54 protein-coding genes (2 of these 54 running past the window's edge) are annotated in these 56,316 nt (G+C 63.0%); 22 read left to right on the top strand and 32 right to left on the bottom strand.

The genetic code is table 11. The features are described 5' to 3' along the window. A protein-coding gene (locus tag SB756_RS26450; RefSeq protein ID WP_410912524.1) for a M91 family zinc metallopeptidase crosses the window boundary here: on the top strand, window positions 1–86 show its 3' end. The gene continues 1,105 nt to the left of window position 1, outside the view; only the last 86 of its 1,191 coding nucleotides appear in the window; the start codon falls outside the window, past its left edge; the stop codon is at window positions 84–86. Between the two features lie 42 nt (window positions 87–128). Here SB756_RS26450 and astE read toward each other — a convergent pair whose 3' ends face one another. From astE to acs, 13 genes are all read right to left on the bottom strand, one after another. Beyond that, window positions 129–1,136: a succinylglutamate desuccinylase gene (gene astE, locus SB756_RS26445; protein WP_063423047.1), complete on the bottom strand. Its 1,008-nt coding sequence runs from the start codon at window positions 1,134–1,136 to the stop codon at window positions 129–131. 10 nt (window positions 1,137–1,146) lie between these two features. After that, window positions 1,147–1,437 carry a hypothetical protein gene (locus SB756_RS26440; RefSeq protein ID WP_016488488.1) on the bottom strand — a complete coding sequence of 97 codons (291 nt, stop codon included), beginning with the start codon at window positions 1,435–1,437 and terminating at the stop codon, window positions 1,147–1,149. 14 nt (window positions 1,438–1,451) lie between these two features. Then, complete coding sequence (gene astB / locus SB756_RS26435; protein WP_410912522.1) at window positions 1,452–2,801, bottom strand: N-succinylarginine dihydrolase; 1,350 nt, start codon at window positions 2,799–2,801, stop codon at window positions 1,452–1,454. Between the two features lie 23 nt (window positions 2,802–2,824). Then, window positions 2,825–4,288: a succinylglutamate-semialdehyde dehydrogenase gene (gene astD, locus SB756_RS26430; protein WP_410912520.1), complete on the bottom strand. Its 1,464-nt coding sequence runs from the start codon at window positions 4,286–4,288 to the stop codon at window positions 2,825–2,827. Next, entirely contained in the window at window positions 4,289–5,317 is a 1,029-nt protein-coding gene (astA, locus tag SB756_RS26425) for an arginine N-succinyltransferase (RefSeq protein WP_016498492.1), read from the bottom strand. A gap of 78 nt (window positions 5,318–5,395) precedes the next feature. Beyond that, window positions 5,396–6,415, bottom strand: coding sequence for an arginine/ornithine succinyltransferase subunit alpha (gene aruF, locus SB756_RS26420; protein ID WP_016488492.1), 1,020 nt, complete (start codon window positions 6,413–6,415; stop codon window positions 5,396–5,398). 135 nt (window positions 6,416–6,550) lie between these two features. After that, window positions 6,551–7,771, bottom strand: coding sequence for an aspartate aminotransferase family protein (locus tag SB756_RS26415; RefSeq protein ID WP_019473143.1), 1,221 nt, complete (start codon window positions 7,769–7,771; stop codon window positions 6,551–6,553). A gap of 530 nt (window positions 7,772–8,301) precedes the next feature. Next, a complete protein-coding gene (argR, locus tag SB756_RS26410) occupies window positions 8,302–9,282 on the bottom strand; it encodes a transcriptional regulator ArgR (protein ID WP_016498490.1) in 981 nt (326 codons plus the stop codon). A gap of 98 nt (window positions 9,283–9,380) precedes the next feature. Next, window positions 9,381–10,145 carry an ABC transporter ATP-binding protein gene (locus SB756_RS26405; protein ID WP_410912518.1) on the bottom strand — a complete coding sequence of 255 codons (765 nt, stop codon included), beginning with the start codon at window positions 10,143–10,145 and terminating at the stop codon, window positions 9,381–9,383. 22 nt (window positions 10,146–10,167) lie between these two features. Then, window positions 10,168–10,866: an ABC transporter permease gene (locus SB756_RS26400; RefSeq protein ID WP_016498488.1), complete on the bottom strand. Its 699-nt coding sequence runs from the start codon at window positions 10,864–10,866 to the stop codon at window positions 10,168–10,170. Beyond that, complete coding sequence (locus tag SB756_RS26395) at window positions 10,863–11,552, bottom strand: ABC transporter permease (RefSeq protein ID WP_016498487.1); 690 nt, start codon at window positions 11,550–11,552, stop codon at window positions 10,863–10,865. Before SB756_RS26395 ends, SB756_RS26400 begins: the two co-directional genes overlap by 4 nt. Before the next feature lie 88 nt (window positions 11,553–11,640). Next, window positions 11,641–12,426, bottom strand: coding sequence for an ABC transporter substrate-binding protein (locus SB756_RS26390; RefSeq protein ID WP_341796462.1), 786 nt, complete (start codon window positions 12,424–12,426; stop codon window positions 11,641–11,643). Window positions 12,427–13,040: 614 nt separating this feature from the next. Next, window positions 13,041–15,002 (bottom strand): acetate--CoA ligase, encoded by a 1,962-nt coding sequence (acs, locus tag SB756_RS26385; RefSeq protein WP_410912515.1) that lies wholly within the window; start codon window positions 15,000–15,002, stop codon window positions 13,041–13,043. 397 nt (window positions 15,003–15,399) lie between these two features. On the opposite strand from acs, the gene SB756_RS26380 reads away from it, so the two are divergent. Next, the gene (locus tag SB756_RS26380; RefSeq protein WP_341796464.1) at window positions 15,400–15,654 is read left to right on the top strand and encodes a DUF2790 domain-containing protein; all 255 of its coding nucleotides are present in this window, start codon (window positions 15,400–15,402) and stop codon (window positions 15,652–15,654) included. Window positions 15,655–15,805: 151 nt separating this feature from the next. Here the strand turns inward: SB756_RS26380 and SB756_RS26375 are convergent, their stop codons facing one another. Next, window positions 15,806–17,365, bottom strand: a complete 1,560-nt coding sequence (locus SB756_RS26375) for a sigma-54-dependent transcriptional regulator (protein WP_410912514.1) — start codon at window positions 17,363–17,365, stop codon at window positions 15,806–15,808. Window positions 17,366–17,620: 255 nt separating this feature from the next. Here SB756_RS26375 and phhA point away from each other — a divergent pair, with 255 nt between their 5' ends. The 4 genes from phhA to SB756_RS26355 all read left to right on the top strand — a co-directional run bounded on the left by phhA (window position 17,621) and on the right by SB756_RS26355 (window position 20,403). After that, window positions 17,621–18,409 (top strand): phenylalanine 4-monooxygenase, encoded by a 789-nt coding sequence (gene phhA / locus SB756_RS26370; RefSeq protein ID WP_410912513.1) that lies wholly within the window; start codon window positions 17,621–17,623, stop codon window positions 18,407–18,409. Between the two features lie 40 nt (window positions 18,410–18,449). Further along, window positions 18,450–18,806, top strand: a complete 357-nt coding sequence (locus SB756_RS26365) for a 4a-hydroxytetrahydrobiopterin dehydratase (protein WP_410912511.1) — start codon at window positions 18,450–18,452, stop codon at window positions 18,804–18,806. Between the two features lie 190 nt (window positions 18,807–18,996). Then, on the top strand, window positions 18,997–19,125 hold the full coding sequence (locus SB756_RS26360) for a hypothetical protein (protein ID WP_016488505.1): 129 nt from the start codon (window positions 18,997–18,999) through the stop codon (window positions 19,123–19,125). A gap of 90 nt (window positions 19,126–19,215) precedes the next feature. Further along, window positions 19,216–20,403, top strand: coding sequence for an MFS transporter (locus SB756_RS26355; RefSeq protein WP_410912510.1), 1,188 nt, complete (start codon window positions 19,216–19,218; stop codon window positions 20,401–20,403). A gap of 124 nt (window positions 20,404–20,527) precedes the next feature. Here the strand turns inward: SB756_RS26355 and SB756_RS26350 are convergent, their stop codons facing one another. Next, entirely contained in the window at window positions 20,528–23,548 is a 3,021-nt protein-coding gene (locus tag SB756_RS26350; RefSeq protein WP_410912508.1) for an FAD-binding and (Fe-S)-binding domain-containing protein, read from the bottom strand. Between the two features lie 152 nt (window positions 23,549–23,700). Here SB756_RS26350 and SB756_RS26345 point away from each other — a divergent pair, with 152 nt between their 5' ends. Then, window positions 23,701–24,585, top strand: a complete 885-nt coding sequence (locus SB756_RS26345; RefSeq protein ID WP_061203405.1) for a LysR substrate-binding domain-containing protein — start codon at window positions 23,701–23,703, stop codon at window positions 24,583–24,585. Window positions 24,586–24,751: 166 nt separating this feature from the next. On the opposite strand, the gene SB756_RS26340 is transcribed toward SB756_RS26345, so the two are convergent. The 6 genes from SB756_RS26340 to SB756_RS26315 form a co-directional block, all read right to left on the bottom strand. After that, on the bottom strand, window positions 24,752–26,170 hold the full coding sequence (locus SB756_RS26340) for an amino acid permease (RefSeq protein ID WP_341796468.1): 1,419 nt from the start codon (window positions 26,168–26,170) through the stop codon (window positions 24,752–24,754). Between the two features lie 722 nt (window positions 26,171–26,892). Continuing rightward, window positions 26,893–27,960, bottom strand: a complete 1,068-nt coding sequence (gene rluB, locus SB756_RS26335) for a 23S rRNA pseudouridine(2605) synthase RluB (protein ID WP_132846931.1) — start codon at window positions 27,958–27,960, stop codon at window positions 26,893–26,895. A gap of 192 nt (window positions 27,961–28,152) precedes the next feature. Further along, window positions 28,153–28,920 carry an SMC-Scp complex subunit ScpB gene (gene scpB, locus SB756_RS26330; RefSeq protein ID WP_341796469.1) on the bottom strand — a complete coding sequence of 256 codons (768 nt, stop codon included), beginning with the start codon at window positions 28,918–28,920 and terminating at the stop codon, window positions 28,153–28,155. Then, entirely contained in the window at window positions 28,907–29,632 is a 726-nt protein-coding gene (locus SB756_RS26325) for a segregation and condensation protein A (protein ID WP_162801848.1), read from the bottom strand. The genes scpB and SB756_RS26325 overlap by 14 nt, the downstream gene beginning before the upstream one ends. A gap of 125 nt (window positions 29,633–29,757) precedes the next feature. After that, complete coding sequence (locus tag SB756_RS26320) at window positions 29,758–30,387, bottom strand: L-threonylcarbamoyladenylate synthase (RefSeq protein ID WP_041167971.1); 630 nt, start codon at window positions 30,385–30,387, stop codon at window positions 29,758–29,760. A gap of 13 nt (window positions 30,388–30,400) precedes the next feature. Then, window positions 30,401–31,261, bottom strand: coding sequence for a PHP domain-containing protein (locus SB756_RS26315; RefSeq protein WP_016498473.1), 861 nt, complete (start codon window positions 31,259–31,261; stop codon window positions 30,401–30,403). Between the two features lie 67 nt (window positions 31,262–31,328). On the opposite strand from SB756_RS26315, the gene SB756_RS26310 reads away from it, so the two are divergent. From SB756_RS26310 to SB756_RS26290, 5 genes are all read left to right on the top strand, one after another. Further along, window positions 31,329–31,922: a septation protein A gene (locus tag SB756_RS26310; RefSeq protein WP_341796470.1), complete on the top strand. Its 594-nt coding sequence runs from the start codon at window positions 31,329–31,331 to the stop codon at window positions 31,920–31,922. 1 nt (window position 31,923) lies between these two features. Beyond that, on the top strand, window positions 31,924–32,223 hold the full coding sequence (locus tag SB756_RS26305) for a YciI family protein (protein WP_012273585.1): 300 nt from the start codon (window positions 31,924–31,926) through the stop codon (window positions 32,221–32,223). A gap of 140 nt (window positions 32,224–32,363) precedes the next feature. Further along, complete coding sequence (locus SB756_RS26300; protein WP_016498471.1) at window positions 32,364–33,041, top strand: response regulator transcription factor; 678 nt, start codon at window positions 32,364–32,366, stop codon at window positions 33,039–33,041. Between the two features lie 101 nt (window positions 33,042–33,142). Then, window positions 33,143–33,559, top strand: coding sequence for a Spy/CpxP family protein refolding chaperone (locus tag SB756_RS26295; RefSeq protein WP_016498470.1), 417 nt, complete (start codon window positions 33,143–33,145; stop codon window positions 33,557–33,559). A gap of 60 nt (window positions 33,560–33,619) precedes the next feature. Then, window positions 33,620–34,960, top strand: a complete 1,341-nt coding sequence (locus tag SB756_RS26290) for a sensor histidine kinase (protein ID WP_341796471.1) — start codon at window positions 33,620–33,622, stop codon at window positions 34,958–34,960. Window positions 34,961–35,093: 133 nt separating this feature from the next. On the opposite strand, the gene SB756_RS26285 is transcribed toward SB756_RS26290, so the two are convergent. Then, window positions 35,094–35,648, bottom strand: coding sequence for an NAD(P)H nitroreductase (locus SB756_RS26285; protein ID WP_341796472.1), 555 nt, complete (start codon window positions 35,646–35,648; stop codon window positions 35,094–35,096). 102 nt (window positions 35,649–35,750) lie between these two features. Between SB756_RS26285 and SB756_RS26280 the strand changes: the two genes are divergently transcribed. Further along, entirely contained in the window at window positions 35,751–37,205 is a 1,455-nt protein-coding gene (locus tag SB756_RS26280) for a TrkH family potassium uptake protein (RefSeq protein ID WP_016498467.1), read from the top strand. Here SB756_RS26280 and SB756_RS26275 read toward each other — a convergent pair. Beyond that, a complete protein-coding gene (locus SB756_RS26275; protein WP_049275127.1) occupies window positions 37,162–38,223 on the bottom strand; it encodes an AraC family transcriptional regulator in 1,062 nt (353 codons plus the stop codon). The two genes, SB756_RS26280 and SB756_RS26275, sit on opposite strands and share 44 nt — an antisense overlap. Window positions 38,224–38,377: 154 nt before the next feature. On the opposite strand from SB756_RS26275, the gene SB756_RS26270 reads away from it, so the two are divergent. Next, on the top strand, window positions 38,378–38,689 hold the full coding sequence (locus tag SB756_RS26270; RefSeq protein ID WP_016498465.1) for a DUF962 domain-containing protein: 312 nt from the start codon (window positions 38,378–38,380) through the stop codon (window positions 38,687–38,689). 49 nt (window positions 38,690–38,738) lie between these two features. Here SB756_RS26270 and SB756_RS26265 read toward each other — a convergent pair whose 3' ends face one another. Continuing rightward, window positions 38,739–39,551 (bottom strand): UDP-2,3-diacylglucosamine diphosphatase, encoded by an 813-nt coding sequence (locus tag SB756_RS26265; protein WP_341796473.1) that lies wholly within the window; start codon window positions 39,549–39,551, stop codon window positions 38,739–38,741. Between the two features lie 128 nt (window positions 39,552–39,679). Between SB756_RS26265 and SB756_RS26260 the strand changes: the two genes are divergently transcribed. After that, window positions 39,680–40,447, top strand: coding sequence for a helix-turn-helix transcriptional regulator (locus tag SB756_RS26260; protein WP_341796474.1), 768 nt, complete (start codon window positions 39,680–39,682; stop codon window positions 40,445–40,447). A gap of 167 nt (window positions 40,448–40,614) precedes the next feature. Further along, a complete protein-coding gene (locus SB756_RS26255) occupies window positions 40,615–41,505 on the top strand; it encodes a DMT family transporter (protein WP_341796475.1) in 891 nt (296 codons plus the stop codon). Here SB756_RS26255 and SB756_RS26250 read toward each other — a convergent pair whose 3' ends face one another. Continuing rightward, on the bottom strand, window positions 41,506–41,787 hold the full coding sequence (locus SB756_RS26250; RefSeq protein WP_016498461.1) for a SelT/SelW/SelH family protein: 282 nt from the start codon (window positions 41,785–41,787) through the stop codon (window positions 41,506–41,508). A gap of 67 nt (window positions 41,788–41,854) precedes the next feature. On the opposite strand from SB756_RS26250, the gene SB756_RS26245 reads away from it, so the two are divergent. Further along, the gene (locus SB756_RS26245) at window positions 41,855–44,041 is read left to right on the top strand and encodes a patatin-like phospholipase family protein (protein ID WP_410912500.1); all 2,187 of its coding nucleotides are present in this window, start codon (window positions 41,855–41,857) and stop codon (window positions 44,039–44,041) included. A 33-nt stretch (window positions 44,042–44,074) separates the two neighbouring features. On the opposite strand, the gene SB756_RS26240 is transcribed toward SB756_RS26245, so the two are convergent. Next, the gene (locus SB756_RS26240; RefSeq protein WP_016498459.1) at window positions 44,075–44,512 is read right to left on the bottom strand and encodes a MarR family transcriptional regulator; all 438 of its coding nucleotides are present in this window, start codon (window positions 44,510–44,512) and stop codon (window positions 44,075–44,077) included. A gap of 150 nt (window positions 44,513–44,662) precedes the next feature. Next, window positions 44,663–46,810, bottom strand: coding sequence for a DNA helicase RecQ (gene recQ / locus SB756_RS26235; protein WP_016498458.1), 2,148 nt, complete (start codon window positions 46,808–46,810; stop codon window positions 44,663–44,665). Between the two features lie 245 nt (window positions 46,811–47,055). Here recQ and SB756_RS26230 point away from each other — a divergent pair, with 245 nt between their 5' ends. The 3 genes from SB756_RS26230 (at window position 47,056) to SB756_RS26220 (ending at window position 49,687) form a co-directional block, all read left to right on the top strand. Beyond that, window positions 47,056–47,643, top strand: coding sequence for a YecA family protein (locus SB756_RS26230; protein WP_010955200.1), 588 nt, complete (start codon window positions 47,056–47,058; stop codon window positions 47,641–47,643). A 7-nt stretch (window positions 47,644–47,650) separates the two neighbouring features. Next, window positions 47,651–48,016, top strand: a complete 366-nt coding sequence (locus tag SB756_RS26225) for a YbaN family protein (protein WP_341796477.1) — start codon at window positions 47,651–47,653, stop codon at window positions 48,014–48,016. A gap of 312 nt (window positions 48,017–48,328) precedes the next feature. Continuing rightward, window positions 48,329–49,687 (top strand): TolC family outer membrane protein, encoded by a 1,359-nt coding sequence (locus SB756_RS26220; RefSeq protein WP_341796478.1) that lies wholly within the window; start codon window positions 48,329–48,331, stop codon window positions 49,685–49,687. Window positions 49,688–49,830: 143 nt separating this feature from the next. Here the strand turns inward: SB756_RS26220 and SB756_RS26215 are convergent, their stop codons facing one another. The 3 genes from SB756_RS26215 to SB756_RS26205 form a co-directional block, all read right to left on the bottom strand. Continuing rightward, the gene (locus SB756_RS26215) at window positions 49,831–50,430 is read right to left on the bottom strand and encodes a tRNA-uridine aminocarboxypropyltransferase (RefSeq protein ID WP_410912496.1); all 600 of its coding nucleotides are present in this window, start codon (window positions 50,428–50,430) and stop codon (window positions 49,831–49,833) included. Between the two features lie 131 nt (window positions 50,431–50,561). Further along, on the bottom strand, window positions 50,562–52,127 hold the full coding sequence (locus tag SB756_RS26210) for a methyl-accepting chemotaxis protein (protein WP_410912494.1): 1,566 nt from the start codon (window positions 52,125–52,127) through the stop codon (window positions 50,562–50,564). 136 nt (window positions 52,128–52,263) lie between these two features. Continuing rightward, entirely contained in the window at window positions 52,264–53,157 is an 894-nt protein-coding gene (locus tag SB756_RS26205) for a LysR family transcriptional regulator (protein WP_016498453.1), read from the bottom strand. 225 nt (window positions 53,158–53,382) lie between these two features. Between SB756_RS26205 and speB the strand changes: the two genes are divergently transcribed. Together speB and SB756_RS26195 are read left to right on the top strand one after the other, a co-directional pair. Beyond that, a complete protein-coding gene (gene speB, locus SB756_RS26200) occupies window positions 53,383–54,333 on the top strand; it encodes an agmatinase (protein WP_016498452.1) in 951 nt (316 codons plus the stop codon). Window positions 54,334–54,465: 132 nt separating this feature from the next. Next, window positions 54,466–55,845 (top strand): sodium:solute symporter, encoded by a 1,380-nt coding sequence (locus SB756_RS26195; protein WP_016498451.1) that lies wholly within the window; start codon window positions 54,466–54,468, stop codon window positions 55,843–55,845. A 185-nt stretch (window positions 55,846–56,030) separates the two neighbouring features. Here the strand turns inward: SB756_RS26195 and SB756_RS26190 are convergent, their stop codons facing one another. Continuing rightward, entirely contained in the window at window positions 56,031–56,159 is a 129-nt protein-coding gene (locus SB756_RS26190) for a PA1414 family protein (RefSeq protein WP_009683677.1), read from the bottom strand. Between the two features lie 124 nt (window positions 56,160–56,283). Continuing rightward, window positions 56,284–56,316, bottom strand: the 3' portion of a protein-coding gene (gene ptrR, locus SB756_RS26185) for a putrescine utilization regulator PtrR (RefSeq protein ID WP_063427284.1). 861 nt of this gene lie beyond the right edge of the window; only the last 33 of its 894 coding nucleotides appear in the window; the start codon falls outside the window, past its right edge — the gene reads right to left on this strand; it ends in the stop codon at window positions 56,284–56,286.

Genomic DNA, 56,316 nt, shown 5'->3' with positions numbered 1-56,316 from the left:
CGGCGCCAACCGACACCAACCCATCACCCTTCAACGAAAACGCGCTGCGAATGGAACTGGGCCTGCCAGTACGCACCTACTACTGAGCGAGCCCATGTGGTGCGCCGGGACGCGCGCCACCTCCGCCATCAGCCCAGCCGCTGCCCCGAATCCGGCACAATGAGAATCCCCGCGCGCAAGCCGTTCTTCACCCTGGGGTTGGGGAAGATGATGCGCGCGCCCTCCTCCTCGACCACCCAGCGCGTCTCGGCCAGGTCTTCGGCCAGCAGGTAACCCTTGCTCAACTCGGAAAAGTTCTCGATGTCCGCCGGCAAATGCAGGTGGAAACTGTCGCTGTGCTTGATGATTTCGCGGGCGACGCTGAACAGCTGCAGGCCATCCAGCGAGCCTTCACCCTCTGGCTCGGTGCCTTCGATGATCTGGATCAGGCGCTGCTCCAGCCGGTCGAGGTTGACCTGCTCGTTCTGGCCAAACGGGCGGGCCTTGCCCAGCTCCAGGGTGAAGGCTTCGGCCTCCAGCTGTTCGTAGGTAAAGGCACTGAAAGTGATGGAGGATTTGCTTTGCAGCAGCACCGCCTCCATGCCGGCTGCCGCCAGGCGCGCCAGTTCGCGACGGGAGTGCTTGCGCCCCTCTTTATAGGGGTACAAGGCAAATTGCTCGATCTTCGAACCACGGATGGCGGTATGCAGGTCGTAATGCAGGCGGCTGCGCCCCGGCTTGCTGAAGAACACCCGGGCGAACTGTTCCAGCTCGGCGGCACGCAATGCCTCGAAACCACTGGAAAGCTCATGGCGGCCATTGAACAGCCGGTTGATGTCCTGCTCGATGAAGCGCTCGCCCTTGCGGATAGCCGCCGGGTTGCCGAACAGGAACAGCAGCCGTGCCTTGGGTTTGATCTTGCCGTTGGCCACGCCGTGCAGCAGCCGTTCGAGCAATTCGATCGGCGCCGTTTCGTTGCCATGGATGCCAGCAGACAACAGCAAGTCCAGCCCGCAATCATCGCTTTCGGCGGGGCGCACTTCGAGCGCGCCCTCCCCCAGCCAACGCAAACGCGCGCCCTTGGGTGTCACTTGGGTCTTCTCGGCCGGTTCGTGATCGGTGAGGGTCAGCTCAAGCAATTTGCCAAGGGCGAGCATAGGGGCTTCCTTAGTGGTGGTGGCCGCAGTCAGGGCCATGGACGTGATCGTCGTCTTCGCCAACCTCAGCCGGCTCCATTTCCAGCTGCAGGCTGACCAGGTTGGTGGCCATCGGGCGCAGCAGCAGGTTGGCGTATTCGGTGTCGTCTTCGTCGACGTCCACACCGATCAGCAGCTGGCCACGGCCGTCCTGCTGAATCCACACTTCCTTGCCTTGCCAAACCACGGCAAAGCGGGTGCAGGAGGTTTCCAGCTGGGTGCCGTCTTCATCTTCGAGGATCAGGCGCAGGGCGTCGGTCATTGCAAAGTCTCTCTTCAAGGTTGGCGTTGGAACGGGTATACCGAGCCCAACTTCAGGATCTGGGTCAATTCGTCCAGTGCCGTACGGCATTCCACCAGCAGTTGCGGGTCGGCCAGGTCCGCTTCGCCCAGGCGATCGCGGTAATGCTTGTCGACCCACTGCACCAGGGTGTCGTACAGCGGGGCGGTCATGATAACGCCTTGGTTGACCGCCGCCAGTTCCGATTCCTTCAACGCTACACGCAAACGCAGGCAAGCCGGGCCGCCGCCGTTCTGCATGCTTTGCTTGAGGTCGAATACCTTGACCTCCTTCACCGGGCCACCCTGGCTGGTCAGCTGGCCCAGGTAGGCCCAGACCCGCTCATTGTTGCGGCACTCTTCCGGCACCACCAGCAGCATGGAACCGTCATCGCGGCTGAGCAGCTGGCTGTTGAACAGGTATGAGCGCACGGCATCCTCTACCGCCACCTCTGCCCGCGGTACACAGATGGCCTGGAAGGTGCCACCCTTGCTGGCCAGTTTAGCTCGCAGCTGGCCAAGCACCGCGTCGGTCTCGAGGAAAGCGTCCTCGTGGTAGAACAGCACCTCGCCGTTGCCCACCGAAATCACATCGTTATGGAACACGCCCTGGTCGATCACTGCAGGGTTCTGTTGAGCGTAGACCACCCCGCCATCGCTCAGCCCATGCAGCCGGGCCACGGCCTGCGAGGCTTCCAGGGTTTGCCGGGCCGGGTACTTCTGCGGCGCCGGGTAACGGCTGTCGAAGGCACTGCGGCCATAGACGAAGAACTCCACACCCGCGTCGCCGTAGGCACGGCAGAAACGCGTGTGGTTGGCCGCGCCCTCGTCACCGAACTGTGCCACGGCAGGCAATGCTTCGTGGTGGGCAAAGTGTTTCTCGTTGTTGAACATGGCGCCCAGCACACGGCTGGTGGTCGGGTGCTCAATGCTGCGGTGATACTTGCAGTTCAGGTTGGCGGCGGTGAAATGCACGCGGCCATCTGCAGTGTCGGCACTGGGGCTGACCGTGGCGGCGTTGGCCACCCACATGCTCGACGCCGAGCAGCTGGCCACCAGCAGAGGCATGGCCTCTTTGGCAGCACGCTGGATCACCTCGGCATCGCTGCCGCTAAAGCCCAGGCGGCGCAGCGCGGCCACATCCGGGCGCTCCTGGGGCGCCAACACGCCCTGCTTGAAGCCCATGTCGGCCAGCGCTTTCATTTTCGCCAGGCCCTGGCGCGCGGCTTCGCGCGGGTTGGAACCCTGCTGGCTGTTGCTCTGCGAAGCCACGTTGCCGTAAGACAGGCCGCCATAGTTGTGGGTAGGCCCCACCAGGCCATCAAAATTCACTTCATAGGATTTCATCGGCTAGGCTCCGTGACCTGTTGTTATAGGGTGACGCCCGGCGTCAGGGTCGCCGGCAAGGCAAGGCTGGCGGTCTCCAGCGAAGCCACGGGGTAAGCGCAGTAGTCTGCCGCGTAATAGGCACTGGCCCGATGGTTGCCACTGGCACCCACGCCACCGAACGGCGCACTGCTGGCGGCGCCGGTCAGTTGCTTGTTCCAGTTGACGATACCGGCGCGGCTGCGCAGCCAGAAGTACTGGTAGCGGGCACGCGAGTCGGAGAGCAACCCGGCGGCGAGACCGTACTGGGTGTTGTTGGCTTCATCGATGGCAGCATCGAAATCGGCATAACGGATCACCTGCAGCAGCGGGCCAAAGAACTCTTCGTCCGGGCGCTCGGCCACGGCCGTGACATCGACAATGCCCGGGGTCAGCAACGCGGCACCGGCCTGCGGCTGGGTCATTTCCAGCAGCTTCACGCCACCTTTGGCGGCCAGTTCGGCCTGGGCCGTAATCAGCGCCTGCGCCGCCTGCAGCGAAATGACCGAGCCCATGAACGGCGCCGGCTGCTCATCGAACGCACCCACCGTGATGGTTTTGCACACCTCGACCAGGCGCACGATCAGCGCATCACCCCAGGCGCCTTGGGGCACCAGCAGGCGCCGCGCGCAGGTGCAACGCTGGCCGGCGGAGATGAACGCCGACTGGATGATGGTGTACACCGCAGCGTCCAGGTCCCTCACCTCGTCTACCACGAGCGGGTTGTTGCCGCCCATTTCCAGGGCCAGGATCTTGTCCGGGCGACCGGCGAACTGCTGGTGCAGCAGGTTGCCGGTGCGGCTGGAACCAGTGAAGAACAGGCCATCGATCCCCGGGTTGGCGGCCAGCGCCACACCGGTTTCACGCGCCCCCTGCACCAGATTCAGCACGCCCGCAGGCAGGCCGGCGGCGATCCAGCAGTTGACGGTCAGCTCGGCAACCTTGGGCGTCAGCTCGCTGGGCTTGAACACCACGCAGTTACCCGCCAACAGCGCCGGCACGATATGGCCATTGGGCAGATGACCAGGGAAGTTGTAGGGGCCGAACACCGCCACCACGCCATGGGGCTTGTGCCGCAGCACGGCCGTGGCATCAGCCAGCGGGCCGCTCTTTTCCCCGGTGCGCTCGCGGTAGCTTTGTACCGAGATCGCCACCTTGTTGATCATGCTGGTGACTTCGGTCGCCGATTCCCACAGGGGCTTGCCGGTTTCCTCACCGATGCACTGGGCCAAGGCTTCGGCATGCTTTTTCAGCTGCTCGGCGAACTTCTCCAGCACGTCGATACGCGCTTCGAGGCTCAGTTGCGCCCACGCCGGAAAGGTCTGACGGGCTGCCTGGACGGCGGCGTCCACCTGGCTGGCGTCAGCGCCCTGCCCTTGCCAGATCACAGCCTGGGTCACCGGGTTCAGCGACTGCAGGGCTTCGCCCTGCCCCGCCAGCCAATTGCCTGCGATGTAATGCGTGGTCATTTACTGGGCCTCCCGGCTGGCCGATAGCGGCACGGCACGCACGTTGTCGCCGGCACCCATGCGCAGACGCTTGGCGGTCAACGGGTCGACCACCAAGGTACCGGCGGCCAGCCGCGCAGGCGCGGCAGTGATGCGGCAATCGTCGCGTTTGCGGTTGTGGATGATGTAAGGGGTGGCGTCGTCGCCCGGCGTGCCCACCGCCAGCACCAGCGTCTGGCTCTCGCGCACCGCGCGGATCTTGGCGGTATCACACTCGATGGCCGGGCCTGCGTCGAAGATGTCGACATAGCCCTGGTAGTTGAAGCCTTCCTGCTTGAGCATGGCCAGCGCCGGCTCGGTGTCGACGTGCACGCGGCCGATCACGTCGCGCGCCGCCTCGGACAGGAAGCAGGTGTACAGGGGGAACTTGGGCATCAGCTCGGCGATGAACGACTTGTTGCCAACACCGGTCAGGTAGTCCGCCTGGCTGAACTCCATCTTGAAGAAATGCCGGCCAAGGCTTTCCCAGAAAGGCGAACGCCCCTGCTCGTCGGACATGCCGCGCATTTCGGCAATGATCTTCTTGCCAAACAGCTCCGGGAACTCGGCAATGAACAGCATCCGCGCACGCGACAGCAGGCGGCCATTGAGCCCGGAGCGGTGATCGCTGCGCAGGAACAGCGAGCACAGCTCGGAATTGCCGGTCAGGTCGTTGGCAAGGAACAGGGTGGGGATTTCGCGATAGATCTTAAGCTCCTGCGAAGCACTGACGGTAAGGCCGACCCGATAGTTGTACCAAGGCTCGCGCAGGCCGACGGCACCGGCGATGGCACTGATGCCGACCACCAGTCCTTCGTCGTTTTCCAGCACGAACAGGTAATCGGTGTCGCCACGCTCGGCTTCGCCACGGAAGCTCTTTTCCGCCCAGCCAACGCGATGCCCCAGGCGTTCTTCGTTGGCCGGCAGCGTGGTCAGCCCGGTGGTGCCGGTGCTGCGTGCCAATTCGATCAACGCAGGCAAATCGCTGCTGCGTACAGGACGAACGATCATGCTATCTCCTTGTGCGGCGGCGTCGGCCGGCGCAAAACTCTTCTAACGCATCAATCCCGAAACGTCTGTTACCAGACCTCAGACCGCGACCAGGCGCACGCTGCCACCCTCGCCCACACCCAGCGCATCAGCCGCAGCCAGGCTCAGGCACACCGGTTTGCCGGGCACCCAATCCAGGTCCAGCAGCACCGCGCGGTAGTCCTGCAACTGGCCATTGCACACCAGGTACGGGCGCCCGCCCTTGCCTGGGGCGTCCTCGATTTTCACCGGCGCCGAGCGGCTCTGGGCAATCGAGCGAATGCCTGAGGTGCGCGCATGCAGGGTCGGGCCGCCGTCGAAGATGTCGATGTAGTGCTCGGTTTCGAAGCCTTCGCGCATGAGGATGTCGAAGGTGATCTGCGCGCGGGGGTGCACCTGGCCCATGGCTTCCTGCGCCTCATCGGGCAGCAGCGGCACGTAGATCGGGTAGTGCGGCATCAGTTCGGCGAGGAAGGTTCGGCTCTTCAGGCCACACAGGCGCTCGGCGTCGGAGTAGTTGAGGTCGAAGAAATTGCGGCCGATGGCATCCCAGAACGGCGATTCGCCGTTCTCGTCGCTGTAGCCGACGATTTCGGTCACTACCGAGTCGGCGAAACGCTCCGGGTGCGCGGCCATGAACAGCAGGCGACCGCGCGAATTGAGCTCGGCCCAGCCGCTGTTCACCAGCTCCGGCAATACATAGAAGCTGGTCAGCAGGCTGTTGCCGGTCAGGTCATGACACAACGACAGCACGTGGATCTTGTTGTGGATCTTCAGCTCGCGCGAGGCGTGCACGAAGGTCTCGTTACGAAAACTATAGAAAGGCTCGGAATACCCAGCCGAAGCGACAATGGCCGAGCAGCCTGCCAGCTTGCCAGTCTCGCTGTCTTCGAGCACAAAGAAATAGCTTTCCTCGCCGTTGAAGCTGACCTCGGCGGCGAAGGAAGTCTCGGAAGCGGCGATCTTGTCGCCCAGGCGAGCAGCGTCGTCCGGCAGCGAGGTGACACCAATGGGGCTGTCTGCAGCCATGCGCTGCACTTCGTTCAGATCAGCCATTTGCGCGGGGCGCATCACCAGCATGGTGTCACTCCTTTGGAATACGGGCCGCTCACGGCGGCACGGAAAAACGGCAGGTACACGGGCACCTGCAGTGGAATCGGGTATCGCCGGCCAGGCCCGGGAATGGCCTTTGCCGGCGAAGGTGGCGCAGGCGGGTCAGCCCTTGGTCAGGGTGGCCACGGCGCGCTCGAAGCGGTCCAGGCCTTCGTCGATGTCGGCGTCTTCAACCACCAGGCTTGGCGCAAAACGCACCACGTCCGGGCCGGCCTGCAGCACCATCACGCCTTCTTTCTCGGCGGCGTTGAGCACGTCCTTGGCCTTGCCTTGCCAGGCCTCGGTCAGCACGCAGCCGAGCAGCAGGCCGACACCACGCACCTGGGAGAACAGGCTGTACTTCTGGCCAATCTGTTCCAGGCGGGTCTTGAAACGTGCGTGCTTGGCCTTGATGCCGGCCAGGGTTTCAGGGGTATTGACCACATCCAGCACCGCGCAGGCGACGGCGCAGCCCAGCGGGTTGCCGCCGTAAGTGGTGCCGTGGGTGCCGACGGCCAGGTGCTTGGCCAGTTCGGTGGTGGTCAGCATGGCGCCGATAGGGAAGCCACCGCCCAGGCTCTTGGCACTGGTCAGGATGTCGGGCGTCACGCCGTAGTGCTGGTAGGCATACAGCGAACCGGTACGGCCCACGCCGGTCTGCACTTCGTCGAAGATCAGCAGGGCGTTGTGCGCGTCACACAGCTTGCGAGCGCCTTCCAGGTAAGCCAGGTCGGCCGGTACCACGCCGCTTTCGCCCTGGATCGGTTCAATCACCACGGCGCAGGTCTTGTCGGAAATCTGGGCTTTCAGTGCTTCCAGGTCGTTGTACGGCACGTGGCTGATGCCGGTGATCTTCGGGCCAAAACCGTCGGAGTACTTAGGCTGGCCACCGACGCTGACGGTGAACAGGGTACGGCCGTGGAAGCTGTTCACGGTGGCGATGATTTCGTGCTTTTCCGGGCCAAAGCGGTCATGGGCGACGCGACGGGCCAGCTTGAACGCGGCCTCGTTGGCCTCAGCGCCTGAGTTGCAGAAGAACGCCCGGTCGGCAAAGGTGGCGTCCACCAGCTTGTGGGCCAGGCGCAGGGCCGGCTCGTTGGTGAACACGTTGGATACGTGCCAGAGGGTGTTGGCCTGGTCGGTCAGGGCCTTGACCAGAGCCGGATGGCAGTGGCCCAGGGCATTTACCGCGATGCCACCGGCAAAGTCGATCAACTCGCGACCCGACTGGTCCCACACACGGGAACCCTCGCCTCGCACAGGAATGAAGGCCGCCGGAGAATAGTTGGGGACCATGACCTGGTCGAAATCGGCACGTTGCACCGGGGCTTGCTCAACGGACATCTGAGTCTCCTGAAGAGGAACGCTGGCCTGGAAGTGGGCGAGCGATGGGGGGATTGTAAGGACTGATCCGCGCCTGTCCTTGCGGCCAAGCGACAACTTGTTACAGCGCAAAACCCAGTTTTGACAAGGCTTTCGGCAATGCGACAAACACTGTCGCAATCGCGCAGTGTACGGGAGAGAGGATGCTGGGTGAACGGGTGTTCACATAGGTTTGTGGGAGACGGGGATGTTCGGCGATGTTGATGTGTTGCCTGTGAGATCGAGCGCCGCCCGCGCGGCGCTTCGCAGCACAAGGCTGCTCCTACATCTGTTTCGGGCCAATTATTCCTGTGGGTATTGCGCGCGAACGCCTTGGTGCATGGCTCGATATCGCGTCAGGCAAACAAGGCGGTCGCGTGCGTTGGTGCAGGCGTGACTGGCCGGAAACAGATGTAGGAGCAGCCTTGTGCTGCGAAGCGCCGCGCGGGCGGCGCTCGATTTCCGCCCCACCATCACCCCCAAGGCATACACCCCGGGCCCCACGCATCATGTCAGCCCTTTTCGGCAGGCGCCGAGCTCAGTTCGAATGGGCTGCTGCTACGCCGCTGATTCCGGTCTTCCCGCGGCGTGGCGCCAAAGAAGTTGCGATAGGCACTGGAAAAATGCGGCCCCGAGGAGAAGCCACAGGACAAGCCGATCTGGATGATCGACTTACTGGTCTGCATCAGCATCTGCCGCGCCTTGTTCAGCCGTAGCTCCAGGTAGTACTGGCTCGGCACGCGGTTCAGGTACTGCTTGAAGATGCGCTCCAGCTGCCGACGCGACACGCACACATGCTGGGCAATCTCGTCAGTGGTCAGCGGCTCTTCGATGTTGGCTTCCATCAACAGCACCGCCTGGGTCAGCTTGGGATGGCTAGAGCCCAGGCGGTTCTGCAGCGGAATGCGCTGACGCTCGCCCCCCTCGCGGATGCGCTCCACCACCAGCTCTTCCGACACTGCCCCCGCCAGTTCCGCCCCGTGATCACGGGCCAGCACTGCCAGCAACAGGTCGGCCACGGCGATGCCGCCACAGGCAGTCATGCGATCACGATCCCAGTCGAACAAGTGACTGGTGGCAATGACCTTGGGGAAGCGTTCGGCAAAATCGTCCTGCCAGCGCCAGTGCACCGCAGCCCGGTAACCGTCGAGCAGGCCCAGCATCGCCAGCGGATACACCCCGGCAGCCAGGCCACCGACCGTGCAGCCACTGCGCGCCAGCTGCTTGAGCGCAGTCGACAAGGCAGCCCCTACCGCCGCAGGCGGCTCGTCAGCGAGCAGGAACAGTTTGTGGCAACCCTCCAGGCGGCCGGTCCACGGCTCGCCCGGCAGGCGCCACTCCCCCTCTGGCGCGGGCTCCGCCTGCAGGAAGGCCAGTTCGTAGACCACATCCGGATGCACCCGCTGCGCCACCTGCAACACTTCCTCGGCCAGCGCCAGGGTCAAGGGCCTGGTGCTGGGCCAGATGAGAAAACCGATTCGCTGGGTGGTCATAGGGTGCGGTCCGAAACCTGAGGTCGTTCGAGTCTGTGCGCCGGGTCAGGCTGCGCTCGCAGCGCAGCATGCCCTATTCTGGTGCAAAAATGCAGCTTTTACTTCAGGCTGCCGGAGAGGAACTGCTTCAGGCGCTCCGACTGCGGGTTGGCCAATACTTCGCGTGGGCAGCCCGCCTCTTCCACCAAACCTTTGTGCAGGAACACCAGCTGATTGGAGACCTCGCGAGCAAAGCCCATTTCGTGGGTCACCACCACCATGGTCCGGCCTTCCTGAGCCAGCGCCTGCATGACCTTGAGCACATCACCCACCAACTCCGGGTCGAGCGCCGAAGTCGGCTCGTCGAACAGCATAACCTCTGGCTCCACGGCCAGGGCCCGGGCAATTGCCACACGCTGTTGCTCGCCACCCGACATATGCCCGGGGAAGGCGTCCTTGCGGTGGGAGACACCCACCTTGGCCAGGTAGTGCTCGGCCTTTTCAAGGGCTTCTTTCTTGTTCATGCCCAGCACGTGTACCGGCGCCTCGATCACATTCTCCAGCGCCGTCATGTGCGACCACAGGTTGAAGTGCTGGAACACCATCGACAGGCGCGAGCGCATGCGCTGCAGCTGGCGCGGGTCGGAGGCCTTCAGCGCGCCGTCCTTGCCGGCCACCAGCTTGAGCTCTTCGCTGTTGAGCAGGATCTTGCCGGCGTGCGGCTGCTCCAGCAGGTTGATGCAGCGCAGGAAGGTCGACTTGCCCGAACCACTGGAGCCGATGATGCTGATGACGTCGCCAGCCTTGGCCGCCAGGGAAACACCCTTGAGCACTTCATGGCTGCCGTAGCGCTTGTGCAGGTCTTGGACTTCGAGTTTGTACATGCTGTCGATTCTCACAAAGCGGTCAGTGCTTGCGCGGCGCCAGGTAGCCGAGCCAGCGGCGTTCGGCCATCTTGAACAGGCGCACCAGGATGAAGGTCAGGCACAGGTAGAACACGCCCGCCGTGATGTAGGCCTCGAAAGGCAGGTAGTACTGGGCATTGACCGTGCGTGCGGCACCGGTGATGTCGATCAGGGTGACGATCGACGCCAGGCTGGTGGTCTGCAGCATCATGATCACTTCGTTGCTGTACTGCGGCAGCGCCCGGCGCAGGGCCGACGGCAGCAGGATGCGCCGGTACATCTTCATGCGCGACATGCCCATGGCCTTGGCCGCCTCGATCTCGCCGTGGGGCGTGGCCTTGAGGCTGCCGGCGATGATTTCTGCGGTGTAGGCACTGGTGTTGACACCGAACGCCAGGCAGGCGCAGAACGTGGCGCTGGACAGCAGCGGCCAGGCGAAGCTTTCACGTACCGCCTCGAACTGCGCCAGGCCGTAGTAGATCAGGAACAGCTGCACCAGCATCGGCGTGCCGCGAATCACGTAGGTGTAGAGCCACGCCACGAGATTGACCACAGGCTGCTTCGACACGCGCATCAGGCCCAGCGGAATGGCCGCCAGCAGGCCGAAGAACAGCGAAATCGCCAGCAGCTTGAGGGTGGTCAGCAGGCCGCCGAAGTACAACGGCAATGCCTCCCAGACGACGTTGTAGTCGAAGATCATAGTTCAGCCACCTTGACGCCCACCGAGTAGCGGCGCTCGAGATACTTCAGGGCCAGCAGCGAGACACTGGTCAGCACCAGGTACAGGGCCGCCACCGCCAGGAAGAAGGTGAAAGGCTCGCGGGTGGCATCGGCCGCCTGCTTGGCCTTGAACATCATGTCCTGCAGGCCGACGACTGAAATCAGCGCGGTGGCCTTGGTCAGCACCAGCCAGTTGTTGGTGAAACCCGGGATCGCCAGGCGAATCATTTGCGGCACCTGGATGCGGAAGAACACTTGGCGGTTGCTCATGCCATACGCCACGCCCGCTTCGGCCTGGCCCTTGGGAATACCGAGGAAGGCACCGCGGAAGGTTTCTGACAGGTACGCGCCAAAGATGAAGCCCAGCGTGCCGATACCCGCAGCCAGCGGGTTCAGGTCGATGTAGTCTTCGTAGCCGAGCAGCGGTGCCACCCGGTTGATGATGTCTTGCCCGCCGTAGAAAATCAGCAGGATCAGGACCAGGTCCGGAATACCACGGATAACGGTGGAATACAGATCGCCCAGCCAGGCCAGCCAGCGCACCGGCGACAAACGCAGCGCCACACCGATCAGGCCGAGCACGATGGCCAGGGCCATCGACGACAAGGCGAGCTGCAGCGTCAGCCACGCCCCGTCGAGGATGACTGCCCCGTAGCCTTTCAACATGATGAGGTCCTCGACCTAGAGAATGAAAAATGGTGCAAACCTCAGAGCCTCTGCTGTTTGCACCATTGCACAGGTGAAACCCGACGTCTTAGTTCGAGTCTGGACCGTAGATGTCGAAGTTGAAGTACTTCTTCTCGATTTCTTTGTACTTGCCGTTGGCACGGATGGCGTCGATGGCCGCGTTGATGCGCTCGACGTTCGCTTTGTCACCCTTGCGCACGGCAATGCCGATACCGTCACCGAAGTACTTGGCGTCGGTGAAGGCCGGGCCTACGAAGGCAAAGCCCTTGCCGGCGTCGGTCTTGAGGAAGCCGTCTTCCAGCAGGGTGGCGTCAGCCACGGTGCCGTCGAGGCGGCCGGCTGCCACGTCCAGGTAGATTTCGTTCTGGGTGCCGTAAGGCACCACGGTGGCACCTTTGGCGCCTAGCACTTCCTTGGCGAAGCGGTCATGGATCGAGCCGCGCTGCACGCCGATCTTCTTGCCTTTGAGCTCATCCAGGCTTTCGCTGACAGCGGTGCCGTCCTTCATCACCAGGCGCGCCGGGGTCAGGTAGTAGCGCTTGGTGAAGTCGACCGACTTCTTGCGGTCGTCGGTGATCGACATGGACGACAGAATGGCGTCGATCTTGCGCACTTTCAGCGCCGGGATCAGGCCGTCGAACTCCTGCTCGACCCAGGTGCACTTTGCTTTCATCTCTTCACACAGGGCATTGCCGATGTCGTAGTCGAAACCGGCGATGCTGCCATCGGGCTGCTTGAAGGCGAAGGGTGGATAGGCAGCTTCAATGCCGATTTTCAGGGGTTTTTCATCGGCCTGCGACACCAGGGAAAACACAGACAGCGCCAGGGCGCCAAGCAGTGCGAGCTTCTTCATCAGGTAACTCCATCGGTACGGGGCAATACAAGGCAGGTAACAACTGCCCGATATGCGAATGGGTACAACGCGAGCCGCGCAGGGTTCGACCAAGGTCGCAGACCACGAGCGAGTGAGTGGCATTTTAGCGACAGCCCGGTAGTCGATATTTCTTCAAAGCGACAACTACTTACAGAAGCGCTTGAAACCGCTGCGGGCGATGTTGACAGCCAGTGCAAAATATGCAAAAGCGCAAGAAATAGAACCTATAGACCTAGCAATTCCTGGGCCTATTATTGGCAAAGCCTTGTACTACGGCAAGTGTAGCGTGCCGTGTTGCACAAAATGGCTAAGGAAACGCACCGAAACGGGCCTGATTTGTTTCTTCGCGCCCCGAACTTGTGCAGGACCGGTGACAGAACAGTTACCGATGAATGTCGGGTAACAGTAAAGCAAAAACCCCGCCGGTTGCCCGGGCGGGGTTTTGTCTGGTCGTGGTGTGTGTAAGCAGCCCTGTGGGAGCGGGCATGCCCGCGAAGCAGAGGCGCGGAGGATGGCACCGGCTGCGCCGGTGTTCGCGGGCAAGCCCGCTCCCACACAGGGCGCGCGCCCCCACAGCGCAAGCGACGAGACTATCAGGCCGAAGCCAGGTTCATGGCCTTGTGGGTATCGATCAGGTGCTGCACCACACCCGGGTCAGCCAGTGTCGAGATATCGCCCAGCGCATCGTACTCACCGGTGGCAATCTTGCGCAGGATGCGGCGCATGATCTTGCCCGAACGGGTCTTCGGCAGGCCCGGCGCCCACTGGATCACGTCCGGCGAGGCAATCGGGCCGATTTCCTTGCGCACCCAGTTTTTCAGTTCCAGGCGCAACTGCTCACTGGCCTCGACACCGGAATTGAGGGTGACATACACATAGATGCCCTGGCCCTTGATGTCGTGCGGCACACCAACCACTGCAGCCTCGGCAACTTTCGAATGCGCGACCATGGCACTTTCGATTTCGGCAGTACCCATGCGGTGACCGGAGACATTGAGCACGTCATCCACGCGACCGGTGATCCAGTAGTAGCCATCTTCGTCGCGGCGCGCACCGTCGCCGGTGAAGTACATGCCACGGAAGGTCTTGAAGTAGGTGTCGACAAAGCGGTCGTGGTCGCCGTACAGCGAACGCGACTGGCCTGGCCAGGAGTCGAGGATCACCAGGTTGCCTTCGGCCGCACCCTCGATCAGGTTACCCAGGTTGTCCACCAGGGCGGGCACCACACCAAAGAACGGGCGGGTTGCCGAGCCCGGCTTGAGGCCGGTAGCGCCCGGCAGCGGGCTGATCAGGATGCCGCCGGTCTCGGTCTGCCACCAGGTGTCGACGATCGGGCAACGCTCCTTGCCTACAGTCTTGTAGTACCAGTTCCACGCTTCAGGGTTGATCGGCTCGCCCACCGAGCCAAGCAGACGCAGGCTGGAACCATCGGCCCCTTCAACAGCGGCCTGCCCTTCGGCCATCATCGCGCGGATGGCGGTTGGCGCGGTGTAGAGGATGTTGACCTTGTGCTTGTCGACGATCTTCGAGACGCGGGTAATGTCCGGGTAGTTCGGCACGCCCTCGAACAGCAAGGTGGTGGCGCCGTTGGCCAGCGGGCCGTAGACGATGTAGCTGTGGCCAGTGACCCAACCGACGTCGGCGGTGCACCAGTAGACCTCGCCCGGGCGATAGTCGAACACGCGCTCATGGGTCAGCGCGGCATACACCAGGTAACCGCCGGTGGTGTGCAGCACACCCTTCGGCTTGCCCGTGGAGCCAGAGGTATAAAGGATGAACAGCGCTTCTTCAGCACCCATTTCCTTTGGCGCGCAGTGGCTGGAGGCCACTTTCATCAGGTCTTCGTACCAGATGTCGCGATGCTGGTGCCAGGCGATATCACCACCGGTGCGCTTGCACACGATGATCTTCTGCACGCTTTTGGTTTCAGGGTTGGTCAGCGCCAGGTCGACGTTGGCCTTGAGCGGGGTACGACGGCCGCCACGCACGCCTTCGTCGGCGGTGATCACCACCTTGGACTCGCAATCGATGATGCGGCCGGCCAGCGCTTCAGGGGAGAAGCCACCGAACACCACCGAGTGGATCGCACCAATACGGGCACAGGCCAGCATGGCCACCACGGCCTCGGGGATCATCGACATGTAGATGGTGACCACGTCACCACGGTGCACGTCCTGGCCACGCAAGGCGTTGGCGAACTTGCAGACCTGCTCGTGCAGTTCACGGTAAGTGATGTTGCGGTGCTCGGAAGGGTCGTCGCCTTCCCAGATGATGGCCAGCTGATCACCGCGCTCTTCGAGGTGGCGGTCCAGGCAGTTGGAGGAAACGTTCAGAGTGCCGTCGGCGAACCATTTGATATCGACGTGGTGGTCGTCAAAGGAGGTTTGCTTGACCTTGGTGAACGGTTTGATCCAGTCGATACGCTGGGCCTGCTCGCGCCAGAAGCCGTCCGGGTTGATCACCGATTTCTGGTACATGGCCTTGTAGGTGGCCTCGTCGGTCAGGGTAGTGGCCGCAACCTCGGGACGAACGGGATACAGTGGAGCCGCACTCATCTGTGTTACCTCGGTGTAATAGTTGTTTTTGTATGGAACCGTTTGTAACTGTACCAGAGCGACAAAAGCCATTCGACGTTGGTAGTAATTTGGTACGCCCGTTCCGGCAAAGCCCTCTAGCTCGGGCATTACAGCCCATGGGGGCAAAAAAATAAGGGGTTAACACGGGATTGTTACAGATTCTGTCAAAACACTTTATCAAAAGACCCACTGTTTCGGCCTTGGCCAGCGACATAAAATTCACCTCGCCAGCAACGGCAAGGCGATTAACAACTGGTAACAGCCCCCACGAAGGCAAGCGTTAATCTCCATCTAATCCCGATAGTTAAAACTAGCAATACTCGCGGCGCCATAAGCGCCGCGTGCCCCCTCACGACCTTAGACAGGTAAATAGAAAATGAAAGCTTTACTGGTATTGGTACTTGGCAGTCTTTGCGGCGCGGCGATCGCCGGCGAAGCCAAAGATGCCGAGCAGATTCCGGTTGAACAGTACAGTTACTCGCAGCACCTGGACATTGCCCGCGTCATTTCCATGAGCGAAGTGCCCAATGTGTGCGAAGTCGTGCCAGCCCGCATGACCTACGAGGACTCCCAGGGCCAGAAGCACATTCTCGAATACCGCGTGATGGGGAACGGCTGCTCTAACGGCTGATACCTTATGAATTGGGGGCCCTGCGGGCCCCTTCGCGGCACAAGGCCGCTCCTACAGGTATTGCGCAATCCTCAAACCCGCGCCGTACCTGTAGGAGCGGCCTTGCGCCGCGAAAGGACTGCGAAGCAGTCCTAAGTTCTTTGCCTGACAACTAATCCGCAGACTTGTTAAGCGAGTAATCCCTCAACTTGTTGGCAATTGTCGTGTGCGAAACACCCAATCTTCTCCCCAAAGCCCGACTACTCGAAAACTCCCCCATCAAACTTTCCAGTACCGCCTTTTCAAAGCGCCCGACAATCTGCGAAAGATCCCCTTCCAGCGAAAACTCACCCAACGGTTGCCGCGCGCCATAATCCGGCAAGCGAATATGCTCGCTTTTAACCACGCCGCCTTCACATAAAGAAACCGCCTGGAACAATACGTTTTCCAACTGCCTTACATTACCTGGCCAATGGTATTGCCCAAGTTTTTCCATTGCGGCCGGCACCAGCCGGGGCATGGCGCAGCCAATCTGCCGGCTGGCCTGATCGAGAAAGTGCTGTACCAGCCCTTCCAGCCCATCCATGCACTCACGCAAAGGCGGAATGTGCAGCGACAATACGTTGAGGCGGTGATACAGGTCCTGACGAAACTCGCCACGGGCACACAGCTCGGACAAATCCACCTGGGTCGCGCAAATCACCCGCACATCCAGGTAGACCTCTTCATCGCTGCCTACCCGGCGGAAGCAGCCGTCCTGCAGAAAGCGCAGCAGCTTCACTTGCAGGCGCGGGCTCATCTCCCCTACCCCATCAAGAAACAGCGTGCCGCCGGCGGTCAGCTCCAGCAACCCCAGCTTGCCCTCCGCCCGCGCCCCTTCGAATGCCCCGGGGCCGTAGCCAAACAGCTCGGTCTCGGCCATCGACTCCGGCAACCCGGCGCAATTGAGCGCCATCAGGGGCGACTGGCCGCGCGGGCTGGCCAAGTGGCAGGCGCGCGCCAGCAGTTCCTTGCCGGTACCGGTCTCGCCTTCAATCAGCAAGGGGGCATCCAGCGGTGCCATGCGCCGCGCCTCACGCACCACTGCGGCCATCACCCGCGAGCTCTGGAAGATGCTGTCGAAACCGCGCAGTTCCTGCTTGCGCACGTTATAGATACGCTCGCCGATGCGGTCAGCCCGGTGCAGGGTAAGTACCGCGCCCGCCAACGCCTCACTGTCATCGTGCTCGGACTGCAACGGGGCGATATCGGCCAGGAACACATCGCCTTTGACCTTGATGCGCATGCCGTTGATGCGCGACTTGTTGGCCCGCACCAGCTCCGGCAGGTCGAAGTCTTCCACGTAGCGCGCCAGCGGCATGCCGGGCACCTCGTCCACCCGCACCCCCAGCAGCTGCGCCGCGGTACGGTTGGCGGCGACGATGCTGCCGCCCATGTCGATCGACAGCACCGGGAAATCCAGCGCGCCCAGCAGTGCGTTCAGCTCCATGTGCCGGCGCTCGCTGGGCATCAGCCCCACGCGCTTGACGCCGAATACTCCGGCAATCGCCTCGAACTTGGGCCGCAATGCCTGGAACTGCAGGTTGATAAGGTTCGGGCAATGCAGGTAGATGGCGTTGCCGTGGTCGCCGCCCACCTCGCCGCGCAGCACGTTGATGCCGTACTCCACCAGCAGGTTGAGGATGTCGCGCAGGATGCCAATACGGTTCTGGCAATGCACTTTGATACGCATGAGGGCTCTCGAAGCGCCAATGTTTTTCAACACCGCGCAGAAAATTCGTAAAGATAAGCTGACAAAAACCGCGCAACCATCAGCCAGATGCCTCGGATTTTCCGACACCTGCTCGATTTTGTAAAATTATCGTTACGAAAGTAGGGTGGCGAGCAACTACAAGCCCTGCCATCCATCGTGCAAACCGACCCGGGTGGGGATATTACTTAGGCATGTCCTGCACATAACAAGAAAAGCCCTCACCAGGAGAGCCTCATGAAACAGACGCAATACGTGGCACGCGAGCCCGATGCGCATGGTTTTATCGATTACCCGCAGCAAGAGCATGCGGTATGGAACACCCTGATCACTCGCCAGCTGAAAGTGATCGAAGGCCGCGCGTGCCAGGAATACCTGGACGGCATCGACCAGCTCAAGCTGCCCCATGACCGTATTCCGCAGCTGGGCGAGGTCAACAAGGTGCTGGGCGCCACCACCGGCTGGCAAGTGGCCCGGGTACCGGCACTGATCCCCTTCCAGACTTTCTTCGAATTGCTGGCCAGCAAGCGCTTCCCGGTCGCCACCTTCATCCGCACCCCGGAAGAACTGGACTACCTGCAAGAGCCCGATATCTTCCACGAGATCTTCGGCCACTGCCCGCTGCTGTCCAATCCGTGGTTCGCCGAGTTCACCCACACCTATGGCAAGCTCGGCCTGGCTGCGACCAAAGAACAACGCGTGTATCTGGCGCGCCTGTACTGGATGACCATCGAGTTTGGCCTTATGGAAACCCCGCAGGGTCGCAAGATTTATGGCGGCGGTATCCTCTCGTCGCCTAAGGAGACCGTCTACAGTCTGTCTGGCGAGCCCGAGCACCAGGCTTTCGACCCGATCGAGGCCATGCGCACGCCGTATCGCATCGACATCCTGCAGCCGCTGTATTTCGTGCTGCCGAACATGAAGCGCCTGTTCGACCTGGCCCACGAAGACATCATGGGCATGGTCCATAAAGCCATGCAGCTGGGCCTGCACGCGCCGAAGTTTCCACCCAAGGTCGCCGCCTGAACGACCCTGCCGATAACAACTCGAACTGGAAAGACACCCCATGAATGCCTTGAACCAAGCCCATTGCGAAGCCTGCCGCGCCGACGCACCGAAAGTCTCCGACGAAGAGCTGGCCGAGCTGATTCGCGAAATCCCGGACTGGAACATCGAAGTACGTGACGGCCACATGGAGCTTGAGCGCGTGTTCCTGTTCAAGAACTTCAAGCACGCCTTGGCGTTCACCAACGCCGTGGGCGAAATCGCCGAAACCGAAGGCCACCACCCAGGGCTGCTGACCGAGTGGGGCAAGGTTACCGTCACTTGGTGGAGCCACTCGATCAAAGGCCTGCACCGCAATGACTTCATCATGTGCGCGCGCACTGACAAGGTGGCTGAAACGGCTGAAGGCCGTAAGTGACCACTGAAAAATGGGGCCCAGGCGGCCCCATTTTTTATGGGAAAAATGTGCGGTGTTCGCCCGCAAAACCGACAAGCGACCGGTAAAAAATCCAAACTGTCATCCAGACTTGTGTATCCTGCCCCAGCTTTGCGAAGCTTCAACCGCGCCTGGCGCAGACTTTTCACTCACACTTGCGAGGAACGACGAGATGCACGAAATCCCGAATCTTCCCTTCCCAAGCCTGAACCCAGAAGAGCCATCCGTGACCGTTCACGCCGAACCGGCAGCAGCCGTCGAGCAGGATGGTGACGATCAATCCAGCGCTGACCAGGAATAACTGCGCATCCCCGACTGTGTGAAAACGGCTGACCTGCGGGCTACCCCCGTCATCACGTTTTCACACCGTCCTGAACACACGTAGGTCCCCATGCCCGACTCACCGCGCCCCCTTGCGGTCACCCTGCAAGTCGTCTCCATCGTCCTCTTCACCTTCATCGGCTACCTGAACATCGGCATTCCACTGGCCGTGCTGCCCGGCTATGTGCATAACGACCTGGGTTTCAGCGCCGTGGTCGCTGGCCTGGTGATCAGCGTGCAGTACCTGGCCACCTTGCTCAGCCGCCCCACCGCCAGCCGCATCATCGACAACCATGGCAGCAAGAAAGCCGTCATGTATGGCTTGGTCGGCTGCGGGCTTAGCGGGGTATTCATGCTGGCCTGCGCCTTCCTCACCCACCTGCCCTGGCTGAGCCTGACCTGCCTGCTGGTAGGCCGCCTGGTGCTGGGCAGCGCCGAAAGCCTGGTGGGCTCCGGCGCGATTGGCTGGGGCATCGGCAGGGTGGGCGCCGAAAACACCGCCAAGGTCATCTCCTGGAACGGCATCGCCAGCTATGGCGCACTGGCCATCGGCGCGCCACTGGGCGTACTGATGGTCAAGGGCCTGGGGCTGTGGAGCATGGGCGTCAGCATCATCCTGCTGTGCACCCTCGGCCTGCTGCTGGCCTGGCCCAAGCAGGCCGCGCCTATTGTCAGCGGTGTACGCCTGCCGTTCCTGCGGGTGCTGGGCAAGGTGTTCCCGCACGGCTCGGGACTGGCCCTGGGCTCGATCGGCTTTGGCACCATCGCCACCTTCATCACCCTGTACTACGCCAGCCGTGGCTGGGCTGATGCGGCGTTGACCCTGAGCCTGTTCGGCGCCAGCTTCATCAGCGCGCGGCTGCTGTTCGGCAACCTGATCAACCGGATTGGCGGGTTCAGGGTGGCGATTGCCTGCCTGTCGGTGGAAACACTCGGGCTGCTGATGCTGTGGCTGGCCCCCAGTGCCGAACTGGCATTGGCGGGTGCAGCACTGAGCGGGTTTGGTTTCTCGCTGGTGTTCCCGGCATTGGGCGTGGAGGCGGTGAACCAGGTGTCGGCGGCCAACCGCGGCGCGGCGGTGGGGGCGTATTCGCTGTTCATCGATTTGTCGCTGGGGGTGACCGGGCCACTGGTGGGCGCGGTGGCGGCGGGGTTCGGGTTTGCTTCGATGTTTTTGTTTGCGGCGGCTGCCGCGGCTTGCGGGCTGGTGTTGAGCCTGTATCTGTACCGGCAGGCGCGGAGTAGCCGCAGCCACTAACAAGCGGGGGCGCTTTGCGCCCCATTCGCGGCACAAGGCCGCTCCTACAGGGGGCACGCTATCACTTGTAGGAGCGGCCTTGTGCCGCGAATGGGCTGCAAAGCAGCCCCCGAGGCCCTGAAGATTAACGCTGAGCGTACTGCAACACCACTTCCAGCGGGTGGCGCATCTTGCGCTCGGTCATGCGCTTGACCTGGCTACGGCACGAGTAGCCCGTCGCCAACGGCTCCCCTTCCTTGTCCAGCTTGGTCGCCCAGCTCTGCTCGAAGATGGTCCGCGATGTCTCCTGGTTACGCGCCTCGTGCCCGTAGGTACCGGACATGCCGCAGCACCCCGTCGCCTCGGTCACCAGCTTCAGGCCCAAACGCTCAAACACCTGCTCCCACTGCCGGGTGCTGGCTGGCACGTTGGTCTTCTCGGTGCAATGCGCCATCAGGCGGAAGTTGCCCGGCGCGGTCGGCGCCTGCTCGGGCAGCACATCCATCAGCCACTCCTGCGGCAACAGCACCTTCGGGCAAGCTTCCAGCCCCGGCACTTTCTGGTATTCCTGGCGATACACCAGGGTCATCGCCGGGTCCAGGCCCACCAGCGGCACGCCGCAGTCGGCCAGGGCCTTGAGCTGGGTGGCGTTGCGGATCGCCGCCTTGGCGAATGCACCGAGGAAGCCCTGCACATGCAGCGGCTTGCCGTTGGCGCTGTACGGCGCCAGGAACACCCGATGACCCAGGCGGTGGGCCAGGTCGATAAAGGCTGACAGCAGCGGCGTTTCGAAGTAGCGGGTAAAGGCGTCCTGCACCAGCACGATGCTGCGTTCGCGCTGGGCCGGGGTCAGTTCACGCAGGGCCGGCACACTGGCCACGCCAACGCGGCAGCGGGTCAGGGTGGCCTGGAAGTTGAAACGGCTGATCAGCGGGCTGTCGACCATGCCGATCTTGTCGGCCAGCAGCCTGGTCACCCACTTCGAGCCCATCACCGCGTTGTAAAGCCCTGGCGCGTGGGCCAGGTACGGAATGCTGAATTCCAGCGAGCCTATCAGGTAGTCACGCAGCGGGCGCTGGTAGCGGCCGTGGTACAACTCAAGGAAGCGTGAACGGAAGTCCGGCACGTTGACCTTGATCGGGCACTGCCCGGCGCACGACTTGCACGCCAGGCATCCGGCCATGGCGTCATACACTTCATGGGAGAAATCTTCCTGCCCCTGGCTGCGTGCGCGGTTGTTGCGCAGGCGCGCTGGCAGGCCCTTGAGCCACGACACCTTGTTGCGCGCCGCGGCCAGCACGTCGATGTTTGCCTCGCCCTGCAGGCGCAGCCATTCGCGCATCAGCGAAGCACGGCCCTTTGGCGAATGCTGGCGTTCGCGGGTGGCCTTCCACGACGGGCACATGGCGTCGTTGGGGTCGTAGTTGTAGCAGGCGCCGTTGCCGTTACAGTGCACGGCACTGGGGAAGTCCTGCCACACGCGCTCGTCGATGGTACGGTCGAGGTCGCCGCGCAGGGTCACGCCATCGACCGGGGTCAGGCCTTCGGCGCTGCCTGGCGGGGTGCAGATCTTGCCCGGGTTGAGCTGGTTGTGCGGGTCAAAGGCACCCTTCAGGCGCTGCAGCGCCGGGTACAGCTCGCCGAAGTACTCCGGCACGTATTCGGAGCGCAGGCCTTTGCCGTGCTCGCCCCACAGCAAACCGCCGTAGCTTTTGGTCAGTGCCGCCACCGCATCGGAAATCGGCTTCACCAGCGCAGCCTGGGCCGGGTCTTTCATGTCCAGTGCCGGGCGTACGTGCAGCACGCCGGCATCGACGTGGCCAAACATGCCGTAGGTCAGGCCGTAGCCATCGAGCAGCGCGCGGAAGTCGGCGATGTAGTCGGCCAACTGCTCCGGCGGTACCGCGGTGTCTTCGACAAACGGCTGCGGGCGCACCTCGCCCTCAACGTTACCCAGCAAGCCCACCGAGCGCTTGCGCATGACGTAGACGCGAGTGACCGCCTCGGCGCCTTCTGCCAGGGTATGCCCCAGGCGCTCGACGCTGGTGTCCGCCTGCAAGTGTTCGACAAAAGCCTGCACCCGGGCGTTGACCTCGGCCGGCTCGTCGCCACAGAACTCCACCAGGTTGATGCCCAGGGTGGGGCGCTCGGGGTCGGCCGGGAAGTATTCGGCAACGCTGTGCCAGACGATGTCTTTCATCGCCAGCATCAACACCCTGGAGTCGACGGTCTCGATCGACAGCGGCTTGTGTGCCATCAGCGCGTTGGCGTCGCGCAGGGCATCCATGAAGCTGGTATAGCGCACGTTGACCAGCACCGCGTACTTGGGGATCGGCAGCACGTTGAGCTTGGCTTCGACCACGTAACCCAGCGAGCCTTCGGCGCCACACAGCACGCTGTTGAGGTTGAAGCGGCCCTGCTCGTCGCGCAGGTGCGCCAGGTCGTAGCCGGTCAGGCAACGGTTGAGTTTGGGGAAGGTGGTTTCGATCAGTTCAGCCTGTGTTTCCTGAATCTCGCGGGCCATGCGGTACACCTCGCCGACCCGGCCGGGCGCGGCGCAGGCCTGCTCCAGTGCGGCATCGTCGATCGGCAGGCTGTGCAGGCGCTCGCCACCGAGCAGCACGCTGTGCAGCTCCAGTACGTGGTCGCGGGTCTTGCCATAGGTGCAGCTGCCTTGGCCGCTGGCGTCGGTGTTGATCATGCCGCCGACCGTGGCGCGGTTGGAGGTGGACAGTTCGGGGGCGAAGAACAGGCCGTGCGGCTTGAGCGCGGCATTGAGCTGGTCCTTGACCGTACCGGCCTGCACCCGCACCCAGCGCTCCTCGACGTTGATTTCGAGGATCTTGTTCATGTGCCGCGACAGGTCGACGACGATGCCGTCAGTCAGCGACTGGCCGTTGGTGCCGGTGCCACCGCCGCGCGGGGTCAGCTTGACCTCCTGGAAGCGCGGGTCACCCATCAGCGTGGCAACCCGCGCCACGTCGTCGGCGTCCAGCGGGAACACCGCCGCCTGGGGCAAGCGCTGGTAGATCGAGTTATCGGTGGCCAGCACGGTACGGGTGCCGTAGTCGGCACTGATCTGGCCACGGAAGCCGCTGCTGCGCAGGGCTTCGAGGAATTCGGGGTAGTTGGCGCTCGGTGCAACGGTCGGCAGCTGGGCGATCATCGAAGGATGGCCTCTTGATATTGGCTAATTCACGGGATTCCTGTCGCTCCGGCATAGGTGTTGCCATGCCGGGGTGACGTATAGGCCAATGTTCCTGTAGTTTCGCCTCAGGGGCAAACGGATAATCCTGCCGCTATCAATGACTTTTATGAATGAATTACCGCCACCTGACACCGTCCATGTCGCTGCTGCTGGCATTCGAGGCCGCCGCCCGGCATGAAAGCTACACCCGCGCCGCTGCCGAACTGTCCCTGACCCAGAGCGCGGTCAGCCGCCAGGTGCAGGCGCTGGAACAGCAACTGGGCCTGACCCTGTTTCGCCGCGAAGGCCGCCAGGTGCAGCTGACCGATGTCGGCCGCCTGTACCAGCGCGAGCTCAGCGAGGCATTGGGGCGCATCCGCAGCGCCACCCTGCAGGCACTGGCCTACCAGTCAGGGGTGGGCACCTTGCGCCTGGCCACCCTGCCCACCTTCGGCTCGAAATGGCTGCTGCCGAGGCTGCATGCGTTCTACAGCGCCCACCCGGGCATGCTGGTGCACATTCATTCGCGCATCGAAGCCATCAACTTCGACACCAGCGAAATCGATGCCGCCATCGGTGTGGCCAGCCATGACCTGCCGGGGCTGATCTGCCATCGCCTGCATGCCGAGGAACTGGTGGTGATCCTGCCGCCGGAGGCCGGCGCAGATAGCCAGGGCTGGAGCCCGGCAAGGATCAGTGAAGAGGTGCTGCTGAATGTGGCCAACAACCCGCATGCGTGGGGCGAGTGGTTTTCGCACCATGGCCTGCCGCACCGATCGATGCGCCTGGGGCCGAGCTTCGAGCTGACCTCGCATTTGATCCAAGCAGTGCGCGCCGGGATTGGCATCGGCCTGGTGCCGCGCATTCTGGTGGAGGAGGAGCTGGCCAAGGCAGAGCTGTACAGCCCTGGGGTAGCGTTTGCCAGCCAGCGCAGTTACTACCTGATCTATCCGCCCCGGAATGAGGCCTTGCCATCGTTACGGGCGTTCAGGAGCTGGTTGCTGGAACAGATCTGAAGGATACGTTGCCTGTGCCGGCCTCTTCGCAGCGCAAGGCTGCTCCTACACACGGAACGGCGTCCGCCTGTAGGAGCAGCCTTGCGCTGCGAAGAGGCCGGGGCAGACAACAAAAAACCCCAAGTCAGTCGCCTGACTTGGGGTTTCTGCAGACTACGTTGCCGAGTTACTTGGCTGCGGTACCCGCAACTCCACCGGCATTCATCCTGCGGCGCGGCTTGACCATGTAGACAACGAACATCGCAAACAGCCACACCGGAATCGCATACACCGAAACCTGGATGCCCGGGATCATCAGCATGATGCCCAGAATCAGCACCACGAAGGCCATTACCACGTAGTTGCCATAGGGATACCACAGCGCCTTGAACAGCGGCTTCTGGCCAGTACGGTCGAGGTGCTGACGGAACTTCAGGTGCGAGTAGCTGATCATCGCCCAGTTGATCACCAGGGTAGCCACTACCAGCGACATCAGCAGCTCCAGGGCGTTCTGCGGCATCAGGTAGTTGAGCAGCACGGCGACAAGGGTAACGGCAGCCGACACCAGGATCGCACGCACTGGCACGCCACGCTTGTCGACCTTGGCCAGCGATGCCGGGGCATCGCCCTGCTCGGCCATGCCCAGCAGCATGCGGGCGTTGCAGTAGGTGCCGCTGTTGTACACCGACAGCGCGGCGGTCAATACCACGAAGTTCAGCAGGTGGGCGGCCACGTCACTGCCCAGCAGCGAGAACACCTGCACGAACGGGCTGCTGCCGTAGCTGCCACCCGAGGCATCGATGCTGGCGACCAGGTTGTCCCACGGGGTCAGCGACAGCAGCACCACCAAGGCACCGACATAGAAGATCAGGATGCGGTAGATGACCTGGTTGATCGCCTTCGGGATCACGGTCTTCGGCTTGTCGGCCTCGGCAGCGGTGAAGCCGAGCATTTCCAGGCCACCGAAGGAGAACATGATGAACGCCAGGGCCATGACCAGCCCGCTGACACCGTTCGGGAAGAAGCCGCCATGGGACCACAGGTTGGCGATGGTGGCGTCCGGGCCACCGCTGCCGCTGGTGAGCAGGTAGGCACCCAGGCCGATCATGCTGACGATGGCCACGACCTTGATGATGGCAAACCAGAATTCGGCTTCACCGAAGAACTTCACGTTCATCAGGTTAATGGCGTTGATCAGCACGAAGAACGCCGCCGCCGTGACCCAGGTAGGGATCTCCGGCCACCAGTAGTGAACATACTTGCCCACCGCCGAAAGCTCCGACATGCCCACCAGGATGTACAGCACCCAGCAGTTCCAGCCCGACAGGAAGCCGGCGAAACCACCCCAGTAAGTGTGGGCAAAGTGGCTGAACGAGCCGGCCACCGGCTCTTCGACAATCATTTCGCCAAGCTGGCGCATGATCATGAAGGCGATGAAGCCGCAAATGGCGTAGCCAAGGATCATTGACGGGCCGGCGGATTTCATCACGCCTGCAGAGCCGAGGAACAAGCCGGTACCAATCGCACCACCAAGGGCGATCAACTGGATGTGGCGGTTCTTCAGGCCCCGCTTGAGCTCGCCTGAATGCATGTTTTGTCCACTCATGAACGAAGTCACCTGCATTGTTTTTATCTGTGACGGAATCGGACCCACCGCGCTCGTGGCGCAGCGGAATGGGCAAGGTGATTACCTTGGGTTTCTTGATCTCAGGTGCCGCCGAGGCGGATCAACCAGGCGTGATCAAGAGTGCGCGGTACGCAAGAGGGTCACAGGTAAAACGCGGCGCACTGTATACCCCTGCAAACGCGCAGGCGTCAACGCGTTGCGTCCTTCCATCCGGAAAAAACGCAGCGATCCTGTGGTGTGGGCCTTGAAAGGCGGAGTGATCGGCGTACATGGCGCCTCCATTTGTTGTTTTGTCAGCCCGGCTCTGTGGACGGGCTCTTGCACACGGCAATGGCGGCTATAACACCGTGGGGACGGGGGTTTGGGCAAGGGTGGGAGGGCCCGGGACAGCGGCTTTGTCACCTGGACGCCGGCAAGGTTTGTTTACACGATTGGGCTTGATCTGAAATGCGGACTGAAACCGGCTACATTCGTATAAATTTCTTTACAGGGCGGTTCGGGAACTTGCCAGTCGTCCGAAAAATCTTTTTTGTTCAATATCTTGGGGCCGCTTTGCGGCCCTTTCGCGGCACAAGGCCGCTCCTACAATGGCCGCGCAAGACCTCAAAGACCGGTCGTATGGGCTGCAAAGCAGCCGCCAATTCCCACAGGCATAAAAAAACCAGCCCGAAGGCTGGTTTCTTGATTACCACACTGGCTCATCAGCCACGCGGCTTGCCGCGACCACGGCCTGCCGGCTTGTCACCCTCAGGCTTGCCCGGGCGCTTGCGCATATCGCTTGGGCGCTCGGCCACCGTGCTGCCACGGTTAGGTTTACGCGGAGCCTCTTCACGCGGCTGACGCGCCGGGCGCTCACCAGTAGCGGCACCTTCGTGAGCCGGGCGCAGGTTGCGCACGCGCTCGCCACGGCCCAGCGGGCGGGTCGACTTGCGCTGCAGGCGCTCCATCTTGTCCTTGGCCTTGAGCTTCATGGCAGGCAGCGCAACTGGCTGCAGGCCCACTTCGGCGGCCAGGATGTCGATTTCGCCCTGGCTCATTTCACGCCAGCGGCCCATCGGCAGGTCGGAGTTGAGGAACACCGGGCCGAAACGCACGCGCTTCAGGCGGCTGACCACCATGCCCTGGGATTCCCACAGGCGACGTACTTCACGGTTACGGCCTTCCATCACCACGCAGTGGTACCAGTGGTTGAAGCCTTCGCCACCTGGTGCCTTCTGGATGTCGGTGAACTTGGCCGGGCCGTCTTCCAGCATTACGCCGGCTTTCAGGCGCTCGATCATCTCGTCGTCGACTTCACCACGCACACGTACCGCATACTCACGGTCCATCTCGTAGGACGGGTGCATCAGGCGGTTGGCCAGTTCACCGTCGGTGGTGAACAGCAGCAAGCCGGTGGTGTTGATGTCGAGGCGGCCGATGTTGATCCAGCGGCCTTCTTTTGGCCGTGGCAGGCGGTCGAACACGGTCGGACGGCCTTCCGGGTCGTCACGGGTGCAAATTTCGCCATCGGGCTTGTTGTACATGATCACCCGGCGAGTGGCCTCGGCGGCCTCTTCGCGCTTGATCAGCTTGCCGTCTACGGCAATGGCGTCGTGCAGGTCGACCCGCTGGCCAAGGGTGGCTGCGACGCCGTTGACCTTGATGCGGCCCTGGCTGATCCAGGCCTCGACGTCACGGCGCGAACCCACGCCAATGCGCGCCAGCACTTTCTGCAGCTTTTCGCCGGATGGCGGGGTGATTTCGGTATCTTGCAGGTCTTGCTCACTCATCTGGGCACCTCCCGGTGTAGGAATGAAAACAGGTTCTTGGCGACGAACGCGCCAAAAGGCCGCGCATCATACGCGGTTCGGCAATAGAACGCACTGGAGGTTAGAGGGTTTTGCAAGTATTGGGAGCGGTTTCAGCCTAGTGGTCTTGTGTTGATCTCACTGGCCCTATCGCCGGCACTGCCAAAAGAAGAATCAGGGCTGTAACTTCCCTTCTTCTTCCACGGAAGCCTCGGGCTCGTCTTCGCGCAAATCATCAAAATCAATCTTCAGCCCCTCCTCCATGGCATCCAGTTCCACCAGCAAGCTACGGAAGCTGGTTTCGTCCTTTGGCTCAGCAACCTCTTCGTCCCCAAGGCTGGCATCCGCCAACGCCTGCAGGTGCGCCGGCACGGGCGCGTCATCCGGGTCGAGCAGCGGCTCCGGCTCCATTTCGCGCAACTCGGCCAGGGCCGGCAGCTCATCCAGGCTCTTGAGGTTGAAATGGTCGAGAAACCCTTTGGTGGTGGCAAACATCGCCGGCCGCCCGGGCACTTCGCGGTAGCCGACCACGCGAATCCACTCGCGCTCGACCAGGGTCCTGATGATGTTACTGTTCACCGCAACACCCCGTACGTCTTCAATCTCGCCACGGGTGATGGGCTGGCGGTAGGCGATCAGGGCCAGGGTTTCGAGCAGAGCGCGCGAATAACGCTGCGGGCGCTCTTCCCACAGGCGCCCGACCCAGGGCGCAAAGTCTTCGCGGATTTGCAGGCGGTAGCCGCTGGCCACTTCCTTGAGTTCGAAGGCACGGCCGCTGCACGACTTGCCAAGCACCTCAAGGGCCTGCCTGAACACGTGGGGCTCGGGGCGCTCGCCCTCTTCGAGCAGCTCGTACAGGCGCTCCAGGGATTGCGGCTTGCCCGAAGCCAGCAAAAAAGCTTCGATCAGTGACGCCAGGTCGCGGGGGTCATTCAGGTTCATCAGGTTCTTCAACAAGCGCTGGGCGAAGCCGCACGTGGATGGCGGCGAAGGGTTCATTCTGCACCAGTTCGATCAGCGATTCCTTCACCAGTTCGAGCACCGCCATGAAGGTCACCACCACACCCAGCTTGCCCTCTTCGGCGGCAAACAGCGCGCCGAACGGCACGAAAGCACCGCCCTTGAGGCGCTCCAGCACCTGGCTCATGCGCTCGCGGGTAGACAAGGTCTCACGGCTGATCTGGTGGCTTTCGAACAGGTCGTTGCGGCGCATTACCTCGGCCATGGACACCAGCAGCTCTTCCAGGCTGACCTGCGGCAACAGCTTGCGCACCTTGGCCTGCGGTGCTTCCAGGCGCGGCACCACGACATCGCGGCCCACCCGTGGCAGTTCGTCGATGCCTTCGGCCGCGGCCTTGAAACGCTCATACTCCTGCAGGCGGCGGATCAGCTCGGCGCGCGGGTCGCCCTCCTCCTCCTCGACATCGGCTGAACGTGGCAGCAGCATGCGCGACTTGATCTCGGCCAGCATGGCGGCCATCACCAGGTACTCGGCGGCCAGCTCCAGGCGCACGCTCTTCATCAGCTCCACATAGCCCATGTACTGGCGGGTGATTTCCGCCACCGGGATGTCGAGGATGTCGATGTTCTGCTTGCGGATCAGGTACAGCAGCAGGTCCAGCGGCCCTTCGAAGGCTTCGAGGATGACTTCCAGAGCATCCGGCGGGATGTACAGGTCCAGCGGCATTTCGGTCAGGGCTTCGCCGTAGACCAAGGCCAGTTGCAGCTGCCGAGGCGACTCGGCCTGCTCAGCCGGTGCCTCGGGCGTTTCCACCTGGCTCACGCGCTGACCAGAAACGGCGTGGGGTCGCCGCAGCCCTCGCGGATCAGTTCCGGCTCATCGCCGGACAAGTCGATGATGGTCGACGCCTTGAGGTCGCCGAAACCGCCGTCGATCACCAGGTCGACGTGGTGCTCCAGCCGCTCACGGATTTCGTGAGGGTCGGTCATTGGCTCGCTGTCGCCCGGCAGGATCAGGCTCACACTCATCAGCGGCTCGCCCAACTCGGCCAGCAAGGCCAGCGTGATGGCGTGGGCTGGTACGCGCAGGCCAATGGTGCGACGCTTGTCATGCAACAGCAGCCGCGGCACTTCACGGGTGCCGTTGAGGATGAAGGTATACGGCCCCGGCACATGCGCCTTGAGCAGACGGAAGGTGCCGGTGTCGACCTTGGCGTACAACCCCAGCTGAGACATGTCACAGCACATCAGGGTGAAGTTGTGCGTCTTGTCCAGCCCGCGCAGGCGACGCACCCGCTCAATCGCCGCCTTGTCACCCATCTGGCAGCCCAGCGCGTAGGCCGAGTCGGTCGGGTACACCACCACGCCACCCTTGCGGATGATCTCGACGGCCTGTTTTATCAGGCGCGCCTGGGGGTTCTCCGGATGAATCTGGAAAAATTGGCTCACGTAGTCATCCTGTTCATAGCGCCAAAGGCTGTTCATGGCTGAATCGACGCCACAGAGGTGGCAGGTCCTCGGGCAAAGGCCGGTAGGCACCGATCTCTCCCCAGGTGCCGGGGCCGTGGAAGTCACTGCCAGCGCTTGCCAGCAGGCCGAACTCACGCGTAAGGATGGACATCGTGCCCACCTGCTCGGCCGGCATCATCCCGTTGACCACCTCAAGTGCCTGCCCGCCTGCCTGAATATAGTCGGCAATCAGCCTTCTGCGCTTGCTGCGGGTCAGGTCGTAATGCATCGGGTGGGCCAGGCTCACCCATGCTTTGGACTGGCGCAGGGTGGCGACAGTTTCATCGAGGGTCGGCCAGTGCTGCTTGACGTCGCCCAGCTTGCCGGCACCCAGCCATTTGCGAAACGCCTCACCACGGTCCTTGACGTGCCCGGCCCGCACCAGGTACTCGGCAAAATGCGGGCGCGCCGGGGCGTTGCCGCTGTCGCCCAGTTCGTGCTGCACGGCGCGGGCGCCCTCCAGCGTGCCGGGCATGCCTTTGGCCGCCAGCCGTTTGTCGATTTCTTCGGCGCGCAACCAACGCCCCCGGTGCAGTGATTCAATCGCTGCCAGCAAGGGCGGCGCGTCCAGCGGGAAGTCATAACCCAGCACATGGATGGTCGCGCCACCCCAGGTGCACGACAATTCCACCCCGCTGACCCAATGCATGCCCCGTTCAGTGCAGGCCTGGCGTGCTTCGGCCAGGCCTTCGAGAGTGTCATGGTCAGTCAGTGCCAGCGTTTGCACCCCGTGCTCATGGGCCCGGGCAACCAGTACCGAGGGCGACAGGGCGCCGTCGGAGGCCGTACTGTGACAGTGCAGATCAACATTCATGGAGGAGCGCTTTCGCTGGAATCGATGTTTGTTATTATGCCGTCACATCCCGATTCTGGCTGCCATTGTGAAACAATTCATCGATTTCATCCCGCTGCTGCTGTTCTTCATCGTCTACAAGCTGGACCCGCGCCCCATGGAAGTCGCCGGCCACAACTTCGAATTCGGCGGCATCTACAGTGCCACGGCCATGCTGATCATCAGCTCGCTGGTGGTGTACGGCGCGCTATTCCTGCGCCAGCGCAGGCTGGAAAAGGGCCAGTGGCTGACCCTGGTGGCCTGCCTGGTGTTTGGCGGCCTGACCCTGACCTTCCACAGTGAAACCTTCCTCAAGTGGAAAGCGCCGGTGGTGAACTGGCTGTTCGCCCTGGGCTTTGCCGGCAGCCACTTCATCGGTGACCGGGTGCTGATCAAGCGCATCATGGGCCATGCCCTGACCCTGCCCGATGCCGTCTGGTCCCGCCTGAACGTTGCCTGGATCGCCTTCTTCCTGTTCTGCGGCGCGGCCAACCTGTTCGTCGCCTTCACCTTCCAGGACTTCTGGGTCGACTTCAAGGTGTTCGGCAGCCTGGGCATGACCGTGATCTTCCTGGTGGCGCAAGGCGTGTACCTGTCGCGCCACCTGCACGACGACCCTTCCATTACCAAACCCAAGGATTGACATGCTCTACGCCATCATCGCCAGCGACGTCGCAAACTCCCTGGAAAAGCGCCTGGCTGCCCGCCCGGCGCACATCGAACGTCTACAGCAGCTCAAGGCCGAAGGCCGCGTGGTGCTGGCCGGCCCACACCCGGCCATCGACAGCAACGACCCGGGCGAAGCCGGTTTCAGCGGTAGCCTGATCGTTGCCGAATTCGAATCGCTGGCTGCGGCGCAGGCCTGGGCCGATGCCGATCCTTACATTGCTGCAGGCGTGTACGACAAAGTCGTCGTCAAGCCGTTCAAGCAAGTACTTCCTTGACCTGAGACTGAGTCGCCTTCTTCGCGGGCTGCCCGCGAAGAGCTGACGCGGTACCGCAGTTATACGATTGCCATCAGTCTGCGGTATCTTTGCCACTGGCGGGCCGAATAACCGCCGTCAATGGTTGAATTGAGTGAGTCATGAGCGAGCTGTTACTGATTGATGATGACCAGGAGCTGTGCGAGCTGCTCGGCAGCTGGTTGACCCAGGAAGGGTTCACGGTGCGTGCCTGCCACGATGGCCAGAGCGCACGCCAGGCCCTGGCCGAGTACGCGCCGGCGGCCGTGGTACTGGACGTGATGCTGCCCGATGGCAGCGGCCTGGAGCTGCTCAAGCAATTGCGCAGCGAGCATACCGAGCTGCCAGTACTGATGCTCTCTGCACGCGGCGAGCCGCTGGACCGCATTCTCGGCCTGGAACTGGGCGCCGACGACTACCTGGCCAAACCTTGCGATCCGCGCGAGCTCACAGCCCGCCTGCGGGCAGTACTGCGCCGCAGCCACCCCACCGCCACCACCAGCCAGGTGGAACTGGGCGACCTGGTGTACAGCCCGGCACGTGGCGTGGCCAGCATCGACGGCCGTGAAATGACCCTAACCCTGTCGGAAAGCCGCATTCTTGAAGCCCTGCTGCGCCAACCCGGCGAACCGCTGGACAAGCAGGAGCTGGCGCAGATCGGCCTGGGCCGTAAACTGACTCTGTACGACCGCAGCCTGGACATGCATGTCAGCAACCTGCGCAAGAAGATCGGCCCACATGCCGATGGCCGTCCACGCATCGTGGCGCTGCGTAGCCGTGGCTATTACTACTGCCTCTGACCATCTTTACCGAGCCTTTACCATCCGCTGACTGCGCTTGACGGTGATCTCCCTAGACTGTGCTCATCCGGTAACCACCGGCCTATGAAAGGAGAGACACCATGCGCAAGACCCTTATCGCCCTGATGTTCGCCGCCGCCCTGCCGACCGTGGCAATGGCCATGCCTGAAGGCGGCCCGCGTCACGACGGCCCGCATCATCGCGGTGATGCGCCTTTCCATCAACTGGACCTGAGCCGCGACCAGCGCCAGCAGATCGGCAAGCTGATGGGCGAGCAGATGCAGCAGCGTCGTGAAATCAACGAGCGCTACTTGGCCAAGCTGCCAGCCGCCGACCAGAAAGCCATGAAGGACGAGCTGCAAGCCAGCCGCGACAAGACCGACACAGCAGTGCGCAATCTGCTCAAACCTGAGCAGCAGAAGAAGTTCGACGAACTGCAAAAGGAACGCGCCGCAAAGAAAGCCGAGTGGCAGGAGTTCCAGGCCTGGAAAGCTGAAAAAGGCACCAAGGCTCAGTAAGCTGTACGCCCGATGCCCGGCCCGTCTCCCTGCGGGCCGGGCTTTTACCGTTTACAGGAGGTGCACTTGCGTTCACTGTTCTGGCGCATTCTGGCCAGTTTCTGGCTGGCCATTACCCTGGTCGCAGGCCTGTCGATCCTGCTGGGCCACATGCTCAACCAGGACGCCTGGATCCTTAGCCGCCACCCGGGCCTGAATACCCTGGCCAGCAAGTGGGCCAAGCATTACGAGCAGGAAGGCCTGGATGCGGCACAGCACTTTCTGGAACGGCGCAAGGATCGCTACAAGATCGACGTGCAGGTGCTCGACGACAGTGGCGAGGCCGTGGTGCCCGGCACCTTCCCACGCCGTGCGGCAGCCTTCGAGGCACGCCAGCACAATGACGAGCGGCGCCTGCCATGGCGCCGGCTGACCGAGGAATACACCAGCCCCGAGACCGGCGATACCTACCTGCTGATCTACCGCATTCCCCATCCGGCGCTGGATGCCTGGCACCGCGAAAGCCTGATGTGGCCGCTCAGTGCCCTGGGGATTGCGCTGGTGGTACTGACCCTGTTCAGCCTGCTGGTCACACTGTCCATCACCCGCCCGCTAAGCCGCCTGCGCAGCGCGGTGCATGACCTGGGCCAGACCACCTACCAGCAGAACAGCCTGGCGCAACTGGCGGCACGGCGTGACGAGTTTGGCGTGCTGGCCAAGGACTTCAACAAGATGGGCGCGCGCCTGCAAAGCACCATTGGCAGCCAGCGCCAGTTACTGCGCGATGTATCCCATGAGCTGCGCTCGCCGCTGGCCAGGCTGCGCATTGCCCTGGCCTTGGCCGAGCGCGCCGGGCCCGAGCAGCGCGAGACCTTGTGGCCGCGCCTGACCCGCGAGTGCGACCGCCTGGAAGACCTGATCAGCGAAATCCTTGCCTTGGCCCGGGTCGATGCCGAGCAGGCGCATGCCGAGCCGGTCGACCTCAATGCCCTGCTCGGCAGCGTACGCAAGGACGCCCTGCTCAGCTCACCAGACCAGGACGTGCGCCTGGAGGCGCAGCCGGGGTTGACCCTGCACGGCTGGCCAACGCTGATCGAACGTGCCGTGGACAACCTGCTGCGCAACGCCCTGCGCTTCAACCCGCCGGGTCAGCCGGTGGAAGTGAACGCCGTGCGTGAGCAGGACCGTATCGTGATCAGCGTGCGTGACCATGGGCCCGGGGCGGCAGCCGAACACCTGGCGCAGCTGGGCGAACCGTTCTTCCGCGCACCGGGGCAGGACGCGCCGGGGCATGGCCTGGGGCTGGCGATTGCGCGCAAGGCGGCAGAGCGCCATGGCGGGAGTCTGGTGCTGGACAACCATCCACAGGGGGGCTTTGTGGCCAGGCTGGAGTTGCCCTTGGCTGAAGCTACTGGCAGTTGATGGGATTTAAAGGCTACTGACCTCTTCGCGGGGCAAGCCCGCTCCTACAGGTACGGTGCAGGTATCAGGCATCGCACAGTACCTGTGGGAGCGGGCTTGCCCCGCGAAGAGGCCAGTGGCCCTGATGCAATAATCAGCCCCAGGCGCTGACGAACTCGGCAGTGTCCAGCACCGGCGCAGTGCGCGGCTCGGTCAGCGGCGTGCCGACATACAGGTAGCCGATCAACTCTTCGTTCTCGGCCAGCCCCAAGCCCTTGTGCACATGGGCATCGAAGGCCATGTCCCCGGTGCGCCACACCGCCCCGACGCCTTGCGCATGCGCGGCAATCAGAATGCCGTGCGCTGCACAGCCCGCGGCCAGGCGCTGCTCGGACTTGGGCACCTTGAAGTGGTCCTGCAGCTTGGCAATTACCACGATCAGCAACGGTGCCCGCAACGGCATGGCGCGGGCCTTGTCCAGCGCTGCCTGGCTGGCATCGCCCTTGTTCTGCACGGCTTCAGCGAACAGCTCGCCCAGCTTTTCACGGCCCTGGCCTTCGATGGTGAGGAAACGCCATGGCCGCAGCTGGCCATGATCCGGGGCGCGCAAGGCAGCCTGGAACAGCGCCTCGCGCTGGGCGGCATTGGGTGCCGGTTCGGTCAGGCGTGGCACGGAAACACGGTTGAGCAATGCGTCGAGAGCCTCCATCGGCTACCCTCCTGGCAGTTGAATGTGCGGCCATTCTAGCGTTTACATCACCAGACCCATAGGTAGAATGGCGCCCTTCCGTTTCGAGTCAGAGCAGATCACATGGCGTTGCCGACCTTAAGGATCATTGGTTTCATCATCGGCATCTTCCTGATTACCCTCGCCGTCGGCATGGCCGTGCCCATGGCGACCCTGGTGATCTTCGAGCGCACCGGTGACATGCCGTCCTTCCTCTGGTCGAGCCTGATCACCTTCATCGCCGGCCTGGCCCTGGTGGTACCGGGCCGCCCCGAGCATGTGCACCTGCGCCCGCGTGACATGTACCTGCTGACGGTCAGCAGCTGGCTGGTGGTGTGCGTGTTTGCCGCCTTGCCGTTCCTGCTGACCCAGCACATCAGCTACACCGATGCCTTCTTCGAGAGCATGTCGGGCATTACCGCTACCGGCGCTACCGTGCTCAGCGGGCTCGATACAATGTCCCCGGGTATCCTCATGTGGCGCTCGATGCTGCACTGGCTGGGCGGCATCGGCTTCATCGCCATGGCGGTAGCGATCCTGCCATTGCTGCGCATCGGTGGCATGCGCCTGTTCCAGACCGAATCGTCCGACCGCTCGGAAAAGGTCATGCCGCGCTCGCACATGGTCGCCAAGTCGATCGTCGGGGTGTACGTCGGCTTCTCGATCCTCGGCTCGCTGGCCTTCTGGTGGGCGGGCATGAGCCCGTTCGATGCGATCAACCACGCCATGTCGGCCATCTCCACCGGTGGCTTCTCCACCTCCGACCAGTCGTTGGCAAAATGGGATATCCCGGCCGTGCACTGGGTCGCGGTGGTGGTCATGATCATGGGCAGCCTGCCGTTCACCCTTTATGTAGCCACCCTGCGCGGCAACCGCAAGGCACTGATCCGTGACCAGCAGGTGCAGGGTTTGCTGGGCATGCTGCTCGTTACCTGGCTGGTGCTGGGCACCTGGTACTGGTACAGCACCAACCTGCACTGGCTCGACGCCCTGCGCCACGTGGCGTTGAACGTGACCTCGGTGGTCACCACCACAGGCTTCGCCTTGGGCGACTACAGCCTGTGGGGCAACTTCTCGCTGATGCTGTTCTTCTACCTGGGCTTCGTCGGCGGCTGCTCCGGCTCGACGGCAGGCGGTATCAAGATTTTCCGCTTCCAGGTGGCCTACATCCTGCTCAAGGCCAGCCTCAACCAACTGATCCACCCACGCGCGGTGATCAAGCAGAAATACAATGGCCACCGGCTCGACGAAGACATCGTGCGTTCGATTCTGACGTTCTCGTTCTTCTTCGCCATCACCATCTGCGTCATGGCCCTGCTGCTGTCGTTGCTGGGCGTGGACTGGATGACCGCGTTGACCGGCGCAGCCGGCACGGTGTCGGGTGTGGGCCCGGGCCTGGGTGAAGTGATCGGCCCGTCGGGCAACTATGCCACGCTGCCTGACGCAGCCAAGTGGATCCTGGCGGCCGGCATGCTGCTTGGCCGCCTGGAAATCATTACGGTGCTGGTGCTGTGTATGCCGGCGTTCTGGCGTCACTGACCACTTCGGGATCCGCGCCCAGGCGGGCGCGATACTCGCTGGGGGTAACATCGAACCAGCGGCGGAACGCCCGGTAGAAGTTGCTGGGGTCGGCGAAACCCAGCAGGTAGGCGGTTTCCAGCAGTGTCATGCCCGGCTGGGCCAGGTATTGTTCGGCCAGCTCGCGGCGGGTGTCATCGAGCAACGTCTGGAAACTGGTGCCCTCCTCCTGCAGCCGCCGCTGCAAGGTGCGCTGCGACAGGTGCAGGGCCTGAGCCAGGGTTTCGCGCTTGGGCTCGCCCTGCGGCAGGATGCGGCACAACACCTGGCGCACGCGGTGGGTAACCCGGCTTTCGGAAAAGCGTGCCAGGTACTCCCCGGCAAAACGGTCGTGCAACACCGCCATGGCCTCGTTGGCAGTCGGCAGCGGCGCTTCCATGTCGGCCCGCTCGAATACCAGCGCATCGTGCGGCGCACCGAACACCAGGGGTGAATGGAACGCCACCTTGTAGGGCTCGACATTCTTTGGCTGCGGTCCCTGCACCAATACCCGGCGCGGCTGCACCGGCCGACCGCTGAGCCACTTGCACAACGCCAGCGCACAGGCCAGCGATGCTTCGGCACTGTGCCGGGTCGGCGGCAAGTGGTCACCATGCACCGTCAGGATCAGCGAGTAGCCTTCGGCGCCAAGCACGAAACTGAGGTCGGAGCTTTCGGCGATGATGCGCTGGTAACGCACCAGGCGCTGGAAACCCTCGGCCAAAGTGCGGCTGGACATCAATGCATAGCCCACCACATGGAACGATGCAGGGCGTACTACCCGCGCCATGTTCAGGCCGATGGCTTCATTGCCCGATAACTCCACCGCCAACTGCCAGAGCCGGGTCATGGAGTCCTGGGGGAAACGTGCATCGGGGTCGTCAAGGGCAGCGAAGTCCAGCCCCAGCTGCTTGAACATGGACGGGCAGTCCAGTCCTTCCAGTTCGAGTGCCTTCACAATCCCTGATGCCCAACTGGCTGACGTGGTTCTTTCGCTCATGACAGGCTTCTTTTTACCGACCGCTCCTGCGGTGAACCCCAAGGATACTCAATTGGCGCCTATTGTCACTGGTAGGCCCCGTCAGTCACTCTAGACTCGAATCAGGCTCCACGCCGTGCATCTTGTCCAGAAGTATTAATCCCGGAGCACTGCCATGAACCGCACAGCGCAGTATCGCAGTTTTGCCGAGTTCTACCCCTACTACCTGGGGGAGCACAGCAATCCCACCTGCCGCCGGCTGCACTTTGTCGGCACCAGCCTGGTGATTGCCCTGCTGGCCTATACCATCGGCAGTGGCAAATGGTTGCTGCTGCTGGCCGTGCCCCTGTTTGGCTACGGCTTTGCCTGGGTCGGGCATTTCTTTTTTGAAAAGAACCGGCCGGCGACCTTCACCTACCCGCTGTACAGCCTGGCCGGGGATTTCGTGATGTTCAGGGATATCCTGCTGGGCAAGATCAGCCTGTAGATTCGGGGGCCGCGAAAGGGCTGCAAAGCAGCCCCATGGCCCTCAAGCCCTACGCCGGCTCGCGCAACGCCGCCACCGCCTGCGCTTCCCGTGCCTGGGCATCGGCCAGCCGGTACAGCTCGATGCTGCCATCCCAGTGCTCGATCAGCGCCGTGCACGACTCCACCCAGTCCCCGCAATTGAGGTACTCCACCTCCCCCACCTTGCGGATCTCGGCATGGTGGATATGCCCGCACACCACCCCATGAAAGCCACGCCGGGTGCACTCGTGGGCAATGGCATCCTCGAAGTCGCTGATGAAGTTCACCGCGCCCTTGACCTTGTGCTTCAGGTACGCCGACAGCGACCAGTAACCATAGCCATACCGCGCACGCCAGTGGTTGAGCCAGCGGTTGAGCACCAGGGTGAACTCGTAGGCACGGTCACCGAGAAACGCCAGCCAGCGATGGTAACGGGTAATCACGTCGAACTGGTCGCCGTGGATCACCAACAGGCGGCGCCCATCGGCGGTCAGGTGCTCGGCTTCATCCACCAGCTGGATGTTGCCCAGGATCAGCCTGGAGTATCGGCGCAGGAATTCGTCATGGTTGCCGGTGACGTAGATCACCTCGGTACCGCGCTTGCTCATGGTCAGCAGGCGGCGGATCACGTTGGTGTGGGCTTGCGGCCAGTAGATGCCGCCGCGCAGTTTCCAGCCATCGATGATGTCGCCTACCAGGTACACGCGGTCGGCCTGGTAACCCTTTAGGAACTGCGACAGGTGTTCGGCCTGGCAGTCTCGGGTCCCCAGGTGCACATCGGAGATCCACAAGGTACGCACGCGTTGCTTGCGCGAGGGACGGGAGAGTTCGGCATGGCTCATGGACAGGCTCCGGCGCAGTTTGCTGGAGACTGGCAGGCGCGCATGACAGCGCCGTGGCAAAACGGTTACGAGTGATGGCCTGCAGGGAATGAGGCACAATGCGCATCTGCCCTGCGAGGACGCCCCCCATGACCGCCGGCCCGATCCTCTCGCTGCGCCACTATCGCGACAGCCTGATCGCCCACAGCCACGAACACCCGCAACTGGTGTTTGGCCTGCGCGGCCGCCTGGAGTTCGAGGTGCAGGGGCAAGGCGCCGGGATCGACCGGCAGGGGCTGGTGGTGGTACCGGCGGGCGCGCATCACACCTGCGCCAGCGATGCCGGCAGCCACTGCCTGGTGCTAGATGTGCCTGGGGAGCAGTGGCTGCACGAGCAGTTGGGCGAGCATGCCGATGCCAGCCGCCGCCTGCTCGACCGCCCCGCCGCACTGGGCCTGGACAACCGTCAGCAGCAGTTGGTCGACTGGCTGGCGGCCAGCCCCATGGACGACCCGCTGATTGCCCGGCAAGGCGCAGCGCTGTTGCTGGCCAGCCTGAACCCAACGGCGGCAGCCAACGTGCGCCCCAGCCAGCGCTTGCCTTATGCCGCGTTCGATGCGCACATCGAGCAACATGCTGCCTACCCACTGCAGGTGGCCGACTTGGCGCGGCTGGCCGGGCTGTCCAGTGCCCGGCTGCACGCGCGTTTTATCGCGGAATGCGGGATGACGCCGATGGACTACATCCGCCAGCGGCGGTTGCTGAAGGCGCGGCGGCTGGTGGTGCAGACCTTGTTGCCGATGGGGGAAATTGCGGCGCAGGTGGGGTATGGCTCGCAGAGTGCGTTTTCAGCGGCGATGTTGCGGGCGTTCGGGTGTACGCCAATGGCTCTGCGGCGAGAGTCTGGCGACAACTGACAGCAGTCTTGCGACAGAAATCGTTGGCCTGTGGTTTTACACTTTGCCAGTGCCGGCCTCTTCGCAGCACAAGCCTGCTCCCACACAATACGCACAGTCCCTGTAGGAGCAGCCTTGTGCTGCGAAGAGGCCGGCAAAGTCGATAAAGATCTTGAGCAAGGACCACCATGAACCACCGCACCGCCCTCGGCGCACTGCACATTGGCGCACTGTTCTTTGGCCTGACCGGCGTCTTCGGCAAACTGGCCGCCAGCGCCAGCCCGTCGATCATCGTCTTCGGCCGCGCCGCCTTCGCCGTACTCGCCCTTGCCCTGTTCGCCAGCCTGACCGGCCCGGGCTGGCAACGCCTGAGCAGCCAGGATATCCGCCGCCTGCTGCTCGGCGGTGTGCTGCTGGCCGGCCACTGGGTCAGTTTCTTCATCGCCGTCAAAGTCGGCGGCGTGGCCATCGCCACCCTCGGCTTTGCCAGCTTCCCGGCCTTCACCGTCATCCTTGAAGGCTTGCTGTTCCGCGAGCGCATCCGCCGCAACGAGGCCGTGCTGGTACTGTTGGTCAGCATCGGTCTGATACTGGTCACGCCGGCCTTCGACTTGGCCAGCGAGGCCACTGGCGGCCTGCTCTGGGCACTGTTTTCGGGGTTGCTGTTCTCGCTGCTGTCCCTCACCAACCGCGCCGGCTCCGGGCGTTTGCCAGCGGTACAGGCTGCACTGTGGCAGAACCTGGTGGTAGGCCTGTGCCTGCTGCCGTTCGCAGCACCCGGCCTGGCAGGCGTGGCAACCATGGACTGGCTGTGGATCGCCCTGCTCGGCATCTTCTGTACCGGCGTGGCGCACAGCCTGTTCGTCGCCAGCCTGGCAGTGATCAAGGCGCGCACCGCCGCCGTGGTGTTCGGCATGGAGCCGGTCTACGGCATTGCCGTGGCCTGGGCGGTGTTCGCCGAAACCCCGACCCTGCGCATGCTGCTGGGCGGCGCGCTGATTATCTTCGCCATCGTGCTGTCCAGCCGCATGGCCACCGAGCAACCGCCCAAGCAGCGGCCTCTGGCCGAGGGCGCCTGATCAGCGGTCGTTGTGGCCAAGGTCACGCTGCGGGTCGATCTGGTCGCGCACCCGCTGCTTCAGCACCTTGGCTTCGGGGAAGCCGCCGTCGGCCTTGCGCTCCCAGATCTGCACGCCATTGCAAGTGATGCGGAAGATGCCGCCGGTACCCGGCTCCAGCGCCACCCGGCCAAGGTCGTCGGTGAAGGTGCTGAGCAGCTCCTGGGCCAGCCAGGCGGCGCGCAGCAGCCATTGGCACTGGGTGCAATAAGTAATGACGATTTCGGGCTTGTTGTCGGCCATGCTGAGGCATCTCCAGGTGAGGGGCCGCTTATACTAGCCGTCTTTAGCCCACGGTTTGAGACTCACGATGCGCCGTTTGCTGTTCTGTTTCATCCTTGTTCTCACCTCGCTTACGGCCATCGCCGCCGAATCTGCCAGGCCAAAGGTCGGCCTGGTGTTGTCGGGCGGCGCGGCCCGTGGCCTGGCCCACATTGGTGTGCTCAAAGCCCTGGAAGAACAGGGCGTGCGCATCGACGCCATCGCCGGCACCAGCATGGGCGCAGTGGTCGGCGGGCTGTATGCATCGGGCTACAGTGTCGAAGAGCTGGAAAAACTCGCCACCACCCTCGACTGGCAACAGGCGCTGTCCGATGCCCCGCCGCGCAAGGACGTGCCGTTCCGGCGCAAGCAGGATGACCGCGACTTCCTGGTCAAGCAGAAGCTCAGCTTTCGTGACGACGGCAGCCTGGGCCTGCCGCTGGGGGTAATCCAGGGCCAGAACCTGTCACTGCTGCTGGAAAGCAAACTGGCGCACACCGCCGACACCCGCGACTTCGACAAACTGCCCATCCCCTTCCGTGCGGTGGCCACCGACATCGCCAGCGGCGAAAAAGTGGTATTCCGCCGCGGTCACCTGCCTCAGGTAATCCGTGCCAGCATGTCGATCCCCGCCGTGTTCGCCCCGGTCGAACTGGACGGCCGCCTGCTGGTGGACGGCGGCATGGTCGACAACATCCCCGTGGACGTGGCCCGGGAAATGGGCGTGGACCTGGCCATCGTGGTCGACATTGGTACCCCGCTGCGCGATCGCAAGCAATTACTGACCGTGGTCGACGTGCTCAACCAGTCGATCACCCTGATGACCCGGCGCAATTCGGAAGAACAACTGGCCAGCCTGCGCCGTGACGACATCCTCATCCAGCCATCGCTGACTGCCTTCGGCGTGACCGACTTCGGCCGTGCACGGGACATGATCGACGCCGGTTACCGCGCCACCCGGCTGCTCGACCCACGCCTTGCCGCCCTGCGCCAGCCCGAGGGCGACAGCAGCCTGGCCGTGGCCCGCTCGCCGCGCCAGCGCACGCCGGTAATCACCGCGATCCGGATCGAAAACGACTCCAAGGTCAGCGACGACGTGATCCGCTCGTACATCCGTCAGCCGATCGACGCACCGCTGGAGCTGGACCGCCTGCAGACCGACATGGGCACGCTGTACGGCCTGGACTACTTCGACCGGGTGCAGTACCGCGTGGTGCACAAGGGCAACGACAACACCCTGGTAATCAACGCTCGCGGTAGACGCGGCGGCACCGACTACCTGCGCCTGGGCCTGAACCTGTCAGACGACCTGCGCGGTGACAGTGCCTTCAACCTGGGCGCCAGCTACCGGGTCAACGGCATCAACAGCCTGGGTGCCGAATGGCTGACCCGTGGCCAGATCGGCGACCAGCAAGAACTGTACAGCGAGTTCTACCAGCCGCTGGACGTAGGCTCGCGCTACTTCATCGCGCCGTACCTGGACGTCAGCTCACAGAATATCGAAGCCACCCTGGACAACGACCCCGTCGCCGAGTACCGCCTGGAGCGCTACGGCCTTGGCCTGAACGTCGGGCGGCAGATTGGCACCAACGGTGAAGTACGCCTGGGCGTGGGCAAGGCCTGGGGCGAGGCCGAAGTGCGCATCGGCGACCAGGACCTGCCCAAGGTCAGCTTCAATGAAGGCTTCTATGAGCTGAAATACTCGTTCGACACCCTCGACAACGTGTATTTCCCGCACAGCGGTGAGGACATCAGCCTGACCTTGCGCAAGTACGACAAGTCGCTGGACTCTGACCAGGATTACCGGCAGTGGCTGTTCAACCTGGACAAGGCCATCAGCAGCGGGCCGAACACGTTCGTGCTGGGCGGGCGCTACGGGCGCACGCTGGATGACACCGAAGTGGTGACATCGAGCTTCGTGATGGGTGGGGCGCGTGAGCTGTCAGGCTTCCGGCAGGACTCGGTATCGGGGCAGAACATGAGCCTGCTGCGCATGGTTTACTACCGCAGGCTGACGCCACGGGCCTACGTACCGCTGGACTTCCCGCTGTACATTGGCGGGTCGCTGGAGCGTGGGCGCGTGTGGAACAACGACAACGAGTTCGACAGTGGCTACATCAATGCGGCGAGCATCTTCCTGGGGCTGGAGACGCCGCTGGGGCCGCTGAACTTCAGCTATGGCACTAACAGTGCGCACGAGCAGGCGGTGTACCTGAACCTTGGGCATACCTTCTGAGTCGTCGGGGCTGCCCAGCAGCCCCAGGGGCCCTCAGGACTTCTCGAGGTTGGCCAGGATCGTGGCATGCACGCGCATGCACACCTGCAACTCTGCCTCGTCCACCCCGGTAAACAGCTCCACCCGCAGTTGATTGGCGATGGTTTCGATCTGGTCGATCAGCGGCTTGGCCGGCGGGCACAGCAAGATCTTTTTGGCTCGCCGGTCTTCTAACACGGCCTGCCGGCGCACCAGCCCTTGGGCTTCCAGGCTGTCGAGCAGGCGCGCCAGGGTCGGGCCTTCGACGCCCACGCTCTGGGCCAGCTCACGCTGGGTGGGGGCTTCTTCGAACCGCGCCAGGTGCAGCAACACCAGCCAGCGCGCCTGGGACAGGTTCAGCCCGGCCAGGCGGCGGTCCAGCTCGGCACGCCAGCCCCGGGACATCTGGGCCAGCTGCATGCCGAAGCGGTGTTGGTTGTCGGTCAGGGGCATAAGCAACTCATTGAACAGATCTAATTATTAGGCAGCTAACCATGCCCCGCCCCACGAGGCAAGGCTCGCGCACCCTTCATTGTTCGATAATCGTCAAAAAGCATGACAAAGGTCAGCAGATGGCGGTTCTGCCCTCGATCCGGCTGCCGGTCACATCTCGAACTCGGCCGCCAGCGCCGCACGCACGCAATACAGCACACCCTCCGGCACACGGCCCGCAAACTGCGGCGCAATGGCCGACACCGGCGGCAGCTCGCCCTCGCCATCCAGGAAAGCGTCCTGCACTTCCATCAGCAGGTCTTCCGGCAGGTCGAGGGCCTGGTCGAGGCTCAGCTCCTGGCGGCCCAGCGCCTCGGCCAGCAGGCTATACACGTTCTTCTCGCTGCAGTTGAGCTGCCCGGCGATCTGGGCCGGGGTCATGCCGGCCCGGGCCAGGCTGACCAGTTCGTGGCGCAGGTCGAGCACCACTTTCGGCGCCTCTTCGGTGCCACCGCTGCTGTTCAGCACTTCGAGGAACGCCTGGCCGTAGCGTTCCAGCTTGCGCGCGCCCACACCGCTGACCTGGGCCATGTCGCTGAGGCTGACCGGCTGGCTGCGCAGCATTTCCAGCAGCGTCGAGTCGGGGAAGATGACATAGGGCGGCACACTGTGCTCCTCTGCCAGCTTGCGCCGCAGGGTACGCAGCGCTTCCCACAGCTCGCGCTCTTCGGCACGCACCAACTGGCTGGCCGGGCTGCCGCCACCGGACGACGAGGACTTGGCCGTGGTCTGCGGCTTGAGGTCGCGACGCAGCTGCAAGGTCACCTCGCCGCGCAGCAGCGGCCGGCAGCTGTCGGACAGGCGCAGCCCGCCGTAGCCTTCCAGGTCGATGTCGACCAGGCCGCGCGCCACCAGTTGGCGGAACAGCGAACGCCATTCGACCTCGGCCAGGCCCTTGCCGACGCCGAACACCGACAGCTTCTCGTGGCCGAAATTGCGCACCTTCTCGTTGTCCTTGCCCAGCAGCACATCGACCAGGTGGCCCACGCCATAGCGCTGGCCCGTACGGAACACCGCCGACAGTGCCTGACGGGCCGGCTCGGTGGCGTCCCAGGTCTGGATGTTGTCGACACAGTTGTCGCAATGCCCGCACGGCTGTTCGAGGGTTTCGTCGAAATAGGCCAGCAGCGACTGGCGACGGCAGCGGGTTTCTTCGCACAGCGCCAGCATGGCGTCGAGCTTGTGCTGCTCGATGCGCTTGTGGCGCTCGTCACCTTCGGAGTTCTGCAGCATCTGCTTGAGCATCACCATGTCTTGCAGGCCGTAGGCCATCCAGGCATCGGATGGCAGGCCGTCACGGCCGGCACGGCCGGTTTCCTGGTAATAGGCCTCAAGCGACTTGGGCAGGTCGAGGTGGGCAACGAAGCGCACGTTGGGTTTGTCGATGCCCATGCCGAAGGCAATGGTGGCGACCATGATCAGCCCTTCCTCGTTGAGGAAGCGGTGCTGGTTGGCCGAACGGGTCTCGGCGGCCAGGCCAGCGTGGTACGGCAATGCCGGGAAGCCCTGTTCACAAAGAAAGGCAGCGGTTTCGTCGACCTTCTTGCGCGACAGGCAGTAGACAATGCCGGCGTTGCCGCGGCGCTCGCCGAGGAAGGCCATCAGCTGCTTGCGCGGCGCTTCCTTGGGTACGATGCGGTAGAAGATGTTCGGCCGGTCGAAGCTCGACAGGAAGCGCTCGGCGCCTTGCAGGTGCAGGCGCTGGACGATCTCTTCGCGGGTTCGCATGTCGGCGGTGGCGGTCAGCGCGATGCGCGGCACATGTGGGAACAGCTCGGCCAACTGCCCCAGTTGCAGGTATTCGGGACGGAAATCGTGGCCCCATTGCGACACGCAGTGCGCCTCGTCGATGGCAAACAGCGAGATGTCCAGCTCGCGCAGGAAGTCGAGCATGCGCGGCTGCACCAGGCGCTCGGGCGCCAGGTACAGCATCTTCACTTCGCCACGGCGCAGGCGCCCGGCCAGTTCACGCTGCTGCTCCGCCGTCAGGGTCGAGTTCAGCGCGGCGGCCGATACACCCAGTTCGTCCAGCGTGGCGACCTGGTCGTCCATCAGCGCAATCAGCGGCGAGACCACTACCGTCAGGCCCGGGCGCAGCAGCCCCGGCACCTGGAAACACAGCGACTTGCCGCCACCGGTGGGCATCAGCACCAAGGCGTCGCCGCCATTGGCCACGCATTCGATGATTGCTGCCTGGCGCCCACGGAAACTGTCGTAGCCGAAAATGTCCTTGAGAACGCGCTGAGCCTGTTCGAGCATGTGCAACTCCACAAATCGCCGTACCATCCTGGATACAGGCTGGACGAAAAACCCGCTCCGCACACGCCAAATGCGTAAGCGGTTTTTGCCAGGCGCCGATAAAATCTGCCCCTGGATGAAAAATCGCGGAGTATACCGCAGCACTGCACCGCACAGGGCACCACGGCGATAGACGTTCCCTTTACCCCGCTACCCTTGCTTGGTGCTAGAATTCGGTATCGTTTATTCCCCAAGGTAGCCCTGTAATGTCCTTCGCCGAGCAACTGACCCGCCTGCAAGCCTTCCTCGACGCCGACGAGCTGCACGAAGAGGCGCTGGACTACGTCGCCGCCCACGGCTACCTCACCGCCCTGTCGATCAACGCCGAAGACGTGCCCGAGCGCGAATGGATCGATGCCCTGTTCGCCGAAGAGCCGCACTACGCCAGCGAGGCCCAGCGCACCGAAATCGAAGCCACCCTGGTGGCGTTGAAAGCGCACATTGCCCGCCAGCTGGCCAGCGACGAAGAATTCGACCTGCCATGCGACCTCGACCTGACCGACGAGCCGGACGATTCTGACCTGCGCGGCTGGTGCATCGGCTTCATGGAAGGCGTGTTCCTGCGTGAAGAGGCCTGGTTCGAGAACGCCGAAGAAGAAGTCAGCGAGATGCTGCTGCCGATCATGGTTGGCTCGGGCCTGTTCGACGAACAGCCAGAGTTCGCTGACATCGCCAGCAACGCCAACCTGCAGGACGACATGATCGTACAGATCCCCGAGGCGCTGAGCGCACTGTTCTTGCTGCTGCACGCTCCTGACGAAAAACCGGCGCTGCTCAAGCCACGCCACCACTAAGTCGCCTGTGCCCTACCTGCTGCTGGCCATCGGCTGGCTCAGCGTTGCGCTGGGGGTGTTGGGGATTTTCCTTCCGGTATTGCCCACCACCCCGTTCCTGCTATTGGCGGCGGCCTGCTTTGCCCGCAGCTCGCCGCGCTTTCACCACTGGCTGGTCCATCACCCGAAGCTCGGGCCGTGGATCCGCGACTACCTTAGTGGTGAAGGCATCCCCCTCAAGGGCAAGGTCTACGCCATCGGCCTGATGTGGGCCAGCATCGGCCTGTCGTGCTATCTGGTGCCCCTGTTCTGGGCGCGCGCCTTCATGTTGACCAGCGCCGTGCTGGTAAGCCTGTATATCGTCAGACAGAAAACCCTTCACAAGCGAAAGTGACATTTTTTTGTCGCCAAATATCACTTTCGCCTAACTGACGTTTTCTTTATCCGAAATGGTTCTGGAACCGCACAAAAGCCTTGTAAATACTGGCTTTCGAGGCTTATTGCTCGCTCGCCTTCGACATGTTTTGTCGTCATTGTTAGACAATATACGTCTTATATGGCAATTTGATATGAATAAATCTTCTTATCTATCGCATTGAATGTACTTAGCTGTGTTGTTAAAAACCTGCAACACTATACGCGATAACTTTATCGTCATTTTTTTGGCGAGCAGCAGGATCAATTCCAGGATCAGGGAGATGTACCCATGCGCGTTTTGAACCCCATCACCAGTGCACTACTGTTGGCCCTGGCAAGTGCCAACGTACAGGCGATGTCGATCACCGAGGCCGTCCAGAGCGCCGTGGACTACCACCCGCAGGTCAGCTCCAATCGCAACAGCAAGCTGTCGGCCGATGAAGACGTCAAGTTTGCGCGTGGTGGCTACTACCCTTCCGTGGATTTGGTTGCTGGCTATGGCCGCCAGCGTTCGGACAACGCTACCACCCGTGCCGAGGGTAACCACAACAAGGAAACCCTCAACTACACCCAGTCCGAGCTGCGCTTGCGGCAGATGATTTTCGACGGTTTCAACACCTCGAACGAAGTGGGCCGCACCGAAGCGGTGTCCACCTCCCGCGCCTACTACACCCAGGCCGTTGCCCAGGATGTTGCCCTGCGTGCGACCGAGGTGTACCTGGAAGTGCTCAAGCGCCGCGAGCTGGTGACCCTGGCCAAGAACAACCTGCAAGCCCACCTGCGCGTCAACGACCAGATCGGCCTGCGTAACGAGCGCGGCGTCGGCAGCACCGCCGACCTTGACCAGTCCCGCGCACGTCGCGCCCTGGCGGAAAACAACCTGGACACCGCCGAAGTCGACCTGGCCGATGCCGAGGCCAACTTCTTCAGCGTGGTCGGCCGTGCCCCGGACGAGCTGGAAAGCCCGGCGAGCATCAAGGGCGAGGTGCCTGAGACCCTCGACGGCGCGCGCGACAGCATGCGCCAGAACAACCCTTACATCAAATCTGCCCAGGCTGACGTCAACGCCGCCGAGCAGCAATACGAAGTCGGCAAGTCGACCTTCTACCCGCGCTTCGACGCCATTCTGGCAACCGGTGCCAACAACAACACCGGCGGCGAAAAAGGCCACAACAACAACGACTGGCAGGCCGGCGTAGAGATGAACTACAACCTGTTCCGCGGCGGCAGCGACAAGGCCCGCCTGCAGTCTGACGCGCACAAGATCAACCAGGCCCTGGACATCCGCAACAACGCCCTGCGTGAGCTGACCGAAAACCTGAGCCTGGCGTGGAACGCCATGAACAACGCCAGCAAGCAGCTGCCGACCGCGCGTGAATACGCCGAGACCACCAAGCGCGTGCGTGCCGCCTACCAGGACCAGTTCGGTCTGGGCCAGCGTACCCTGCTGGACGTGCTGGACAGTGAGAACGAGCTGTACAACGCCGACCGTCGCTACACCGAAGTACGCTACACCGAGGAGTTCTCGCGCTACCGCGTGCTGGCGACCATGGGTGAGCTGCTGAGCAAACAGCGTATTTCGCTGCCGCCAGAGGCGCTGGCTACCACCGAGGTGCGTACCGAGGCGCGTTTGCCTGAGATGCGTTGATCGGCCTTAGATTTTGGGGCCGCTTTGCGGCCCATCGCGACACAAGGCCGCTCCCACAAGCGTTGCGCGCATGCCGCCCTTTGCGGGGTCTTCTGTAGGAGCAGCCTTGTGCTGCGAATGGGCTGCAAAGCAGCCCCCGGCCCTCACTCGACCCCGTGGTTGCGCTGGAACGTCTCCACCCCCATGGCCCTGATCTGCCCCTCGATCAACGCCTCGAACGGCGCCAGCAGTGCATCGAAGCAGGCCGGTTGCTCCAGCGCATTCAAAGCCCCCACCACCGCCTCGATAGTCGACAGCGCCCCCGCCTCCGGCGCCTTGCGCAGCCGATAACGCGAAGGTGCGACTGCCCCCAGCGTCACCCGTGGCAACCCCTCCAGTAGCGGGTTCATGTACAGCAGCTTGCGCGCCTTGCGCCAGGTGCCGTCGGGCACGATCAGCAACAACGGCGTGTCATCGACCTTGCCATAGGCCGTCAGCACCTGAGCGTCATCGCCCGGGAACAGCAGGGCCGGCCGATAACCAGGCGTTGCCAGCCATTCAGCCAGGTCATCGAAAACCTCGCCTACCCGTAGCTCGGCATTGTTCAGCCCAAGGGCAGCAAGGCGCGCAGTGTTCAGGGCATGGGCGGTTTCACTGGGGTGCTGCAGCAGGATGACGCGGGTGCGGCTGTCGAGCGCGGGGATCAGTGGGCAGAGACAATGGTCGAGCGGGCGCTGGCAGCGCTCGCAGCGGGGTCTGGGCATGGGGTTCTCCTTGGCGGGAACAGTTTGCCACAGAACCGGGGCCCGCTTTGCGGGCCATTCGCAGCACAAGGCTGCTCCTACAGGAGATCGCGATGCCTTTGTAGGAGCAGCGTGCTGCGGCCCCAGCGATCTCAGCGGTTGAAGCGCTCTGCCAGGCTGTGCAGGTACTCCGCCATGCGCTCCAGGTCCTGGCTGATTTCTGCCCCCTGCCTGGCCTGCCCGGCACTCTGGTCACACAGCTGGGCAATCCTCACGATCTGCTGGTTGATGTCCTCGGCCACATGGCTCTGCTGCTCCGACGCCGTCGCCATCTGCTGGCTCATGCCGGTGATGCGGCTGACCGCCTGGGCAATCCCGCTCAAGGCCGCCTGCACCGCCTCGACACTTTGCACGCTGTCCCGCGAGATCTGTTCACCCCGGTTGGCGGTGCTCACCGCCCGCTCTGCTCCTGCGCGCAACGAGGCAATGATGTGGTGAATCTCATCGGTGGATGCGCGGGTACGCTGGGCCAGCGAACGCACTTCATCGGCCACCACGGCAAACCCCCGCCCCTGCTCACCTGCGCGTGCCGCCTCGATGGCAGCGTTGAGCGCCAACAGGTTGGTCTGCTCGGCAATAGAGGTAATCACATCGACCACGCTGCCGATGGACTGAGTCTGCTCGGCCAGCGCATTGACCGCCTGGCCAATGTCGTTGACGGCATCACTCATGCTGCCCATGGCTTTAAGGCTTTGCAGCGCCAGCTCGCTGCCCTGCTGCGCCAGCTGATCGGCATCGCCGGCCGCATGCGCCGTGCTTTGCACGTTGTGCGTGACCTGCTGGATGGTCGCCGCCATCTGCGCAATGGCCGTGGCCGACTGGTCGGTCTCGCTGCGCTGGCGGTCGAGCATCTGCGCCTGGGCATCGGACAGATCGGACGACTGCGCAGCCCGCGACTTCACCCCGACCCCGGCGTCCACCAGGCGGGTCAGGGCCGTTTGCAGGCGCGCTTCCTCGCTGATGATGGCCAGGTCAAGCTGGCCCAGCAGGCCCGGGTTGTCGCTATAGGTCAGCGCCACCAACGGGCTGGTGAAGGCTTTGGGGTGCTCGGCCAACGTGCGGCGGATAGCCTGGTTCTGCCGCTGCTCGACCAGGTACCAGGCCAACAGCAGGCTGGCCATCAGGATCCCAAGCGCTGCATAGGGCGGCAGCCACAGGTAACCGGCCGCCGACAGCAGGCCCGCGCCGATCAGCGGCCAGCCATGGCCCAACCCATGCCCCAGCCGCGCGGCCCACGGCACCGCAGCACGGTCGGCACGCAGGCGCGCATACAGCGCTTCGGCGCGCCGGATCTGCTCACGCGTGGGCACCGAGCGCACTGACTCATAGCCATTGATGCGGCCCTGCTCGTAAATCGGGGTGACATAGGCGCTGACCCAGTAATAGTCGCCGTTCTTCGCCCGGTTCTTGACCACACCCATCCACGGTTTGCCCTGCTTGATCGTCTCCCACATATGCCCGAACACCGATGGCGGCATATCCGGGTGGCGCACCAGGTTGTGGGGTTGGCCGACCAGCTCGTCGTAGGTAAACCCGCTGATCGCCACGAAGGCTTCGTTGCAGTAAGTGATGCGGCTGTTGAGGTCAGTCGTGGAAATCAGGCGTTGATCGCTGGAGAAGGTTCTTTCGTGCTCAGTGACGGGCAAATTCATGCGCATCTGGGCGATCCTTGCAGGATGAACTAAGGGAAAAATCATCAGCGCAAGTTGATATGTAGCAGAGCGCTATCAGGTTAGCGGTCAGCTTTTGCCGGAATTTAACACCGCCCGACGGAATGCATGAGTGTGTCGCGTCTCAGCCCACGTTCAGCTGGCTTTTGAGCAGGTCGCGGAAGGTCTGGATCAAGGGTTCACGGCTACGCCCACGGCGAATGATCAGCGAAAACGGTGCCTGGTAGCCGAAGGTCGACGGCGACAGCACGCGCAAGTCGCCCTTGTCGACCCAGGCCTGGGCGTAGTGCTCGGGCAGGTAGCCGATATAGGCCCCGGAAAGGATCAGGATCAACTGCGCTTCCATACTCTCCACCGTCGCCGCGCTGTGCTTGAAGCCATGCCGGGCCAGCTCGGCCTGGCTCCAGTAACCACGCCCGACCATGCGCTGCTGGGTCACCACCTGCTCGGGGATGCGCCGCTCGTTATACAACGGGTGGCGGCTGCTGCAGTACAGCCAGTGCTGTTCACGGTACAACGGCTGGTAAAGCAGGCCGCTCATGCGCGAGGAGAACGCACCAATGGCCAGGTCCAGGCGGTTGTCCTGCACACCCAGTTGCAGCTCGTAAGGGCTGGACACCGACAAGTGCAGGTGCACCGCCGGGTGCTCCTGGCTGTAGGCGCCGATGGCTTCGGCCAGCGGCAAGGCCCTGTCACCGACCGTGGAGTCGATGACCCCGAGGTTGAGGGTGCCACGCAACTCGCCCTTGAGGGCAGCGGCATACTGCTCGAAGCCATCCAGTTCGGCCAGAAGCCGCAGGGTTTCCTGGTGGAACAGCTCGCCTTTGCTGGTCAGGCTGAAACCGCCACGGCCGCGGTGGCACAGCACGATCCCCAGTGCGCCTTCCAACTGGCTCATGTAGGTGCTGATGGCCGAGGTCGACAGGTTCAGCTCGCGCTGCGCGTTGGCGAAGCCCTGGTGGCGCGCCACGCTGATGAAGATGCGCAGCAGTTTCAGGTCAGGCAATGTCGAGGCCATGGTGCAACGGTTCCGCAAGGGTATTTACGCGCAGTCTAACCGCTCTGCCGGCCTTTAGTTCAGAAATTCCTGAACTAAGTATTTGTCGGTAGCGATTCTTCCGCGGCACTACCTTGAGCAGACTTGGCCGAAATGTCCCTGCCCGCCGGCAAAACCACACTTGAAAGGCGCGCGGCGGCACAGGTTCGAACAAACAAAACAATCGACCGACTGATGAGGCCCACCGTGGACAAGACTCTCCACCAACCACTGGGCGGCAACGAAATGCCGCGTTTCGGCGGCATCGCCACCATGCTCCGTCTCCCCCACCTGCAAAGTGCCCAAGGCCTGGATGCTGCCTTCATCGGCGTGCCCCTGGACATCGGTACCTCGCTGCGCTCCGGCACCCGCTTCGGCCCACGGCAGATCCGCGCCGAATCGGTGATGATCCGCCCGTACAACATGGCCACCGGTGCCGCTCCGTTCGACTCGCTGTCGGTGGCCGACATTGGTGACGTGGCGATCAACACCTTCAACCTGCTGGACGCCGTGCGCATCATCGAAGAAGCGTATGACGAGATCGTCGAGCACAACGTCATCCCGATGACCCTGGGCGGCGACCACACCATCACCCTGCCGATCCTGCGTGCGCTGCACAAGAAGCACGGCAAGATCGGCCTGGTGCACATCGATGCCCACGCCGACGTCAACGACCACATGTTCGGCGAGAAGATCGCCCACGGCACCACCTTCCGCCGCGCCGTGGAAGAAGGCCTGCTTGATTGCGACCGCGTGGTACAGATCGGCCTGCGCGCCCAGGGCTACACCGCCGATGACTTCAACTGGAGCCGCCGCCAAGGCTTCCGCGTGGTTCAGGCCGAAGAGTGCTGGCACAAATCGCTGGAGCCACTGATGGCCGAAGTACGGGAAAAGGTCGGCGGCGGCCCGGTTTACCTGTCGTTCGACATCGACGGCATCGACCCGGCCTGGGCGCCCGGTACCGGCACTCCGGAAATCGGCGGCTTGACCACCATCCAGGCGATGGAGATCATTCGCGGCTGCCACGGCCTGGACCTGATCGGCTGTGACCTCGTCGAAGTCTCCCCGCCTTACGACACCACCGGCAACACCTCGCTGCTCGGCGCCAACCTGCTGTTCGAAATGCTCTGCGTGCTACCAGGCGTCGTGCGTCGTTAATACCGCTACACCCCGGCAGGAGCCATGAGGGAGGGCCACAGAGGCCCGCCAACAACACGACAAGACCGCCGGGCGCCGTAAGCCGCCCGCGTGGTCGATCTCGCCATAATAAAGATAATCGGGAGACCCCCAATGGCCTTGGACATCATTGTTGTAATGATCTATACCGCCGGCATGCTCGGGCTTGGCTGGTATGGCATGCGGCGCGCAAAAACCCATGAAGACTACCTGGTAGCCGGGCGCAACCTCGGCCCTGTGCTGTACATGGGCACCATGGCCACCACCGTGCTCGGTGGCGCTTCCACCGTCGGCACCGTGCGCCTGGGCTACGTCCACGGCATCTCCGGCTTCTGGCTGTGCGCAGCCCTGGGCCTGGGCATCATCGCCATCAACCTGTTCCTGGCCAAACCGTTGCTGCGCCTGCGCATCTTCACCGTGACCCAGGTGCTTGAGCAACGCTACAACCCCACCGCACGCCAGGCCAGTGCCGTGATCATGCTGGCTTACGCGCTGATGATCGGGGTCACCTCGACACTGGCCATGGCCACCGTATTGCAGGTGCTGCTGGACCTGCCGTTCTGGGCTTCGCTGCTGCTCGGCGGCGGTGTGGTGGTGCTGTACTCCACCATTGGCGGCATGTGGTCGCTGACCCTGACCGACATCGTCCAGTTCGTGATCAAGACCGTCGGCTTGATGTTCATCCTGCTGCCGGTGTGCCTGTACAAGGCCGGTGGCTGGGACACCTTGGTGGCCAAACTGCCAGCGGCCAGCTTCCAGCTGACCACCATTGGCTGGGACACCATCATCACCTACTTCCTGATCTACTTCTTCGGCATCCTCATCGGCCAGGATATCTGGCAGCGGGTGTTCACCGCCCGTGATGAAAAGGTCTGCCAGCGTGCCGGTACCGTTGCCGGTGTGTACTGTGTGGTGTACGGCCTGGCCTGCGCCGCCATCGGCATGGCCGCGCATGTGCTGATGCCCGACCTGGCCAACCCGAACAACGCCTTTGCCGAGATGATCAAAAGCACCCTGCCCGATGGCATCCGTGGCCTGCTGATGGCCGCAGCGCTGGCAGCCATGATGTCCACCGCCAGTGCCGGCCTGCTGGCCGCCTCGACCACCGTGACCGAAGACCTGCTGCCCAAGCTGCGTGGCGGCAAGCAGTCGAGCCTGGGCATGAGCCGCCTGTTTACCCTGCTCACCGGCCTGGTGGTGCTGGGCATCGCGCTGATGGTGAACGATGTGATCAACGCACTGACCCTGGCCTACAACCTGCTGGTCGGCGGCATGCTGATCCCGCTGATCGGGGCGATCTTCTGGAAGCGTGCGACCACCGCCGGCGCGATTGCCAGCATGTCGCTGGGCTTTGCCACCGCGCTGCTTTTCATGTTCAAGGACGGGCTGGAAGCCAACACGCCGATCTACTACAGCCTGGCGATCGGCTTGGTGAGCTTTGTGGCGGTCAGCCTGATGTCGCGCAAACCAGTCGGTGCGGTGAATCTGGCCTGACCGTTAGCCTGAAGCGACCCTATCGCCGGCAAGCCAGCTCCCACAAAAAATGCACAGGGCCTGAGGCTTGCGCAGTAACTGTGGGAGCTGGCTTGCCGGCGATAGGGCCAGAAGAGATAACAATAAACTCCAAGACACAAAAAAGGCCGCAGCACCCACCCAGGGGCTGCGGCCTTTGTCTTATATCAGCGACGACGCGGTTGGCGTTTGCGCTGCTCTTCGTCAGTCGGGATCGGCACCGGCTGCAAGGGTGGTGGAATCAGCCCCAGGGCGACCGCCAGGTCGTGGAGCCAGTTGGACAGTGGTTTATTCATAATGCCCCCTTGACGGGTCAGCCTCACGGCGAATCAATCCTGGGATGTTTCATACAGATCATAGCCTGATGTCCTGTATTACGCATGCCTATGCTCTTACAGATAAGGGCCATTTTGACGCGGATCAAGCCGTAGCGGCGCATTCCGACGACTGGTT

Origin of the sequence: Pseudomonas sp. SIMBA_068, from assembly GCF_046534705.1 — a bacterium.
Classification (GTDB): Bacteria; Pseudomonadota; Gammaproteobacteria; order Pseudomonadales; family Pseudomonadaceae; genus Aquipseudomonas; species Aquipseudomonas putida.
The sequence above is the reverse complement of the archived record's forward strand: the minus strand, read 5'-3'. Positions and strand labels throughout refer to the sequence as shown.

What these genes read in the sequence shown, in the direction of transcription:
- SB756_RS26375 (WP_410912514.1), bottom strand. Translation starts at nt 17,365, where the DNA reads ATGCGTATCAAAGTGCATTGCCAGAACCGTATTGGCATCCTGCGCGAC.
- astD (WP_410912520.1), bottom strand. Translation starts at nt 4,288, where the DNA reads ATGACCACGCATTACATCGCAGGCAATTGGCTGGCGGGGCAGGGCGAA.
- SB756_RS26415 (WP_019473143.1), bottom strand. Translation starts at nt 7,771, where the DNA reads ATGTCCGTTGAGCAAGCCCCGGTGCAACGTGCCGATTTCGACCAGGTC.
- SB756_RS26210 (WP_410912494.1), bottom strand. Translation starts at nt 52,127, where the DNA reads ATGCGCATGAATTTGCCCGTCACTGAGCACGAAAGAACCTTCTCCAGC.
- astA (WP_016498492.1), bottom strand. Translation starts at nt 5,317, where the DNA reads ATGATCGTTCGTCCTGTACGCAGCAGCGATTTGCCTGCGTTGATCGAA.
- aruF (WP_016488492.1), bottom strand. Translation starts at nt 6,415, where the DNA reads ATGCTGGTGATGCGCCCCGCGCAAATGGCTGATCTGAACGAAGTGCAG.
- SB756_RS26400 (WP_016498488.1), bottom strand. Translation starts at nt 10,866, where the DNA reads ATGATCTTCGACTACAACGTCGTCTGGGAGGCATTGCCGTTGTACTTC.
- SB756_RS26395 (WP_016498487.1), bottom strand. Translation starts at nt 11,552, where the DNA reads ATGTTGAAAGGCTACGGGGCAGTCATCCTCGACGGGGCGTGGCTGACG.
- SB756_RS26405 (WP_410912518.1), bottom strand. Translation starts at nt 10,145, where the DNA reads ATGTACAAACTCGAAGTCCAAGACCTGCACAAGCGCTACGGCAGCCAT.
- SB756_RS26365 (WP_410912511.1), top strand. Translation starts at nt 18,450, where the DNA reads ATGAATGCCTTGAACCAAGCCCATTGCGAAGCCTGCCGCGCCGACGCA.
- phhA (WP_410912513.1), top strand. Translation starts at nt 17,621, where the DNA reads ATGAAACAGACGCAATACGTGGCACGCGAGCCCGATGCGCATGGTTTT.
- SB756_RS26285 (WP_341796472.1), bottom strand. Translation starts at nt 35,648, where the DNA reads ATGGAGGCTCTCGACGCATTGCTCAACCGTGTTTCCGTGCCACGCCTG.
- SB756_RS26260 (WP_341796474.1), top strand. Translation starts at nt 39,680, where the DNA reads ATGACCGCCGGCCCGATCCTCTCGCTGCGCCACTATCGCGACAGCCTG.
- SB756_RS26355 (WP_410912510.1), top strand. Translation starts at nt 19,216, where the DNA reads ATGCCCGACTCACCGCGCCCCCTTGCGGTCACCCTGCAAGTCGTCTCC.
- SB756_RS26380 (WP_341796464.1), top strand. Translation starts at nt 15,400, where the DNA reads ATGAAAGCTTTACTGGTATTGGTACTTGGCAGTCTTTGCGGCGCGGCG.
- astE (WP_063423047.1), bottom strand. Translation starts at nt 1,136, where the DNA reads ATGCTCGCCCTTGGCAAATTGCTTGAGCTGACCCTCACCGATCACGAA.
- SB756_RS26280 (WP_016498467.1), top strand. Translation starts at nt 35,751, where the DNA reads ATGGCGTTGCCGACCTTAAGGATCATTGGTTTCATCATCGGCATCTTC.
- astB (WP_410912522.1), bottom strand. Translation starts at nt 2,801, where the DNA reads ATGAAATCCTATGAAGTGAATTTTGATGGCCTGGTGGGGCCTACCCAC.
- SB756_RS26270 (WP_016498465.1), top strand. Translation starts at nt 38,378, where the DNA reads ATGAACCGCACAGCGCAGTATCGCAGTTTTGCCGAGTTCTACCCCTAC.
- argR (WP_016498490.1), bottom strand. Translation starts at nt 9,282, where the DNA reads ATGACCACCCAGCGAATCGGTTTTCTCATCTGGCCCAGCACCAGGCCC.
- rluB (WP_132846931.1), bottom strand. Translation starts at nt 27,960, where the DNA reads ATGAGTGAGCAAGACCTGCAAGATACCGAAATCACCCCGCCATCCGGC.
- SB756_RS26240 (WP_016498459.1), bottom strand. Translation starts at nt 44,512, where the DNA reads ATGCCCCTGACCGACAACCAACACCGCTTCGGCATGCAGCTGGCCCAG.
- SB756_RS26265 (WP_341796473.1), bottom strand. Translation starts at nt 39,551, where the DNA reads ATGAGCCATGCCGAACTCTCCCGTCCCTCGCGCAAGCAACGCGTGCGT.
- SB756_RS26255 (WP_341796475.1), top strand. Translation starts at nt 40,615, where the DNA reads ATGAACCACCGCACCGCCCTCGGCGCACTGCACATTGGCGCACTGTTC.
- SB756_RS26205 (WP_016498453.1), bottom strand. Translation starts at nt 53,157, where the DNA reads ATGGCCTCGACATTGCCTGACCTGAAACTGCTGCGCATCTTCATCAGC.
- SB756_RS26390 (WP_341796462.1), bottom strand. Translation starts at nt 12,426, where the DNA reads ATGAAGAAGCTCGCACTGCTTGGCGCCCTGGCGCTGTCTGTGTTTTCC.
- SB756_RS26300 (WP_016498471.1), top strand. Translation starts at nt 32,364, where the DNA reads ATGAGCGAGCTGTTACTGATTGATGATGACCAGGAGCTGTGCGAGCTG.
- SB756_RS26220 (WP_341796478.1), top strand. Translation starts at nt 48,329, where the DNA reads ATGCGCGTTTTGAACCCCATCACCAGTGCACTACTGTTGGCCCTGGCA.
- SB756_RS26195 (WP_016498451.1), top strand. Translation starts at nt 54,466, where the DNA reads ATGGCCTTGGACATCATTGTTGTAATGATCTATACCGCCGGCATGCTC.
- SB756_RS26295 (WP_016498470.1), top strand. Translation starts at nt 33,143, where the DNA reads ATGCGCAAGACCCTTATCGCCCTGATGTTCGCCGCCGCCCTGCCGACC.
- SB756_RS26340 (WP_341796468.1), bottom strand. Translation starts at nt 26,170, where the DNA reads ATGAGTGGACAAAACATGCATTCAGGCGAGCTCAAGCGGGGCCTGAAG.
- SB756_RS26360 (WP_016488505.1), top strand. Translation starts at nt 18,997, where the DNA reads ATGCACGAAATCCCGAATCTTCCCTTCCCAAGCCTGAACCCAGAAGAG.
- SB756_RS26305 (WP_012273585.1), top strand. Translation starts at nt 31,924, where the DNA reads ATGCTCTACGCCATCATCGCCAGCGACGTCGCAAACTCCCTGGAAAAG.
- SB756_RS26230 (WP_010955200.1), top strand. Translation starts at nt 47,056, where the DNA reads ATGTCCTTCGCCGAGCAACTGACCCGCCTGCAAGCCTTCCTCGACGCC.
- SB756_RS26345 (WP_061203405.1), top strand. Translation starts at nt 23,701, where the DNA reads ATGAATTACCGCCACCTGACACCGTCCATGTCGCTGCTGCTGGCATTC.
- acs (WP_410912515.1), bottom strand. Translation starts at nt 15,002, where the DNA reads ATGAGTGCGGCTCCACTGTATCCCGTTCGTCCCGAGGTTGCGGCCACT.
- SB756_RS26245 (WP_410912500.1), top strand. Translation starts at nt 41,855, where the DNA reads ATGCGCCGTTTGCTGTTCTGTTTCATCCTTGTTCTCACCTCGCTTACG.
- SB756_RS26190 (WP_009683677.1), bottom strand. Translation starts at nt 56,159, where the DNA reads ATGAATAAACCACTGTCCAACTGGCTCCACGACCTGGCGGTCGCCCTG.
- SB756_RS26315 (WP_016498473.1), bottom strand. Translation starts at nt 31,261, where the DNA reads ATGAATGTTGATCTGCACTGTCACAGTACGGCCTCCGACGGCGCCCTG.
- SB756_RS26215 (WP_410912496.1), bottom strand. Translation starts at nt 50,430, where the DNA reads ATGCCCAGACCCCGCTGCGAGCGCTGCCAGCGCCCGCTCGACCATTGT.
- SB756_RS26440 (WP_016488488.1), bottom strand. Translation starts at nt 1,437, where the DNA reads ATGACCGACGCCCTGCGCCTGATCCTCGAAGATGAAGACGGCACCCAG.
- SB756_RS26275 (WP_049275127.1), bottom strand. Translation starts at nt 38,223, where the DNA reads ATGAGCGAAAGAACCACGTCAGCCAGTTGGGCATCAGGGATTGTGAAG.
- SB756_RS26350 (WP_410912508.1), bottom strand. Translation starts at nt 23,548, where the DNA reads ATGATCGCCCAGCTGCCGACCGTTGCACCGAGCGCCAACTACCCCGAA.
- scpB (WP_341796469.1), bottom strand. Translation starts at nt 28,920, where the DNA reads ATGAACCTGAATGACCCCCGCGACCTGGCGTCACTGATCGAAGCTTTT.
- SB756_RS26250 (WP_016498461.1), bottom strand. Translation starts at nt 41,787, where the DNA reads ATGGCCGACAACAAGCCCGAAATCGTCATTACTTATTGCACCCAGTGC.
- recQ (WP_016498458.1), bottom strand. Translation starts at nt 46,810, where the DNA reads ATGCTCGAACAGGCTCAGCGCGTTCTCAAGGACATTTTCGGCTACGAC.